This is a genomic window from Leptospira perolatii, from assembly GCF_002811875.1.
GTDB classification, from domain to species: domain Bacteria; phylum Spirochaetota; class Leptospiria; order Leptospirales; family Leptospiraceae; genus Leptospira_B; species Leptospira_B perolatii.
Map to the genome: position 1 here is coordinate 230687 of NZ_NPDZ01000004.1, position 56659 is coordinate 287345.

General features: G+C 42.5%; 61 protein-coding genes (2 of these 61 cut by a window edge). 31 read left to right on the forward strand and 30 right to left on the reverse strand.

Going from position 1 to position 56659, the window contains the following annotated elements; translation table 11 throughout:
* From CH373_RS08805 to CH373_RS08830, 5 genes are all read right to left on the reverse strand, one after another.
* A protein-coding gene (locus CH373_RS08805) for a MarR family winged helix-turn-helix transcriptional regulator (protein WP_100713885.1) crosses the window boundary here: on the reverse strand, positions 1 to 169 show its 5' end (the start). It extends 287 nt beyond the left edge of the window; 169 of the gene's 456 nt are visible here — the first part of the coding sequence; its start codon is at positions 167 to 169; the stop codon falls past the left edge of the window.
* The gene (locus tag CH373_RS08810) at positions 162 to 602 is read right to left on the reverse strand and encodes an EVE domain-containing protein (RefSeq protein ID WP_100713886.1); all 441 of its coding nucleotides are present in this window, start codon (positions 600 to 602) and stop codon (positions 162 to 164) included. The genes CH373_RS08805 and CH373_RS08810 overlap by 8 nt, the downstream gene beginning before the upstream one ends.
* Positions 589 to 1023, reverse strand: coding sequence for an SRPBCC family protein (locus tag CH373_RS08815; protein ID WP_100713887.1), 435 nt, complete (start codon positions 1021 to 1023; stop codon positions 589 to 591). The genes CH373_RS08810 and CH373_RS08815 overlap by 14 nt, the downstream gene beginning before the upstream one ends.
* A 484-nt stretch (positions 1024 to 1507) precedes the next feature.
* Positions 1508 to 3322: a translational GTPase TypA gene (gene typA / locus CH373_RS08825; protein ID WP_100713889.1), complete on the reverse strand. Its 1815-nt coding sequence runs from the start codon at positions 3320 to 3322 to the stop codon at positions 1508 to 1510.
* Positions 3323 to 3469: 147 nt separating this feature from the next.
* On the reverse strand, positions 3470 to 4327 hold the full coding sequence (locus CH373_RS08830; RefSeq protein ID WP_100713890.1) for a pirin family protein: 858 nt from the start codon (positions 4325 to 4327) through the stop codon (positions 3470 to 3472).
* A 207-nt stretch (positions 4328 to 4534) separates the two neighbouring features.
* Between CH373_RS08830 and CH373_RS08835 the strand changes: the two genes are divergently transcribed.
* The 13 genes from CH373_RS08835 to rsfS all read left to right on the forward strand — a co-directional run bounded on the left by CH373_RS08835 (position 4535) and on the right by rsfS (position 16473).
* On the forward strand, positions 4535 to 7693 hold the full coding sequence (locus CH373_RS08835) for a SpoIIE family protein phosphatase (RefSeq protein ID WP_100713891.1): 3159 nt from the start codon (positions 4535 to 4537) through the stop codon (positions 7691 to 7693).
* A 75-nt stretch (positions 7694 to 7768) separates the two neighbouring features.
* Positions 7769 to 8035 (forward strand): metal-sensitive transcriptional regulator, encoded by a 267-nt coding sequence (locus tag CH373_RS08840; RefSeq protein ID WP_100713892.1) that lies wholly within the window; start codon positions 7769 to 7771, stop codon positions 8033 to 8035.
* 358 nt (positions 8036 to 8393) lie between these two features.
* Positions 8394 to 9332 carry a GGDEF domain-containing protein gene (locus CH373_RS08845; RefSeq protein WP_100713893.1) on the forward strand — a complete coding sequence of 313 codons (939 nt, stop codon included), beginning with the start codon at positions 8394 to 8396 and terminating at the stop codon, positions 9330 to 9332.
* A gap of 95 nt (positions 9333 to 9427) precedes the next feature.
* Positions 9428 to 9739, forward strand: coding sequence for a 50S ribosomal protein L21 (gene rplU, locus CH373_RS08850; protein WP_100713975.1), 312 nt, complete (start codon positions 9428 to 9430; stop codon positions 9737 to 9739).
* On the forward strand, positions 9736 to 10056 hold the full coding sequence (locus CH373_RS08855) for a ribosomal-processing cysteine protease Prp (RefSeq protein ID WP_100713894.1): 321 nt from the start codon (positions 9736 to 9738) through the stop codon (positions 10054 to 10056). The genes rplU and CH373_RS08855 overlap by 4 nt, the downstream gene beginning before the upstream one ends.
* A 2-nt stretch (positions 10057 to 10058) precedes the next feature.
* Positions 10059 to 10313 (forward strand): 50S ribosomal protein L27, encoded by a 255-nt coding sequence (rpmA, locus tag CH373_RS08860; RefSeq protein ID WP_100713895.1) that lies wholly within the window; start codon positions 10059 to 10061, stop codon positions 10311 to 10313.
* A 139-nt stretch (positions 10314 to 10452) separates the two neighbouring features.
* Positions 10453 to 11508 (forward strand): GTPase ObgE, encoded by a 1056-nt coding sequence (gene obgE / locus CH373_RS08865; protein ID WP_100713896.1) that lies wholly within the window; start codon positions 10453 to 10455, stop codon positions 11506 to 11508.
* A complete protein-coding gene (proB, locus tag CH373_RS08870) occupies positions 11495 to 12364 on the forward strand; it encodes a glutamate 5-kinase (RefSeq protein WP_423789783.1) in 870 nt (289 codons plus the stop codon). The genes obgE and proB overlap by 14 nt, the downstream gene beginning before the upstream one ends.
* On the forward strand, positions 12361 to 13626 hold the full coding sequence (locus tag CH373_RS08875) for a glutamate-5-semialdehyde dehydrogenase (RefSeq protein WP_100713898.1): 1266 nt from the start codon (positions 12361 to 12363) through the stop codon (positions 13624 to 13626). Before proB ends, CH373_RS08875 begins: the two co-directional genes overlap by 4 nt.
* A 48-nt stretch (positions 13627 to 13674) precedes the next feature.
* The gene (nadD, locus tag CH373_RS08880) at positions 13675 to 14292 is read left to right on the forward strand and encodes a nicotinate (nicotinamide) nucleotide adenylyltransferase (protein WP_341476345.1); all 618 of its coding nucleotides are present in this window, start codon (positions 13675 to 13677) and stop codon (positions 14290 to 14292) included.
* 11 nt (positions 14293 to 14303) lie between these two features.
* Complete coding sequence (gene yqeK / locus CH373_RS08885; protein WP_100713977.1) at positions 14304 to 14891, forward strand: bis(5'-nucleosyl)-tetraphosphatase (symmetrical) YqeK; 588 nt, start codon at positions 14304 to 14306, stop codon at positions 14889 to 14891.
* A complete protein-coding gene (locus CH373_RS08890) occupies positions 14888 to 16072 on the forward strand; it encodes an LCP family protein (protein ID WP_423789779.1) in 1185 nt (394 codons plus the stop codon). The genes yqeK and CH373_RS08890 overlap by 4 nt, the downstream gene beginning before the upstream one ends.
* Before the next feature lie 23 nt (positions 16073 to 16095).
* Positions 16096 to 16473, forward strand: a complete 378-nt coding sequence (gene rsfS / locus CH373_RS08895; RefSeq protein WP_100713899.1) for a ribosome silencing factor — start codon at positions 16096 to 16098, stop codon at positions 16471 to 16473.
* On the opposite strand, the gene CH373_RS08900 is transcribed toward rsfS, so the two are convergent.
* Positions 16465 to 18549: a thioredoxin domain-containing protein gene (locus tag CH373_RS08900; protein WP_100713900.1), complete on the reverse strand. Its 2085-nt coding sequence runs from the start codon at positions 18547 to 18549 to the stop codon at positions 16465 to 16467. The genes rsfS and CH373_RS08900 overlap by 9 nt on opposite strands.
* 93 nt (positions 18550 to 18642) lie before the next feature.
* Here CH373_RS08900 and CH373_RS08905 point away from each other — a divergent pair, with 93 nt between their 5' ends.
* The gene (locus CH373_RS08905) at positions 18643 to 20262 is read left to right on the forward strand and encodes a TolC family protein (RefSeq protein WP_100713979.1); all 1620 of its coding nucleotides are present in this window, start codon (positions 18643 to 18645) and stop codon (positions 20260 to 20262) included.
* On the opposite strand, the gene CH373_RS08910 is transcribed toward CH373_RS08905, so the two are convergent.
* Positions 20252 to 21208, reverse strand: coding sequence for a cytochrome-c peroxidase (locus CH373_RS08910; protein WP_100713901.1), 957 nt, complete (start codon positions 21206 to 21208; stop codon positions 20252 to 20254). The two genes, CH373_RS08905 and CH373_RS08910, sit on opposite strands and share 11 nt — an antisense overlap.
* Positions 21209 to 21418: 210 nt before the next feature.
* On the opposite strand from CH373_RS08910, the gene CH373_RS08915 reads away from it, so the two are divergent.
* The 3 genes from CH373_RS08915 (at position 21419) to CH373_RS08925 (ending at position 23989) form a co-directional block, all read left to right on the forward strand.
* Positions 21419 to 22606 carry an NAD(P)/FAD-dependent oxidoreductase gene (locus CH373_RS08915; RefSeq protein WP_100713902.1) on the forward strand — a complete coding sequence of 396 codons (1188 nt, stop codon included), beginning with the start codon at positions 21419 to 21421 and terminating at the stop codon, positions 22604 to 22606.
* A 5-nt stretch (positions 22607 to 22611) separates the two neighbouring features.
* Entirely contained in the window at positions 22612 to 23601 is a 990-nt protein-coding gene (locus tag CH373_RS08920) for a sigma-70 family RNA polymerase sigma factor (RefSeq protein WP_165778804.1), read from the forward strand.
* A 163-nt stretch (positions 23602 to 23764) separates the two neighbouring features.
* Positions 23765 to 23989, forward strand: a complete 225-nt coding sequence (locus tag CH373_RS08925; protein WP_100713903.1) for a hypothetical protein — start codon at positions 23765 to 23767, stop codon at positions 23987 to 23989.
* 63 nt (positions 23990 to 24052) lie between these two features.
* Here the strand turns inward: CH373_RS08925 and CH373_RS08930 are convergent, their stop codons facing one another.
* The 4 genes from CH373_RS08930 to CH373_RS08945 form a co-directional block, all read right to left on the reverse strand.
* Entirely contained in the window at positions 24053 to 24568 is a 516-nt protein-coding gene (locus CH373_RS08930) for an LIC11966 family surface protein (RefSeq protein ID WP_125169980.1), read from the reverse strand.
* 216 nt (positions 24569 to 24784) lie between these two features.
* Entirely contained in the window at positions 24785 to 25948 is a 1164-nt protein-coding gene (locus CH373_RS08935; RefSeq protein ID WP_100713981.1) for an acyl-CoA dehydrogenase family protein, read from the reverse strand.
* A gap of 187 nt (positions 25949 to 26135) precedes the next feature.
* Positions 26136 to 27308 (reverse strand): CaiB/BaiF CoA transferase family protein, encoded by a 1173-nt coding sequence (locus CH373_RS08940; RefSeq protein ID WP_100713905.1) that lies wholly within the window; start codon positions 27306 to 27308, stop codon positions 26136 to 26138.
* Positions 27309 to 27405: 97 nt separating this feature from the next.
* A complete protein-coding gene (locus CH373_RS08945) occupies positions 27406 to 27792 on the reverse strand; it encodes an SMR family transporter (RefSeq protein WP_100713906.1) in 387 nt (128 codons plus the stop codon).
* Positions 27793 to 27877: 85 nt separating this feature from the next.
* On the opposite strand from CH373_RS08945, the gene CH373_RS08950 reads away from it, so the two are divergent.
* Both CH373_RS08950 and CH373_RS08955 read left to right on the forward strand, forming a co-directional pair.
* On the forward strand, positions 27878 to 28708 hold the full coding sequence (locus CH373_RS08950; protein WP_100713982.1) for an alpha/beta fold hydrolase: 831 nt from the start codon (positions 27878 to 27880) through the stop codon (positions 28706 to 28708).
* A 111-nt stretch (positions 28709 to 28819) separates the two neighbouring features.
* Positions 28820 to 29602, forward strand: a complete 783-nt coding sequence (locus CH373_RS08955) for a helix-turn-helix domain-containing protein (protein ID WP_100713907.1) — start codon at positions 28820 to 28822, stop codon at positions 29600 to 29602.
* A 38-nt stretch (positions 29603 to 29640) separates the two neighbouring features.
* On the opposite strand, the gene CH373_RS08960 is transcribed toward CH373_RS08955, so the two are convergent.
* Positions 29641 to 30183 (reverse strand): Mpo1 family 2-hydroxy fatty acid dioxygenase, encoded by a 543-nt coding sequence (locus tag CH373_RS08960; RefSeq protein ID WP_100713908.1) that lies wholly within the window; start codon positions 30181 to 30183, stop codon positions 29641 to 29643.
* A 235-nt stretch (positions 30184 to 30418) separates the two neighbouring features.
* On the opposite strand from CH373_RS08960, the gene CH373_RS08965 reads away from it, so the two are divergent.
* The 8 genes from CH373_RS08965 to CH373_RS09000 are packed head-to-tail and all read left to right on the forward strand — an operon-like array spanning position 30419 to position 36513.
* Entirely contained in the window at positions 30419 to 31252 is an 834-nt protein-coding gene (locus CH373_RS08965; RefSeq protein ID WP_100713909.1) for a sterol desaturase family protein, read from the forward strand.
* Between the two features lie 56 nt (positions 31253 to 31308).
* Entirely contained in the window at positions 31309 to 31488 is a 180-nt protein-coding gene (locus tag CH373_RS08970; protein WP_100713910.1) for a tautomerase family protein, read from the forward strand.
* Between the two features lies 1 nt (position 31489).
* Positions 31490 to 32308, forward strand: a complete 819-nt coding sequence (locus CH373_RS08975) for a YdcF family protein (RefSeq protein ID WP_100713911.1) — start codon at positions 31490 to 31492, stop codon at positions 32306 to 32308.
* Positions 32309 to 32322: 14 nt separating this feature from the next.
* Positions 32323 to 32736 (forward strand): cytochrome c maturation protein CcmE domain-containing protein, encoded by a 414-nt coding sequence (locus CH373_RS08980; protein ID WP_100713912.1) that lies wholly within the window; start codon positions 32323 to 32325, stop codon positions 32734 to 32736.
* Between the two features lie 9 nt (positions 32737 to 32745).
* On the forward strand, positions 32746 to 34929 hold the full coding sequence (locus tag CH373_RS08985; protein WP_100713913.1) for a heme lyase CcmF/NrfE family subunit: 2184 nt from the start codon (positions 32746 to 32748) through the stop codon (positions 34927 to 34929).
* The gene (locus CH373_RS08990) at positions 34926 to 35489 is read left to right on the forward strand and encodes a cytochrome c-type biogenesis protein CcmH (protein ID WP_100713914.1); all 564 of its coding nucleotides are present in this window, start codon (positions 34926 to 34928) and stop codon (positions 35487 to 35489) included. The genes CH373_RS08985 and CH373_RS08990 overlap by 4 nt, the downstream gene beginning before the upstream one ends.
* Positions 35489 to 35899, forward strand: a complete 411-nt coding sequence (locus CH373_RS08995; protein WP_100713915.1) for a zinc ribbon domain-containing protein — start codon at positions 35489 to 35491, stop codon at positions 35897 to 35899. Before CH373_RS08990 ends, CH373_RS08995 begins: the two co-directional genes overlap by 1 nt.
* Entirely contained in the window at positions 35896 to 36513 is a 618-nt protein-coding gene (locus tag CH373_RS09000) for a hypothetical protein (protein WP_100713916.1), read from the forward strand. The genes CH373_RS08995 and CH373_RS09000 overlap by 4 nt, the downstream gene beginning before the upstream one ends.
* Here the strand turns inward: CH373_RS09000 and CH373_RS09005 are convergent.
* Entirely contained in the window at positions 36510 to 38225 is a 1716-nt protein-coding gene (locus CH373_RS09005; protein WP_100713917.1) for a hypothetical protein, read from the reverse strand. The two genes, CH373_RS09000 and CH373_RS09005, sit on opposite strands and share 4 nt — an antisense overlap.
* Positions 38225 to 38503, reverse strand: a complete 279-nt coding sequence (hisE, locus tag CH373_RS09010; RefSeq protein ID WP_100713983.1) for a phosphoribosyl-ATP diphosphatase — start codon at positions 38501 to 38503, stop codon at positions 38225 to 38227. Before hisE ends, CH373_RS09005 begins: the two co-directional genes overlap by 1 nt.
* A gap of 136 nt (positions 38504 to 38639) precedes the next feature.
* Between hisE and CH373_RS09015 the strand changes: the two genes are divergently transcribed.
* Positions 38640 to 39491 carry a thioredoxin family protein gene (locus CH373_RS09015; protein WP_100713918.1) on the forward strand — a complete coding sequence of 284 codons (852 nt, stop codon included), beginning with the start codon at positions 38640 to 38642 and terminating at the stop codon, positions 39489 to 39491.
* An 84-nt stretch (positions 39492 to 39575) separates the two neighbouring features.
* Here the strand turns inward: CH373_RS09015 and CH373_RS09020 are convergent, their stop codons facing one another.
* The 6 genes from CH373_RS09020 to CH373_RS09045 are packed head-to-tail and all read right to left on the reverse strand — an operon-like array spanning position 39576 to position 44525.
* Positions 39576 to 40274, reverse strand: coding sequence for an SH3 domain-containing protein (locus CH373_RS09020; RefSeq protein ID WP_100713919.1), 699 nt, complete (start codon positions 40272 to 40274; stop codon positions 39576 to 39578).
* A gap of 3 nt (positions 40275 to 40277) precedes the next feature.
* A complete protein-coding gene (locus tag CH373_RS09025; RefSeq protein WP_100713920.1) occupies positions 40278 to 41588 on the reverse strand; it encodes a UDP-glucose dehydrogenase family protein in 1311 nt (436 codons plus the stop codon).
* A gap of 46 nt (positions 41589 to 41634) precedes the next feature.
* The gene (locus tag CH373_RS09030) at positions 41635 to 42834 is read right to left on the reverse strand and encodes an ABC transporter ATP-binding protein (RefSeq protein ID WP_100713921.1); all 1200 of its coding nucleotides are present in this window, start codon (positions 42832 to 42834) and stop codon (positions 41635 to 41637) included.
* On the reverse strand, positions 42831 to 43586 hold the full coding sequence (locus CH373_RS09035; RefSeq protein WP_165778808.1) for an ABC transporter permease: 756 nt from the start codon (positions 43584 to 43586) through the stop codon (positions 42831 to 42833). Before CH373_RS09035 ends, CH373_RS09030 begins: the two co-directional genes overlap by 4 nt.
* A 40-nt stretch (positions 43587 to 43626) precedes the next feature.
* The gene (locus tag CH373_RS09040) at positions 43627 to 44304 is read right to left on the reverse strand and encodes a JAB domain-containing protein (protein WP_243393338.1); all 678 of its coding nucleotides are present in this window, start codon (positions 44302 to 44304) and stop codon (positions 43627 to 43629) included.
* Positions 44301 to 44525 (reverse strand): LIC12298 family protein, encoded by a 225-nt coding sequence (locus tag CH373_RS09045; protein ID WP_100713923.1) that lies wholly within the window; start codon positions 44523 to 44525, stop codon positions 44301 to 44303. Before CH373_RS09045 ends, CH373_RS09040 begins: the two co-directional genes overlap by 4 nt.
* Positions 44526 to 44802: 277 nt before the next feature.
* On the opposite strand from CH373_RS09045, the gene CH373_RS09050 reads away from it, so the two are divergent.
* Positions 44803 to 46200 (forward strand): hypothetical protein, encoded by a 1398-nt coding sequence (locus CH373_RS09050; protein ID WP_100734085.1) that lies wholly within the window; start codon positions 44803 to 44805, stop codon positions 46198 to 46200.
* Here the strand turns inward: CH373_RS09050 and pssA are convergent.
* The 10 genes from pssA to CH373_RS09095 all read right to left on the reverse strand — a co-directional run bounded on the left by pssA (position 46197) and on the right by CH373_RS09095 (position 56031).
* Complete coding sequence (gene pssA / locus CH373_RS09055; RefSeq protein WP_100713926.1) at positions 46197 to 46952, reverse strand: CDP-diacylglycerol--serine O-phosphatidyltransferase; 756 nt, start codon at positions 46950 to 46952, stop codon at positions 46197 to 46199. The two genes, CH373_RS09050 and pssA, sit on opposite strands and share 4 nt — an antisense overlap.
* On the reverse strand, positions 46949 to 47965 hold the full coding sequence (tsaD, locus tag CH373_RS18810) for a tRNA (adenosine(37)-N6)-threonylcarbamoyltransferase complex transferase subunit TsaD (protein ID WP_243393328.1): 1017 nt from the start codon (positions 47963 to 47965) through the stop codon (positions 46949 to 46951). Before tsaD ends, pssA begins: the two co-directional genes overlap by 4 nt.
* Before the next feature lie 3 nt (positions 47966 to 47968).
* Positions 47969 to 49339, reverse strand: a complete 1371-nt coding sequence (locus CH373_RS18815; protein WP_243393329.1) for a S41 family peptidase — start codon at positions 49337 to 49339, stop codon at positions 47969 to 47971.
* Positions 49329 to 49631: an LA_1448 family UV-C exposure upregulated protein gene (locus tag CH373_RS09065; RefSeq protein WP_100713927.1), complete on the reverse strand. Its 303-nt coding sequence runs from the start codon at positions 49629 to 49631 to the stop codon at positions 49329 to 49331. Before CH373_RS09065 ends, CH373_RS18815 begins: the two co-directional genes overlap by 11 nt.
* Positions 49632 to 49713: 82 nt before the next feature.
* The gene (gene lexA, locus CH373_RS09070) at positions 49714 to 50322 is read right to left on the reverse strand and encodes a transcriptional repressor LexA (RefSeq protein ID WP_100713985.1); all 609 of its coding nucleotides are present in this window, start codon (positions 50320 to 50322) and stop codon (positions 49714 to 49716) included.
* Between the two features lie 47 nt (positions 50323 to 50369).
* Positions 50370 to 51107 carry an NnrU family protein gene (locus tag CH373_RS09075; RefSeq protein ID WP_100713928.1) on the reverse strand — a complete coding sequence of 246 codons (738 nt, stop codon included), beginning with the start codon at positions 51105 to 51107 and terminating at the stop codon, positions 50370 to 50372.
* Positions 51108 to 51117: 10 nt separating this feature from the next.
* Complete coding sequence (locus CH373_RS09080) at positions 51118 to 52293, reverse strand: efflux RND transporter periplasmic adaptor subunit (RefSeq protein ID WP_100713929.1); 1176 nt, start codon at positions 52291 to 52293, stop codon at positions 51118 to 51120.
* The gene (locus tag CH373_RS09085) at positions 52290 to 53747 is read right to left on the reverse strand and encodes a TolC family protein (protein ID WP_100713986.1); all 1458 of its coding nucleotides are present in this window, start codon (positions 53745 to 53747) and stop codon (positions 52290 to 52292) included. The genes CH373_RS09080 and CH373_RS09085 overlap by 4 nt, the downstream gene beginning before the upstream one ends.
* Positions 53748 to 53870: 123 nt before the next feature.
* On the reverse strand, positions 53871 to 54458 hold the full coding sequence (locus CH373_RS09090) for a hypothetical protein (RefSeq protein WP_100713930.1): 588 nt from the start codon (positions 54456 to 54458) through the stop codon (positions 53871 to 53873).
* Positions 54459 to 54468: 10 nt separating this feature from the next.
* Complete coding sequence (locus CH373_RS09095) at positions 54469 to 56031, reverse strand: tetratricopeptide repeat protein (protein WP_100713931.1); 1563 nt, start codon at positions 56029 to 56031, stop codon at positions 54469 to 54471.
* 71 nt (positions 56032 to 56102) lie between these two features.
* Here CH373_RS09095 and CH373_RS09100 point away from each other — a divergent pair, with 71 nt between their 5' ends.
* Positions 56103 to 56627 carry an ABC transporter permease gene (locus CH373_RS09100; RefSeq protein WP_100713932.1) on the forward strand — a complete coding sequence of 175 codons (525 nt, stop codon included), beginning with the start codon at positions 56103 to 56105 and terminating at the stop codon, positions 56625 to 56627.
* Positions 56624 to 56659: the beginning of an ABC transporter ATP-binding protein gene (locus CH373_RS09105; protein WP_100713933.1), read on the forward strand. The gene runs 630 nt beyond the window's last position; the window shows 36 of its 666 coding nt (coding positions 1-36); it begins with the start codon at positions 56624 to 56626; the stop codon falls past the right edge of the window. The genes CH373_RS09100 and CH373_RS09105 overlap by 4 nt, the downstream gene beginning before the upstream one ends.

Genomic DNA, 56659 nt, shown 5'->3' on the forward strand with positions numbered 1-56659 from the left:
CAGTCTTTAACCAAAAGGATACTGCAAGCAGAACAAACTGAGCATGTGTCAATTCGAACGGCTCCAATACTTTTCTAATTTCCCTTTGCCAAAGATTGGATACCTGCCAAAGCAGAAATCCAGGACTATCATCTGCATTTTTAAAAGAGAATACTTTCTCCTTAGACATCTACTCCCATCCGTTTCGCAATCAATTCAAAGTCCTTGTCTCCGATTTCTAGAATTCCCCACCGAAACGGGTAGCCCCAAGAATTCTTATTCTTTATAAAATCTAAAGATTGGACTAGCGGAAGAATTTCAGTTTCTTCAGCATTAAGATATTCCACTTTTCTGCGATATGGGCAAAAGTCTTTAGACATTTGAAAAGAAAAGGCCTCGTCATCTACTACTCTACCGATCGTCGTAAATCGTCTACAGACTTTCTTTTCGTCAAATTTCTCTTTCGAAGAATAGATCAAAACCCAATCTCCTTTTTTCATTTTTGCCACGGGAGCCTTTTTCCCGTGACAAGCTTGAATAAAACCTTCCTCTTTTCCCCTTAGAGCATGCTCCCGCGAAACTACGACGACCCAAATTCTGGCTTTGTGATCAGTTGTTTTCATACTTACTTCCTTTAGCAAATTCCGCTAAGCGAACAAGTTCTTCCGGCATGCCTTTCGCCTGAGACTCGCCGATAATTTTCTTCCAAAGAAAGCCGAGTGGCCCGCTTATAGTGACTAAGATTTCGACCTCTGTTCCTTCTTTCACATCCTGAAAAGAATGTACGACATTCATTTTAGCTCCGGGCAGATGAGTAACATCTGAAAATCGATTCGGAAATTTTGCTTCGGAAATCGTAATTCGAACCTTTGGTTCACCCTTTGGTTTTAGAAAAAAATCTTTTCCCTCCTTTGGCTCCCCTTCCAATTTTGTCCATTCTACGTCTTGGCTCCAATGATTCCAGCTGTTGATGTCGGCGACTGCTTTCCAAAGATTATCCGATCCGACCCCCGAAAACTTAGTTGAATAGCGAAAAGACCACATACAAACCTCCTTAATATGTGCACTTACTATATTGATAAATATGCATATAGTATGCGCACATATTAATCAAGCAATTTTTCTATCCTATCCAAGTAAATTCCGAGAACCGGTTCTGTTCCTTTCACGATTGCGGCAAGAATTTCTTCTTTCTATGAAAGATTGGAACCTGGTCTGTAGGAGCTCCTACAAAGTTCAGTAACCAAAATGGGACTTGCCGATCATGCCATTCTGTGAAATAAGCGCCTTGGGGGGTGCGGGTACCCGCCACCAGCCCCCCGCCCAGAAAAGGGCGGGGCCCTTTTCCTTTTCTAGTGAAAATCTGGCGATTTCCCTTCGCTCCAATATTCCGGTTCGAAAAGCCCGCACAATGGTATAATACGCGTCCAACCTTTCCTAAAGGAATCAAAAAAAAAGCAAAGCCAGGTTTTCCGGGCTTTGCTTCCTATTAACAATTTAGAATGTTAAGCGAAGATACTTATTGTACTTATCTTCCGGCTCTCTTTCTCATATTCGGATCCAAAAGCTTTTTGCGAAGCCTCAGACTCTGAGGAGTTACTTCCAACAATTCATCGTCATCCAAAAATTCGATGTTTTGCTCTAAGCTAAACCTTCTTGGAGGGATCAGTCGAATTGCCTCGTCTGCCCCAGAGGACCTAACGTTGGTTAGTTTCTTTTCTCTGACCGGATTCACTTCGAGGTCGTTTTCTCTAGAGTGGATTCCTATAATCATTCCAGGATAAACTGAAGTTCCGGGTCCGATCAAAAGCTCCCCTCTCTCCTGAATTTTCCAGAGCGCATATGCAGTAGTTTCGCCAGAATCCATTGAGATCAAAGCACCGTTTTTACGTCCTGCGATCTCCCCTTTATATGTATCGAATCGAAGGAACCTGCTGGACATGACTCCTTCGCCTTTCGTTTCGGAAATAAAGAATCCTCTAAAACCTATGATCCCGCGGGTAGGAATTTCAAACTCTACTCGAGTCATTCCGGTAGAGTGTGCGTCCATGAGTTGGAGCTCACCTTTCCGGCGATTGAGTTCCGCGATAATGCTTCCAGTAAATTGGTCCGGCAAATCCATCACCAAATACTCGTAAGGTTCTAACTTTTCTCCGTTTTCACCTTTCTTAAAAATAACTTCCGGTCTAGAGACTTGTAGCTCAAATCCTTCCCTTCTCATCGTTTCAATCAAAACGGAAAGATGCAATTCACCTCGTCCTAGAATTTTGAAACGGTCTTTATCCTCCGTTTCTTCAAGACGCATAGCAACGTTGGTTTCTAATTCTCTGTCCAATCTCTCGCGAATATTTCTGGTAGTTACGAACTTACCTTCCTTACCAGCAAACGGAGAATTGTTCACCATAAAGAACATGGATACTGTAGGCTCTTCTACTTCGATCGCAGGCATAGGCGCTGCCTTCCCTGGTTCACAAATCGTGTCACCGATAAATACTTCCGGGAGACCTGCAATCGCTACGATATCCCCTGCCTCAGCTATTTCTATTTCGTTTCTCTTTAACCCTTCGAAGTTATAGAGTTTGGTTACTTTATAAATCGTAGCTTCGTCTTTTACCTCTTTCTTAGCGGCCAACTGAATCACATTCATTCCGCGAGACAGCTTTCCTCCGTAGATTTTTCCGACAGCGATTCTTCCTACGTAATCGTTATAATCGAGCGAAGTGACTTGAAATTGAAGAGGAGAATCCACCTTTGCTTGAACCGGAGGAACATGTTCCAACACTAAGTCCAACAAAGGATTCAAATCAGTTCCCGGTGCATCTTCTAATTTTTGTACTGCCCAGCCCTGTTTTGCGGAAGCATAAATTATCGGAAAATCAAGCTGCTCATCCGTCGCTCCCAAATCGTGGAAGAGATCAAAAGTCATATCTACGACTGCGGACGGACGGGATCCATCGCGATCTACTTTATTAATTACTAATATTGGTTTATGGCCTAATTGCAGAGATTTGCCCAATACAAACCTTGTCTGAGGCATAGGTCCATCAAAAGCATCGACTAAGAGCAGACAAGAGTCGGCAGTAGCAAGTACTCGTTCTACTTCCCCTCCAAAGTCAGCGTGCCCCGGAGTGTCCACGACATTAATTCTGGTTCCTTTATAAGAAACAGAGGTGTTCTTGGCCTTAATCGTGATCCCTTTTTCTTTCTCGAGATCATTGTGATCCATAATCCGTTCCCCGTCTTCTTTTGCGGTGACGGCACCAGTTTGTCTTAGAATACCATCTAATAAAGTAGTCTTTCCGTGGTCTACGTGAGCGATTATGGCGATATTGCGAATTTCCATCGTATGACCAAAATTTCAAGCCGGGCTATGGTGGCAAGGTCCTTTTCAACGAATAGCCTCGAAAATCCGAGTAGCTGCAAGTAAAGTTTGTAAAGAAATTGCAATACCAGAGAAAAACTCTAGTTATTTCGAGGAAAACTGGGACTTTTAGAATTCCGGGAGTGGAATTCTTTCAGATTCATTCGGTACTTCGGCGAATTTTCCTAGCTTCCAATCTTCCTTGGCTTTATCAATTCTTGCTCTAGAGGATGAGACAAAGTTCCACCAAAGATGCCTTGGCTCTTTTAGAGGACTTCCACCTAAAATCATTACTCTTGAAGTACTTTCTGCCCTCAACTGAATCGGATCACCGATCGGAAACACGGCCAATTCTCCGACTCCCAAAATCTTTCCTCCGATATCCAGGCTTCCTCTTGCGATATAAATCGCGGCTTCCTGATTTTTAGGAATCGGAAATTCTGCTTCGGCACCAGCTTCTACTTCCAAATCAACGTAAAATAAAGACGAGAACACTTTCACAGGAGAAGTTTCCCCTAAAAAACTGCCAGCGAGTACTCTTAATTCCCAGCCTCCGCTGCTGACAGTCGGAATTTCGTTTCTTTCGAAGTGATGGAACTCCGGATTTGTTTCCTCAAACTCGGTGGGAAGAGCGACCCAGGCTTGAATCCCTTCTATAATTTGATAATTTGCATCCGGTTGAGATCTTTCGCTATGAACAATTCCTGATCCAGCGGTCATCCAGTTCACTTCGTAAGGTTGAATTCTTTGCTCCACGCCCAGACTATCACGATGCAAGATCACTCCGTCGTACAAATACGTAACGGTCGCTAAACCGATATGAGGATGAGCTCTCACTACAAGCTCTTCTCCGGATTCAGCCGAAACCGGACCCATATGATCCAGGAACACGAACGGACCGACCGATCTTGTTTCAAACTGAGGAAGAATGCGACGAACTAGAAATCCGCCTCCAAGATCCTTGGTCTTACCGGAACTATAAATCATACTACGATTTTAGACGTATAAATTCGCGAAGGTAACTCGCTGGTTGCTTTGGATTTTCGCGAATCAGTATCATTCTATTTAACTAAAGCAAAATAATGGCAAAACGACGAAATGATTTATTAACAAAAACTGTCTCATTCAAAAAACAGCTTTCCAAGATTTCGATTTTAACGATGGATAATTGTTTCTAACATTACTTAGCTGCTTATGGATTTACTCACCCTGAATTTTTACTCCTTTGGATCTATCTTAACAGCACTCTTCTATTTATACGCAATGTCCTTCTTTTTGACCATCAAGGATCGAAGCATGGCAGCATTACACCTAGGATTATGTGCTGTTTCCTCTTTTCTACTCGCAGCTGGTTACTTCTGGGGCTTCTCTTCACCGAACGAAAGCACGGTGTTTCACAGATATCTTGTAGTCATCTCACCTTTAACCAGTTTTGGCCAATTAGTTGCATTCTTTCTCTATTTTCCTTATCGCAGAGGAGTAAAGTTCGGTTTGCCACTTTACATTGCCCTACAAGTAGGAGCGGTCGGAGTACTAGCTTATTATGTCATTATTTCTCTATCAGCTCCGAAGGTCTACGTAGCCGGGAGCCATTACTGGGATTTTGAAGTCCATACGTTTTATCGATATTTCTCTTTCATAATATTGTTCTACGATCTGTGCTACCTTATCGTTGGAATCTGGCGATCGATCGTAGAAAAAGGAAAAGAACGCAGATCCGTAATATATATTCTACTTGCATACGTGGTAATCACGGTCGTGCCAGGTGTGCTGAATGCATTAAGCAGAAACGGCTCGGTTGAGAGAGCTACTTACCAGCAAGCGTACAATCTTGGAATGGTAATCGGAATGTTTCTGATCATTTTAGTGTACGTGAACGCCACGAAAGAGAGAACAACGATTCTAAATAGAATTATTGGTGTCACCTTGGCCACTTTCCTAGTGTGCTACCAATTGGCAGGCTATGCAATCCTAAACTCCTACGAAAGATCCTACGACGAAATCAAAAAAAGAGATGCAGAAGTAGTGGTCATGGACAACAGAACAGCGTCCGGACTTGCATATGTTCAGTCTTTTGATCCTCAAACAGATTCTTTTGCATTAGAAAAGGGAAAAAAGGACGCAAGATTTCAGAATGAGGACGAAATCGAATTAAAATTCTTTAAAGTAAGAAAAACTCTCTGTAACTTAGGAACATTGAGCGCCGCCGAAAGACTCCAAAAATCTGAACAAATTCTAGAGAATTCACCGAATCAATTTTACGCGTACAAGGCTGGAATCCTAGCATTTATTAAATCAAAGGAAAATCAACAGATCACGGATCAAGACCTGGAAGACTATTTTGCAGCTATTTTCAAGGAACTCTATGTTGTAAGGAATAAATTCTCGCATCTTCCAAATACTGCAGACCAAGCATCCGTACTAAAATTGCTCAAGTCTGACAAGGTCGGCCTAAAGGAAACGCTTTCGGAACTTGAAAAAAGGCTATCTACCTTCTGGAAAGAAGCCAATCGAGAAAAGATTCGTAAAATATTTTTGATTACACTTTCTCCCATCTATGAAGAAGGTCAAAGAATTTATCGTGGAACCAGAATAATTGATCCTGGAGATCCGAAACCCGTTTTCTACGTTTCGTACTTTTTTACCCACCTAAACAACGGAAAATTTTATGAAGTAGGCTTCGACTATCACGATTATAGAATGTACCAACATACGCCTGCCAATATCATGGTGTTGTCCTTGCTCGCGATGTTCGTCGTAGTTGCGTTTGGCTTTCGCTTTTTCTTCCAAAATGCTCTCGTAAATCCAATGAGCGAAGTACTGACCGGATTAACAGAAGTAAACTCAGGAAATTTAGAGTACAGACTTGTACCTAGGGTAGAAGACGAGATCGGATTCATCGCAAGGTCGTTTAACAAAATGGCAAGAAGCATACAGGCAGCGAGGAAGAAATTACAGCAATACGCCGAATCCTTGGAAGAAAAGGTAAAAGAAAGGACCCGTGAATTAGAACAAACTCTTGGAGAAGTAAGAGAACTAAAGCAACAGCAAGACGGGGATTACTTTCTTACCTCACTCTTAATCAAACCGCTGGGATCGAACAAAGCAAATGGTGAGAACGTGAACGTGGATTTTCTACTCGAACAGAAAAAAAAGTTCACCTTCAGAAACTATAAGGATGAAATCGGCGGAGACTTGAATATTGCGAACCATATCCAGCTCCGTGGAAATTCCTACACAGTCTTCTTAAACGCGGATGCTATGGGAAAATCTATGCAAGGAGCTGGAGGCGCACTAGTTCTCGGAGCAGTCTTTGAATCCATTATTGAAAGAACTAAAATCGTCGAATCCATATCTGAACAGTCTCCTGAGCGTTGGCTTAAAAACGCATTCACCGAACTTCATAAAGTATTCGAAAGTTTTGACGGTTCAATGCTCGTTTCACTTGTGATGGGACTAGTGGACGACCAAGTTGGCATACTCTATTATATAAATGCGGAGCATCCTTGGACTGTCTTGTATAGAGACGGAGTCGCGAGCTTTATCGAAAACGATTTAATGTTTCGTAAATTAGGAACGACCGGCATGGAAGGTAGCATTTTCATTAAAACGTTCCAGTTAGCCCCAGGAGACGTGATCATCGCCGGATCAGACGGTAGAGACGATATTCTACTGGGAACAAGCGACTCAGGCTCAAGAATCATAAATGATAATGAAAGCTTTTTTCTCAAAAGGGTCCAGGAAGGAAACGGCGATCTCAAATCCATCTATGACTCTATTTGTGACAGCGGAGATCTTACCGACGATCTCTCGCTAATTCGAATTGCATTTAAAGAAACTGATTCAGAGCAGCGCCGAATAAAACTGGAACTTAAGGAAAAAATAAAAGAGCTACTACAAAGGGCAAAAGAAACAGCTCAAAATAAGGAAATCGAAGAAGCGATCGCTTTCTTACAGCAAGCAGAGTCACTTGATAGTAATATTCCCGAAGTAAAAAAGAACTTTGTAAGATTGTTTTTGAACCAAAAAGAATACAGCAAAGCGGCGAAGTATGCTGAGGATTACCTCAATATGAAGCCGGTAGATAAAGAAATTTTGTATGTTGCTTCCTTTGCTGCCAGAAAAGCCGGGCAATTAGAAAAAGCCTTGGACTTCGGTGAGCGCTTAAGATTGAGAGAACCGGAACACCTGAAGAATCTTGTAAACTTGGCGCAAACCTATCTAGCACTCAAAGATTACAAAAAAGCAACGATCATGGCCCAAGCAGCAACCAAATTGGACCCTAATCATGAAGTTCTAACGAAAGTACAGCAAGTCATCGAAAAGTACCTGGAAAAGATCGGGGAGAAGTAAGCTTAACTGTTCCTATAAAAAGGGATTCTAAAAACACCTTGACCCTTTCGCGGATACCCCCTACCCTATAAGGTAATGAAATCCGAAGATTCCAAAAAGAAACTGATCAACAGAATTCACAGAATAAAAGGACAGTTAGATGCGATTGAAAAGGGGTTGCTCAGTGACTCCGCAGATTGCGAGAAAACGTTACTCTTGCTAAAGGCATCCAATCAGGCTCTTAAGAAATTTGGAGAGGCGTATGTGCAGGAATTCCTAGGAAATTGTATCGCTTCCCGAAAAAATCAGAACCTGCTAGAAACAAATTTGAGGAAAGCGATCAAAGCCGCCTTTACACTTTGAGCTCGGTGGGACTCTCGAAAATCCTACTCTAAGCCAATTCTCACCTTCAGAAAATGGACAAACGTTATATTACACCGCACTAAGGTTAATATTAATAAAACAAAGAATTCTAATTTGACAAGCGTAGGATTCTTTAAGGGCCACTTTTTGAAATTTATTGACAATTTTCCGATTCCGATTAAGCGACAGGAAATTATCTAGTTTACTTATGATGAATTTAATGTCAAAAATCTCTTTTGTTCCATAATTTTTCTCCTACCTTTCTGTTGCAGACGGCTATTATTGCTGTATGATCATGGATTGTAAGGGTATATAATCGATAAGCTAAATCCTAGTATAACGTAGCCAGGATTAAAGAATGAACCAGAGCTCAAAGAGGGAAAAACGACAACCCCAAGATATCAAAGATATAGCTCTACTTGTTGCAGATCACATTGGTGCAATGCTAGCCTATTGGGATAAAAATAAAATATGCAGATTTGCTAATAATGCATACCAAGAATGGTTCGGCAAAACGAGAGAAGAATTGATAGGTATAAGATTGGAAGATCTGTTAGGCCCGCTGTATCTTCAAAATCTATGCTTTATCGAAGGAGTATTGCGCGGAACGGTTCAAGTTTTCGAAAGAGAAATTCCAACACCAGACGGGGAAATCAGACACAGCTTAACAACCTATACTCCGGACATTGAAGACGGAATGGTTCGCGGCTTTTTTGTGCACGTAGCAGACGTCACTTCACTCAAAATGGTAGAGAAGGAATTGCAGGCAGCAAAAGAAAGAGCCGAAGAACTCGCGACTCACGATTTTCTAACAGGTCTCCCGAATCGAGTTCTGCTCATGGACCGAATCAAAAAAGCAATCGCGATGGCGGAGAGAAAGAATGGAATGATCGCCGTCATGAATATGGATATGGACAATTTCAAACAAGTGAACGATACCTACGGCCATAGCGAGGGTGATCGCTTATTAATCGAAATTGCTAACCGAATGAAAACTGCCTTAAGGGAATCCGATACTGTCACTCGACTTGGCGGAGACGAATTCATTCTTCTTGCACTCGAGATCGACACTTACACCGATATTCGAGTGATCTTAGGCAGGCTCATGGAATCGATTCGTCAACCCTACGAAGTCCAGAATGAAATTTTTGTTCCAACCTTTAGCACCGGAATCGCGGTCTTTCCAATGGACGGAAGAACGCCTGAGAGACTCTTGATCAGTTCAGATGAGGCGATGTACAAAGCCAAAAAGCAAGGTAAGGATTGCTTTTGCTTTACGAGAGTGGGTACAATCTAATCTACTTTCCGAGGGAAATTTAGAGAAGCATTCGCTTGACTCCTTGGGGCAAGGAGCAAGACTGTCCAAAAACCGGTAAAACTAGGCCTAAATCAATGTTTGCGATCATTTCAGTCGGGAACCGACAATTCAAAGTGACTCAGGATATGGAATTCCTGACCGAAAAAACCGGACAAAAACCGGGAGAAAAGTTCAACGCGAAGGTGCTTCTTTTCGCTGAGAACAACAAAGTTCATATTGGCTCACCCGAATTGAAGTCCGCAAAAGTCTCTCTGGAAGTTGTGAGCGACGTAAAAGGCGAAAAAATTCGTGGTTACGTGTACAAAAAACGCAAAAACTCCCAAAGAACCTGGGGACACAGACAACAACTCCAGAAGTTAAAAGTAGTTTCTCTCTCTGCGGTTTGATCCGCATTCGGTTGATCCGAAATAAGTATGGGATATCCGGCCTGGAATCCTCGGGGCATTCCCCAAAAAATCTGGGCCAAAAAGGGGAAAATATCCTCTGCGCAGCGGTAAGCGTTTTGGTCCAAACTCTGTATCTTCATCTGAAGAACCAGGGAAGGATCGGCACCGCAGAAATCTCCGATGGATTTCTTTCATTTGAAATTCTTTCGGGGTTTGAATCCGACCAGATTGTATTGACCAGCTTTGGTCTAATCCAAGATGGATTGGAAAATCTTAGGAATCAATATCCTAAGGAATTAGAACTCATAGGAGTATAAAAATGGCACACAAGAAAGGTGGCGGTTCTTCCAAGAACGGACGCGATTCCCACTCCAAACGTTTAGGCGTGAAAAGATTCGGTGGCGAGCATGTACTCGCAGGCAACATTCTAGTTCGCCAAAGGGGAACTCGTTTTCATGCAGGCAAAAATGTGGGCCTCGGAAAAGACCACACGATCTTCTCACTTGTAGAAGGCAAAGTGAAGTTTGAAATGGTCACCAAACACAAAATGCAGGTTTCCGTTTACCCGGAATAATCCGAACAGAACAATCTGAGAATCCGGAAAAAGAAAGGCCTTCCGAGGAAACCTCCTCCGGAGCCTTTCTTTTTTTATGCGGAAAACAACCTCCAGATTTCAAACTACAGCTCTAAGCAACTAGCTCTAAAGAATACTCATGGAAAAATTCGTAGACGAAGTCTCAATTGAAGTGACCGCAGGTCATGGTGGAGCCGGCTCCGTTCATTTTCGTCATGAAAAATATGTGGAATTCGGAGGACCGGATGGAGGAGATGGGGGACTAGGTGGAGACGTTCGAATCCGATCAAACTTGTCAATGGTGACTTTAGATCGGTATCTTTCCAAACGCAGATTCAGAGCCCAAGATGGTTTTCCCGGCGAAGGAAACAATCGCTCCGGAAAACAAGGCGAAGATCTAATCTTGCAAGTACCTCTCGGCACTCAGGTATACGACGAAGATAACGGAGAGCAGCTCTTCGATTTTACCGCCCCTGACCAAGAATTCATAGTAGTGAAAGGCGGAAGAGGTGGTAAAGGAAATACACACTTCAAATCCTCGACGCATCAGGCACCAAAGCTCTCACAACCTGGAGAAGACGGAGAACATAAAAACCTCCGCCTCAGCCTAAAACTTTTAGCAGATGTGGGAATTGTAGGACTTCCTAATGCAGGAAAGTCCACCTTGCTTTCCAAAATTACGGAAGCGCACCCGAAAATAGCGGGCTATGCATTCACAACTCTATCTCCCAATCTAGGTGTAGTCAAACGAAAGGGAGACATCTTCCGATACACGATCGCCGATATTCCGGGAATCGTCGAGGGCGCTAGCAAAGGAATCGGACTAGGTTTGTCTTTTTTACGACATATAGAAAGAGTAAAGGGAATCTTATACATTTTCGACGCAAGCGCACTTGATATCGAAGCCGATTTTCATATGTTGCGAAGAGAACTGGAAACATACAACACAGAACTGCTCAATCGACCTCACTTGATCGTACTGAATAAGATCGACGTTTGGGAAGATCCGCATTTCACCGATGAGCTGTTAAAGTCAGTCTCTTCCCTGGGAAAAGTTGTACCGATTTCCGCTCAGCAGGAAATTAATTTAGAAGATCTTCTCCAAAATATGGATAATGCTTTTTTTAAACAAGACTTAGAAAAATTAAATTTTCTGAATATACTTCCCGTCAAAGAAGAGAATTCCAATGAGTAGAAGCGAGTTCAATTCCAGGATAAGAAATGCAAAAACGATTGTTGTAAAAATCGGCTCAGCTAGGCTCTCAGGATCAGAGACCGAAGTAAACGACTTCCTATTCAATTTAGTAGCCGACATTCGCCACCTGCGGGACGAAGGGAAAAGAGTGATCGTAGTATCTTCGGGAGCGATCGCAAGGGGCAGAAATTTGCTTTCTACTTTAACTGAGACTGTTCAGGCAAAGGATACGCTTCCCGAAAAACAAGCATTAGCAGCAATGGGCCAGAACGGACTGGTAAACCTCTACGATAGTTTCTTTTCCAAAGTGAACATACCGATCGCGCAAATTCTGTTCGGTGTACTAGATCTCGAAGCCGGCGACGGATTCAAAAATTTAAGAAACACTTTTCGCCAGCTTCTGGACTGGGGAATCCTTCCGGTGGTAAACGAAAACGATTCGGTAGCCACGGAAGAATTGAATTTTGGAGACAACGATATACTTTCCGCGATCGTCGCCTTGATCGCAGAAGCAGACCTTTTGCTGATTTTAACGAGTGTAGACGGATTTTTGCAAGATGGTCTGACTACTTCTCATCTAAAAGAGGTCGGCAAACAAGAGTTAGCTTTTGCGGGTGGACCAAGTGGACCGGGCACAGGAGGAATGCTTACTAAATTGAAAGCGGCGGCCATTCTAAATGAGGCAGGAATTCCTACAGGAATCGTGAATGGAACGCTCAAAAATTGCGTGCGGCGTTTCTTAGAAGAGAATACTCTAGGAACATTGATCGCTGGAAAGAACCAATCCAGGTCCTATTCCGAAACTGAAATCAAGGAAATCTTACGCGCTAAAAGAAACGGAGGAAGTACTACATGATCCAAAGAAGTACAATCGATGAATCCTATGTAAAAGAACTCTGTCAAAAAGCAAAGATCGCATCCCGGGAGATTCGAAAACTAAATACGAATACGAAGAATTCTATCCTGGATTCTCTTGCCAAAAGTCTATTGTCCAAGCAGTCAGAAATCCTGGCAGAAAATGCAAAGGACCTGCAATTCGGAAAAGAAAAAGGACTGTCCGGTGCTATGCTGGACAGACTCACTCTGGATCCAAAAAGGATCGAAAAACTTGTGGAGGCAGTGCGAGAAATACGCGCACTACCCGATCCAGTCGGAGAAGTGATCAGGGGTCTGACTCTTCCAAACGGAATTAGGCTCAATACAAAACGAGTCCCTCTCGGAGTCGTAATGGTCATCTATGAATCCAGACCAAATGTTACCATCGATGTAGGAGCTCTTTCTTTTAAATCTGGCAACGCGTGCATTTTGCGCGGAGGCAGCGAGGCCTACCATTCAAATATGATCCTTTCGAATCTATTCAGAGACTGCCTTAAATTTGCGGGAATTTCTCCCGACGCACTCGTATTTGTGGAAAAAACAGACAGGGAGTTCATGGTTCCGTTTTTGCAACAATCTGAATTTGTGGACCTGGTCGTTCCAAGAGGAGGAGAAGGTCTCATTCGTTTTGTTTCCGAGCACTCAAAGATTCCAGTAGTAAAACATGATAAAGGAGTTTGTAATTTATTTATCGATAAATCTGCAGATCCTAAAAAAGCACTGGATATAGCGATCAATTCCAAAGTGCAACGCCCCGGAGTTTGCAATGCGGTAGAGAACTTGATCCTTCATTCGGAATATCCTAAGTCCAAAGAATTGTTAGAGGGCCTTGCACAAAAAGGAGTGGAACTTCTTTTGGATCCAGCTGCGCTTGCGTTGTTTCCCAAGGGAAAACCTGCCCAAGAGTCGGATTATCTAGAAGAATTTTTGGATCTAAGACTTTCCGTAAAAACAGTGCCATCGATTCACGAAGCTATTTTGTTTATCGAAAAAGTATCATCGGGTCATACAGAAGCTATTGTGACTGAAGATATAGCGATGTCGAATTTATTCCGTGACTCACTAGATTCAGCGGCTTTGTTCGTAAATATCTCTACAAGATTTCACGACGGTGGAGAATTCGGATTGGGTGCAGAAGTGGGGATCTCCACAGGAAAGTTACATGTAAGGGGTCCAATGGGTTTGGTGCATCTAACCACAAGTACGACTTATGCAGAAGGCGAAGGGCAAATTCGCGGTTAGCTAGACTTTCAAGAATTTATATTCACCGAACTCTGCAGCGAATTCTCTATGAGCTCTATTTATCAGTCATCTATTACCGGAATCTTTGGCGGAAGTTTTGATCCACCTCATATAGGACATCGAGAAATTGCCGAACATTTTCTGCAGAAATTTCCTAATTCTGAAGAACTCATCGTTGTACCTAACTATCATTCTCCTTGGAAAGAAAATCAAGCAAACTCACCCGATTTCATATTATCGATGTTAGGTGCTGAGTTTTCCGGTTTATCCAAAATCAGAATTTGGGACTGGGAATTACGGTCGAATCGAAAAAATTATACGTACGAAACTGTATGCGAATTAGACCGAATCCTTCCGACAAAAAAATTTGCCTTGTTGATTGGGGAAGACAATTACTCTGAATTTCACCGATGGAGGAATTGGGAAAGCATCCTAGATCGGATTCTTTTGCTCCTGGTATTTCGAAGGACCTCCCCTCTAATTCCGGAAAATCAAAACTTGGCAAAGTACAAACAGAAGATCCTATTTTTGGAAAATCGGCTCCTGCCGGCGGCATCTTCCGATTTAAGAAAGTACCTTCCTCAGGCCATCCAAGAGAAAAAGAAACCTATTGAACTTTCCGACTTAGTTTGGAATATCATTCTGAAATCAGGTTACTATACTTAGCCATTTTTGAGATGCAAACAATCCAAGATCAAATCGAGTATTTTCGGAAGATCGTTCCGCAAGAGATCACAACTTCGAGATGGGAACATAGCCTAAAGGTGGCCGAAATTGCGAGAGAGCTAGCCTCCATCTATACACCAGATCTGTCCGATTTGGCTTATCTTGCTGGAATCGTACACGACATCACAAAGCAAAAATCGAAGGAATTCCATCTTGCCCTATTTAATGCGGCAGGAGACAAAGAAGGGCCGACTTTGCCTGAACCGGCTTGGCACGCTAGGTCTGCTCCCTATTACCTAAAAGAAAAATACGGGTTACAAAACGAAACTGTATTCAGCGCAGTCCGAAACCATACTCTTGGTGGAACAGATCTAAGTCAGCTAGACTATATTTTGTATGCTTCTGACTTCTTAGGTTCGGAATTTGCCGAGAGAAAGCCTGAGTACCAAGAATGGAGAAGACAGGCCAAAGAAAATCTATTCTTTGCAGTATTCAATAAGGCAAAAAACACTCTTATGGATCTGCTCGAAAACCAAAAAGAAATACATCCTAAAACCTTCGAGATATACAACTCTGCTCTCGAAAAAATATCCAATTGACATGGGGGATTTTAGAGTCTGAATGGAATCCGAGGGAACAATTGAGTAACTCCAAGCCTTTTAACTTTCTCCCGCTTTGGATTGCCTCGGGGATACTAGTCGTCGCAGTACTTTTCTTTTTGTTTCGAAATCTTCGACGCACCGGCCTGGACGAAAAAATCAGCACGGGAAAGCCGATCCACTTTTTAGTGCACGCAGTCGCAGATGACGACACCTACGAATTCGGAGTTTTAGCTACTTTACTCCCTTCTCAAGATAGAGTCGGATTGTTTTTCATTCATCCGATTACCACTTTCGATGATCCGGACGATAGCCTGGAAATCAAAAAATCGGGAGGGGCCTCCGCGGTTCTAGACGCTTTGCAGGAGATCCTAGGATCGAAGCCTCAGTACACGATAAAGATAAAAGCGAATTCGTTTATCAAAATTGTGGATTTGCTTGGAGGACTTCCTATCTATACCGACAGCCGTACGATCAGAAGCTCTCCGATCTATGTGCGGATTCCGGGAATCTACCCTTATTCCGGAGAAGATGCATATAATTATATTTCCTACATGGATAAGAAAGAGACATTAGATTATTTAGATAGAATCAGTCGCCAAGAAAGCGCAGTACTGACTTTGTACGAAACTCTTTATGAAAATAGGGAACTTCTAAATCCGGTTTGGTCAGAACTGGTTTACTCGCTCATTGATTCAGATTTTTCTAAAGAAGATTTCTATTCTCTTTTGCGTTTCGCTACTTCCCGTCGATTATCATTTGGAATCACTGAGCTCCCGGGCGAACCTGCCCAGGATCCAAAAACGAAACGTCTTTATCTCAAAGTGGACCTCGCCCGCGCCGCCGCATCCTTTCGCAAATTCCAAAAGGATATCGGAACCGAAATTTTTGCAGACGGGGAATTTGCTCGCACTGAGGTTCTCAACGGTACCGAAATCCCCGGACTGGCAAAAGACGTAAGAGGAATTTTAGCTGATAAACGAATCAAAGTTTTATCTACTGATAATGCTTGGATCAAAGACGTAAAAAAAACCGTAATCCTAGATCGCTCGGGGAACACCGCGATTTCTGACAAGATATCCTTAGTTCTGGAAAAAGCGAAAGTTCATCACGTACTGAGAAAAGATTTGGGAATGGACTCCACTGTTTTAGTGGGAGCCGATATCGAACCTAAGAAATAATAATTCGGAATATAGCCTTTAGAATGACCCCGCCTCGCAAAAAACAGCCAAAAGAAACACCCGAAGTCCTGAAGACGATTCATAAAATCATGATGGATAAGAAATGCGAGGAGATCACTATACTCAATTTGGAATCGGTAAACTCCTATCTCAGTTATTTCGTCATCTGCACTGTTAACTCCTCGGTACAGGCGAACGCAGTCGCTCGAGAAATAAAGAAGGCATTAAAAAGTTTTAAACTTCCTCACAAGGAAACTGACAAAACAGGTGCTTCCGCGTCGTCGGGTTGGACACTTTTGGATTACGGAGACTTCATCGTACATATTATGACCCCCGAAAAAAGAGAGTTCTACAACTTGGACAGACTCTGGCGGGACGCAGAACGAATCGAACTAGACTAATTTTTTTCGAAGCGCTTCCCAATCACTCACAGGAAGATCGCATTCGTAATTCTTGCACAAATAAGCTTGCACCTTCCCTTTAGAAGTACGGTTCTTAAGTAAAAGAATTCGATTCCCGGATTCTTCGGCTTCCTTATCGGTAGCCCAAGCCAAAACGGTCTCCGGCAAAAACAAACTTCCTACTCCTTTCCAAATTGGTAGGAGCTCCTCGGGGGAAGAGTAAACGACAGCGAGTTCTCTTGACTGACTCGTCCTCAGCCAATACGCCGTTAGCATATAGGAAAAATTTAATGCTCTTGTTTCTAACTCTGATTTGAAATAAGTAAAAATCGAATCTGCAAAGCTTAAATATCTTTCGCTATCGATCCCTAACTTAGAAAGTATTACGAATCCGAGGGCAAAGGAACTGTTCGCAGAAGGCTCTACCCCGTCGTAAGAATCCACGCTCCTGCGGAGAAGTCCCTCCCCTTCCGAGTCTACTCCAGTATCGTAAAACACTCCTGCTTTCGACCGGAATAAATGAATTCCTTGCTCTATCGTTCGAATCGCATTTTCCAAATACCGGGTCCCCTTACCCGCCTGGAATAAAGCCAAAGAAGCCAAAACGAATTCCGCATAATCGGTGCTATATGCAAGGAATCTAGCTTCTCCGTCCCGAAACCTTCGAAGTAGTCTACCGTCTTCCCTCTTTAGATGCTTCTCTAAGAATTTATAAGTATCTTCTGCAGACCGTAAAAGTTCCCCGTCCCCGAACGCTAAAGCAGCCTTAGAGGCCGCTTTAATGTAGAGGCAATTCCAAGAAAGTATCACCTTGTCGTCTCTCAATGGTCTGATTCTTTCCGATCTTCTCTGCAAGAGCTTCTCTTTATTCCTGGAGATGATTTCTTTTAGTTCACGAGGTTCTAAACCTTTTTTACGTGCGAAGTTCAAGCGGAATGATTCATTCAAAATATTATGATTCTCGAAATTACCCTTTTCGGATACGTTCCAGAATTCTTCTAATAAATCGGCATCCGGACCGCATATCTCCCGAAATTCCTTTCTACTCCAAACGTAGAATTTGCCCTCTTCTCCCTCAGAATCAGCGTCCTCGGCGCTCGCGATTCCGCCACCGGGCAAGCGCATATCTCGATTCAAATAATCTAAAATATCGTATACCGCTTCTTTATAGAATTCGTTCCCCGTACTCTGATAACACTCAACGAGTGCTTCCATATATAAGGAATTATCGTAGAGCATTTTTTCAAAATGCGGAACAAGCCAATAATGATCCGTAGAATAACGGCTCAAGCCACCTCCTACTTGGTCGTAGATTCCTCCTTTTTTCATGGAAGTAAGAGTTTCTTCCACCATTTCCAAAGCTCGGTGTTCTCCGGTAGATTTATAGTACCTTAGCAAAAAGGAAAGCCCCATGCTCGGAGGAAATTTGTTCGTAAGATTGGTCTTAAATCCGGCGTAATCCTGGTCATAAAATCTTTCAAACATTCGAAATGCTTCATTAAATGCTTCTACTTTTGGCAAATCAGTTTCAGAAGACGCCGAACTTGCCTTTGATTCCTCGGATTCTTTAAGATAAGCGGCAAGTTCCGAAGAGGCAGTAATAATCTCCTCGCGTTTTTCTTTCCAAAGTTCATGCAAAATTTTTAATACTTCTTTAAAGCTTTTTCTCCCATATTTTGGAACAGGTGGGAAATAAGTTCCGCCAGTAATCGGCTTTCCTTCAGGAGTTAAAAACATATTCAAGGGCCAACCACCTTGCTGGTCCATTGCTTGCAGTGCGTCCATGTAAATTCTGTCCACATCCGGCCTTTCTTCTCGGTCCACTTTTATCGAAATAAAATATTGATTCAGAATTTCAGCGGTCTCTTTGTCTTCAAAAGATTCATGCTCCATCACATGACACCAGTGGCAGGTCGCATAACCGATGGAAAGGAAGACTAACTTATCTTCTTCATTTGCTTTTTTGAATGCTTCCTTTGACCAAGGAAACCAGTCCACTGGATTGTAGGCATGCTGAAGTAGATAAGGACTCTTTTCAGACACGAGTCGGTTTGGTTTCTTTTCTTCTGATTCCATTTTTTTACGATAGTTTAATGTTTGTGTACATATTTTTCGATTTGGCAAATTCTTCCAAATTTAAAACCTTGCTCCAAGGAAGAACAAGTACTCATGCAACGCATTCAGTCGGTTATTCGGAAATATTCTCTGATCCACTTCCTAGTCGGAAACATTTTGATTACACTTCCGATGTTCTCTCAAGAAAATCAATCCACCGACCAAAGTCAAACAAAGGTTTTACATCTCAGCTTAAAAGAAGCTGTAAATTATGTCCTTGAGAATAATATTACTGTAAAGAATGCCAAGATGGAATTCGTAAAATCCGATTCTGGTGAGCTGAAAAACGAATCCCAATATGCATGGACAATGGTCGGTTCGTTTTCCACAGTAAGAACGAATTTGCCATTCAACCGAAACAACGTACTAAGTGGTACTAAGATTTCTAACGATAGGATCGCTGTTGGAGTCCAAAAGCAGTTTCAGACCCAAACCTATTTTAGTTTGGAAGCGAGCACGATCCGATTCGACTCGAACGCATTTGAAACCGCTACGAACAACACTCTCGGAGCCTTCGGAAAAGTACTCGCGGCTCCCCCTCAGTACACTGGCGCCCTGTCTTTAACTTTGAGCCAAGAACTCCTGAAATACAGCTTTGGACGCACTGAGAAGGAGCGTCAGAAGATTCTAAAACAGAATACCGTGATTAAACGGGACGAATTAATCTATATACTCTCGCAATTAGTAGTTAAAACCCTAGTAGATTACTGGACTCTGAGCGTGTACGATTCTCAGGTAGAAACCTTTGAGAAACTTGAGAAAAACACTCGGAACATTCGGGACCTGACGATCCGAAAGAGGAACCTAGGACTCTCTGAAGCATTCGAAGTCAATCAGTGGAATTCCGCACTGACACAAACTCAGAATAACCTGGAAAGGGCAAAATTAGCCAGAAGAGAGGCGGAGAGAAATCTGGTTCGTGTATTAAATGCGGATCCTTCCTCTCAGGTGGCAGGTATTACAGACTTGTCCGAGCATGTCCCCAAAGACATTAATCTCGAAAAAGATTATGAATACGCCCTGACCCATCGCATCGATCTTCGTAACCTGCAAAGACAAAGGGAAGTCGCCGGGACCGAACTAAAGGTGAAGGAAGACGAAGATATGCCTTCCTTGAAAATCACAGGCACTTACTCAAGTCGGGGCCAGACCTTTCTGAACCCCCAATCAAACTTTATAGATCCGGAAAAAGGAATTCAGTCCTTTAAATATCCAGAGATGAGCGCAGGATTCCAGCTTTCTTATCCGCTCTTTGACACTGGCATCAAAACGGATATCAGGGATTCCAAAATCAAAGTGGATGTACTTGCGAAGCAAGAAGAAGAGCTGAAAGTTCAGATCAAAGAAGAGTTAGGAAACCGTTACGAATCCATCATGGCGGGCTCCGAACTATTAGATGCGGCTAAGAGACGTAGAGACGAGGCGGAAAAATTCTATCGAGGAATCCAACAAAGATTCAACCAAGGTAGATTTACTGCGGTGCTAGTAAAATCTGCCTTGGACAATTTGATACAATCCGAACTGCTGGTTGCTCAGGCAAAGATCAACTTTAACGTAGATTTAATTCGCTATGACTTAGCAAAGAATTACGTATTCGAAAAATTCGGAGTGGATGTCCAACAGATCATCCATGAACTCAGTAAGTATTCTCCCGAACCTAGTACTAAGCCTTAGGAATCTCCGGAATTTCTAGCTGGATCGTCTCGCCTTCCAAGGCTCTCAAGAATTCGATCAGATCTTTCTTTTCTTCTTCGGATAATATCGAAGGCTTTAAAAGAGGATCCTTTGTCGCACCCGCTTGACCCCCTCTAGTAAAGTGATCCACTGCTTCTTCGATCGAAGTAAATTCACCATTGTGCATAAAAGCTTTTTTGCGGGTTACATCCCTCAACGTAGGAGTTCTCATCTTATCCGAAACACCCGAAAGCCCGATAGCGTGCGGTTTAGAATCCGAAAAATTCGGCCCTTTATGGCATTGTACGCATTTTGCTTTGTTTTGAAAAACTTCCCAGCCTCGTTTTTGCGCATCCGTTAGCGCATTAGAATCACCCATGACAAAGCGATCAAATCTGGAGTTCTTGCTGACAATAGTCCTTTCGAATGCAGATAGAGCTAAAACGATTCTTTCTGTAGTTACTTCCTCAGATCCGAATGCTTTTTTAAAAAGCTCCCGGTACTTCGGAATCGCAGATAGTCTTTGTAACACTACGGATTCGTTCTTGAGCATGATCTCTGAGTGCAATCGATCCTTTACGATATCCTCTAGATCTTTTGCATGAGGGTCCTGAAATACATCCTTGTACAAAGCTACGTTTGTGAGTTTGGGAGAAATTTGATTATGAATCTTGTTTCTAGGAGTTCCTACATTTAGATTCTGTAACTCAGAATTATGGCAAGAAGCGCAACTAGTATCTTGCTTTAAGGAGAGCCTAGGATCAAAGTATAAGTACTTTCCTAGTTCTATTTTATCCGGATTGTAAGGATTGGAACTCGGATGAATTACGTTTTTCACAACGAACTTCTCCAATTCCGGAATTGGTCGCGGCTCCGGCTTACAGTAGTTCAACGAACCAAGCCAGAGAAGTAGGGAAAATGCGAAACTTGCATATTTCATATTCATGCCCTTTCACTAGAATTTCCTTCCAGCATTTGAAGTCAACCGGCAATTAGAACAGTTCTAAGACCAAAGCTTTGTAAGAACCTTTCTTCGACGGAACAGCGACAAGGTGCCAAAATCAATCTTCGAAGATTTCGCTTAATAATTTGATCCTGCTTTGTCACAAACTCTTATCCCCGGAGCGTCTTTCCTGTATCAGAAGGGAGGAAACCCATGGAAAAAAAATCAGTCTTAATAGCAGGAGCTGGATACGCGGGAATCGCAGCAGCAAATCGTTTGGCAAGAAAAGGATTGTCGATTGAAATTACGATGGTGACTGACAAATCTGAATTTCAAGAAAAAATCAGAAATCACCAAGTTCTGGCGGGCACGAAACAAAAAACTTATTCAGTCAGAGAACTACTTCATAAAAGTGTAAAATTGCAAATCGCTAGAATCCAAGAAATATTACCGAGCCAAAACCAACTTCTGCTCGAGAACGGAGAAAGAGTCCGCTTTGACTATCTAGCTTACACCCTCGGAATGGCAGGCCCCCAAAAAGACAGTTTGACTCCAGACTACGCGAGCGTAGCAGGCGAAGCCGACTGCCAACGAGTGAGAGAATATTTGGTGAAGAATCCGAATGCAAAAATCACAATCATCGGCGCCGGACTAACTGGAATAGAATCCACCACGGAGCTCGCTGCGACCTATCCAGGCTTAGAAATCACCTTGGTCGATAAGGGAAGCATTGGAAAAATCTTCAGCCAAGAAGGCGCAAAATATACAAAAGATGTAATATTAAGACGGGGGACAAAGCTTCTGGAGAATACCAAAATCGTCTCTTTTTCCAAGAACCAAGTCAAAACCGAGAAAGGACAAATCATCTCACACGATATCTGCCTACTTTCCAACGGATTTTATGCATCCAACATCGCAAAAAAATCGTCCCTACCTACAAATGAGATCGGACAACTCTATGTGAACGAATTTTTGGAAGTAAGAAGTGGTGGAAATATCTTAGGAGCAGGCGATTGTATCAGACCGATGGGAGGACAGTACAATCATGTTAGAATGTCGTGTGCTGCCGCGATTCCGATGGGAGCCTATCTTTCCGAAAGGCTGACTTACTTGCTAGGCGGAAAATCTAAAATCGGAAGTAGACCTTTTTCACTGGGATTCGTAATGTTCTGTGTTAGCCTAGGAAGGGAGGAAGGGATCATCCAATCCGTTTACCGAGACGATACTCCCAAAAAAGCTTTCCGAAAAGGAAGGCCTGCGGCATTCATTAAGGAATTGGTCTGCAAGTTTGCGCTAAATAGCCTCAGACTCGAAAAGAAAATCGACTTCTATCAATGGCCTTCGTTTGTTCCTGTAGATACTGAACTGGAATTAACTGGGGCAGAGATTGCGCAGAGGTAAAAAGTTTGGATAGGCTCGGAGAATTCTTAAATTATAAGAATCTAATATTTGGAATCGCTTATAGAATGACCGGAAGTTTTTCGGACGCTGAAGACATCGTCCAAGAATCCTATCTGCGTTGGGAGCGTTCCAAAGAACAAGAAATCAAATCCGCTAAAGCTTTTCTGTCTACGATTGCAGCAAGGCTCTCTTTGGACAGTCTTCGCAAGGCGCAAAGAAAAAGAGAAACCTATATCGGCCCTTGGCTTCCCGAGCCCTTGCCTCCTCAGGACGAAAGCGAACCGGATCTTGAAACTCTAGACCTGGCCTTTTTGCATTTGCTGGAAAAGCTCAATCCGATCGAGAGGGCTGTTTTTTTGCTCAGAGAATCCTTCGGAATGGAGTACGGGAGCATTGCAAAGGCGATAGGAAAAACTCCAGATAATTGCAGGCAAATTTTGAAGAGAGCAAAGGTCTCACTGAAATCCGAATCTAGAAAATTCGATGCAGACTTAGAAACCAAGAGAACTCTTGTTCGAAAATTCATACTCGCTTCTTCTAAGGATCAACCAGAGCTTCTTTTGTCTTACCTAAAGGAAGATATCGTGGTTTGGTCAGATGGAGGAGGAAAAGTGCACGCAGCCAGAATTCCAATTCTAGGAAAAGAAAGAGTAGCTTCGTTTCTACTTCGGGTTCGTAAGAATCGGTCATTCCTTAAGGGACTGGAGTTTTATTTTGCCGAGAACAATGGAAACCAGAGCATCATCGCGTATTCAGAGAATCAGCCTGTATTTATGCAGCATTATCTCTTTGATGGAGAAGGAATTTCTAGGATCTACTCCTTGGTAAATCCGGACAAGTTATGCGCTTATTCGGACAAGGAAGGACTCTTAGCATCTGGAAAACTGATTCCATTGGAACTATTTCTGCTCTTTCCAAAGACAGCGTTTGGAAAGGCTGTAGTTCCTTCCTGGACCAAACCAGTGCTTTCACTGGTTCGTTGGGTATTTCGTTAGAATCGAATAAACGACCGTTCACTAAAGAATATAAATTTCAAAAATCTGAAGTCTTGGAAAAGTAAATCCGGGATATATATAGTTTCTCATTTTTTCAAAAATCTTCGTAAGCCGGTTAGACATATTCCCGTCCAATAACAGCATACGGTGGGGAAAAAAACAGGTGAATACGCAGGTCAAAAAAAGTTTTAAAAGAAAGACACAGTTTAAAAGAGAAGCATTAGTAAACGAATTACTCGCACAAGTTTCCGAAGATATGCGACAGACCCTATTTTTTAAAGTACTGAACCCGCTCTATAACGGACCTTATATTTCCAACAAAGTTGCTTCAGAAGCAGCAGAGTATTTGGAAGGAAACTTGTCCATCGCCAACACGCAAAACAAATAAGAGTACAAAAAAAGAGGGACCTTGAAAGTCCCTCTTTCCTACAACTGCGACGCAAATAGCGATTTATTTGCCGAGACTATCGATCTCTTTTTGCAATTTATTTTCTTCTAATGGAAAGCCATTCGCAGATGCGAAAGCAGTTTGTACCTTCTTGAAGTTTTCGTCGTAACCTTTTTCTTCTTCGCCGATTTCTTTTGCGATCACGTTCAATCTAGCTACGTCAGCTTGAGTGATACTTGCGCCTTTCTTTAAGAGCTCAATCATTTCTTTGAATGCGTTATTGCCTGATTTCTCGTAGAACACGAATAATTCGATCGCAGCTTTCTTTAGGCCGTAATCGTCTTTGTCATAAGTAAGCTTCTCTAATGCTTCTTTAGACTTGGAGCACTGGGCGACCATTTCTACACGCAAGCTCTCCGCCTTGTCTAAATCAGTTTGGAAATGCTTGGACATTTCGATCAAAATATTAAGTATCTTTCCCTGTTCTGCAACGATGGTATTATTATACGATTTCGCTGAGGGGGTACATGAGGATACTAGGGCTAACAACGCCACAACGTATACCGCTCTTCGGAACATATGAGACTCCACGATAAATTATTTCGGCGTGATGGCCGGACTGCAAGAGTAGACGATTCTGCCTATTTCACACAAGTGTTTTTCCTGGTCAAAATCCGGAACTTTGCTCAAGATTTTTCCGCAATCAGCCTGTACTTCTTACCCTTTCAAAAAAAAACGCCGGAGTGTAATCCCCGGCGTCTCGGTGTCCCTTTCGGGCAAAAATCTGTTTTCTTCTTATTTTGCGGAAGCTGCTTCCCGGATCACATAAGCTGCGATCTCGTTCTTTTGGATTTGAGTCGTTCCCTCAAAGATACAAAGAATTTTGGCGTCGCGCATCAGTTTCTCGACCGGATATTCTTTTGTATATCCGTAACCGCCGTAAATCTGAACCGCATCTAGAGCGCATTTCATTGCAGTCTCAGAGCAATATGCTTTTGCAATCGCAGAATACTTTGGTAAGCGAGGATCATCTGCATCTGACATACGCGCAGAAAGGTAACAGATCTGACGAGCAGTCTCGACTCCGATAGACATGTCAGCTAACATGTGCTGAACCGCTTGGAAGCTGGAGATTTTGGATCCGAATTGCTCGCGTTGGCGTGCATATTTAGAAGCGTGATCTAGTGCAGCTTGAGCGACACCTACTCCCATCGCCGCAACATACGGACGAGAAGCGTTCAAAGTCTGGAGAGCGTAAATAAATCCTAGATTTTCTTTTCCGATCATGTTTTCTTCGGAAACCGCACAATCTTCAAAAATGATTTGGCGGGTGTCAGAAGCACGAATTCCGAGCTTATCTTCTTTTTTTCCTACGATCAGACCTGGTGTGTCGCGTTTTACATAAAAACAAGAAACTCCGCGGGTTCCTCTTCCTTTATCTGTATAAGCAAATACAGTATAGGCTCCTGCGCTTCCGCCACCGGTGATCCACTGCTTAGTTCCGTTGATCACCCACTTGTCGCCTTTTTTCACGGCTGTGGTGCTCATGCCCGGAACGTCGGATCCGGCGCCTGGCTCAGAAAGGCAGAAGGAAACTCCGTACTCGCCGTCTACAATCGGTTGCAGCCATTTCTTTTTTTGCTCGTGGCTAGCACCTTTCATGATTGGTAAAATTCCCAATCCAGTATAACCGAAACATAGGCTGATTCCCAAGCATCCTCTGGAAAGCTCTTCCGTCACTAAGCATTGCTCTATGGATCCTAAACCCCAACCACCGTATTCTTCCGGTATAGTTAAGCCGTTTACTCCGAGCTCCCTTCTCATTCTATTGATTAATTCTTCAGGGTGCTTATTCTCTTCGTCCCAGTGAATTGCTACTTCGTGGGTAATCTCCTTCTTTACGAAATTACGGATAGTATCCCTAATTTCAATCTGCTGATCGGTGAGTTCCTGGTACATTCGGTCCCTTCTTACGAGAGTTTCTAATCCTAATTTTTGAACACTATCGATTAGATCAACTAAAACCTTAGACAATCACAGGGCGAAAAACGTTCTATGGGACAGAATTCGAAACTTTTTCTCAAATTTGCTTAAATTCGCCGATTCTAGCCAGTTAAAAAATACAGAACGTTCGTTCTGCAAGCTATTAGATCACTTTTTCTTTTCTCATTTCTTCTATTTGAGATTCGGAATATCCGAGAGAAGTTAGTATTTCCTTTGTGTGCTCTCCGTGAGCAGGTGGCTCGGTTCTGTATGTCACAGGTGACTCCGAAAATGGAAATGGGGACCCAAACTGTACATATTCTCCGTATTCCGGATGCTTTTTGTCCAAAATCATTCCCTTAGATTTGAGTATTGGATCCTTTGCGACCTCCTCCATCGTTTTTACCGGGGTCAAGCAGGAGTCCGGATTTTGGAAAATTGGCTCTAAGTCCGAGTACGTTTTAGAAGCGAAGTAGTTTTTTAGGAGTTCCTTCCATTCACCAAAGTGACTTTCGTCCGCAGGCACGGATTCCAAATGCACATCTAGGCCGGATTGTCTTAAGAAGGTTTTGAAAAACATATCTTCCAATGCACCGAGTGCGACCCATCTTCCTTCTTTTGTTTTGTATGTGTTATAGTTCGGAAGTTTGCCGGAAAGCAACTCGGCTCCGCCCTCTGGGCTTTTTCCGGAAGCCGCATAAATTCCGGCGTAAAGCGAAATGAATTGCAGAGAAGCCTCCATCATGGAGACCGCAATCTTTTGTCCTTTCCCAGTTTTTTCCCTGTAGTACAGTGCTGCGAGGATCGAGGACAATGCTGTCAATGTTCCTCCACCGATATCCGCCAACTGAAAGCCAGGTGCTTGAGGATCCTTTCCTGTCTGAGATAGTACACCGGACAAAGAAAGATAATTTAAATCATGTCCTGCAAAATCTCTGTAAGCTCCGGAGTCTCCGTATCCATAGATTCCACAATAGATCAGTCTTGGAAATCGATCCTTTAAATCCTGGTACCCCAATCCCATTTTAGAGAGACCGTCTGGACGAAATCCTTCTAATAAAATGTCTGCGTTTTCCAAAAGCTTAAAAAGAATTTCTTTCGATCTTTCTTTCTTAAGATTCAGAGTGATCGCTTTTTTGTTTCGATTGAGCATCAGATACAAAGAAGGAGCACCTTTCGGATTTTTAAACATTACCCTCGTGGCGTCCATCGCTCGAGGATTTTCAATTTTTATAATGTCTGCTCCGAGATCTCCAAGGTACATGGAGCAAAGCGGACCTGGGAGTAATAAACTTAAATCTACGACTTTGATTCCGGAAAGTGGGCCCTGGTTCATCCTACTTCCACCTCCAATTTAGATGGGAGCAGTGTTTTGATCTAAGTTTCCGTTTGCAAATCGATTTTTGGGGATCGTTAAATGAACAGAGTTCGAATTAGTCGAACATTTCCCCTGCCGTAAGCCAAACTCCGACCATAATGCAACCGATTCCAATCCATTGAGACCAGTTCAATTTTTCCTTAAATAGAAAAGCAGAAGCGACTAATACGATGATGAATCCTGCAGAAGTAAATACCGGATAGGCAAGAGATAGTTTAATTCCTTTTCCCAAAACCCATCTATAACCGAGCAATGCGATTCCAAAAGATGCGATTCCTGCAAAAAAAACCGGATGCAAAAATAACTGGATCAACCCTAATATCCCACCGGAAGATGCGGAAGTTTCGGTCTTATCTCCTAAAGAACTCGCTTTGATAAGAATATTCGCGAGAGCATTGAAGAATAGGGCCACACAAAATACAATAATTACGGAGAGGTTCATGTTTTATCCTCGATTGCAAAAAAACATCGCTTGTTTTCTCTTCCATACCATGAGAAGGAAGCGAAAGATCAAGGGCAAATCTGAGATGAAAAGAAAAACATTCCAATTTAGGAACCTGCAGTTATCCTACATTGTATCCGGGCCAGAGAATTCTACTCCAGTTCTAATCACTCACGCCAACGGATTTTCTGCTGGTTGCTATTCGTATTATATCGAAAAACTTTCTGAAACTCACAGAGTGTTTGCTCTAGATTTTTGCGGGCACGGACAATCTCAAGTTAGTTTAGATTGGAAGGAATGGACTTTTTTTAGAGACCAAATTCTTGCACTAATCGAAACAGAAGGACTGAAAAATCTGGTCGGCATCGGACATTCCTTAGGCGGGGCCAGTCAACTTTTAGCCTCCTATCATTCTCCACAATTTTACAAAAAGTTGATCATTATGGATCCCGTAATCTTAGATCCGATTGCAATCCTTCTTGGAAAAATCTTCGGTCGGAAACTCGCCAAAGGCGCCTTAGCTAGAAGAAGCGAATTCGCAAGCCTGGATCTGATTCGAAAAGGATATAGAAGAACTCCTACTTTTTCCAGATGGGACCCGAAGATCTTCGAAGATTATTTGCAGTCCTGTTTTCGTCAGACAGAAAACGGCAAGATCATATTATGCTGCCCGCCGCAACTTGAGGCTAAAATTTTTAGCACGGCGAGCATACGTAGTCTATTTCAATATCGTAATATCAAAACAGAGACTCATATCACGATCCCGGAAAAATACGAAGTTTGTTCTCCAAAAGCGGCTAGAAGAATTCAGTCCGGAAATCCAAATTCATCGTTAGAATTCTGGAAAGGTTCCACACATTTTTTTCCATTCGAAGAGCCCGAGAGAACCTGGGATCGTATCCAAAGAGCTTTATGAATCTGTAGATGGCTCTTTACGGAATCGGACTTTACTCGCAAAAAAGATTGTGATTTTAGGAACGTAGGTAAATACTTTGATCTCGAAGTTTCCGTAGTACCAAAGGTTATTATGAGTGAGGAGCAAAAAGGAGTTTTATACTATTTCGAGGGTAGAATTCTTTTTGCTTCTAGAGGTCTATCCGCGGAATCGCATTCGCACTACGCGGTTTCTATTCTGATTTCCGTAGGATCTCCATTTCATATCACTGACCTGGAAGGGAAGCAGACTCCTTTTCAAACAGCAGTGGTTTGTCCTAACTATCACCATAGCCTGGACGCTGAACAATCCGACATCATCGTTTTACAAATAGATCCAGATAGCGAGGATTACGCTCCAATCGAAGAGAGATTCGGAAAAACCGGGATCCACAAAATCCCGGAAAATGATCTCAAGGAGTTGGAGAAAAAATGTAAAGAGCTATTATTAGGAAATTATAATTGTTCTTCTGCGTTGGATCTGTTTTTAGAAATTTTGAGCGCGGTCGGAAATAAAACTCAAACCAAGGTTTCTATAGATCCTCGAATTCTATCCGCTACGGATCGAATGAAAAAAGCACTCCCCGAAGCGCTAACAGTTCCGGTCTTGGCAAAAGAGTTCGGCTTTTCTGAAACCAGATTTATGCACCTTTTTAAAGAGCAGCTCGGTCTTCCAGTGAGAAAGTATCAGCTTTGGTTGAGATTACATTCTGCAGCGAAACTTTTAAAGGACGGTGTGACGCTGACGGACGCCGCTCACGCAGCCGGCTTCGCGGACCAGGCTCATCTCAGTAGGACGTTTAAGAAAATGTTCGGAGTACAGCCTTCTAGATTCTTGGGCCCTCATACAGGAGTGAAGGCCCATTTTTGTGTTTAATTAGGATACTAAGTAAAAAACTCTATTATCCTAAAGGATCAATGTGCTTTCGCAGTTTGGAAAGTTTTCAGTTTTCCTCTTTCTATTAAAACTTTTTTGACCTCAGCTTCCAAATCTTTTCTGAATCCAAGTTCAAAGAATACATCTGCGACTACGAAGATCGGAGCGGATACAACAGCCTGGAACAAATTATCAAAGAGAGCAGGTCTATCCTTCTCAAAAATAAAATGTCCATAAAACTGAGCACCCCAACCTAACACCTGAGCTACACCAAAAATCGTCCAAACCGTAGAAGGTGCCATAGTGAAAGTAATTTTATGTGCAATCACCAACAGTGCTCCGAATACTACAGTAGAAACCAAGGCGAACAGGATATCTAGTGTGAAATAGTAGAGTAAAATTGCTCCGGCAAACGCTGTCGCAAACGTAATCGGAAGATCCCCGATTCTAAATAGCTCCCATCTAGTTGTAATCAGGAATAGTGTAAATGTAATCGTAGGAACTCCAAAAACGTGGATCCAAATATTTCTCTTTTCCTGATGGTAGGCTGAATAAAAAGCCATTTCCTTTGCAAATCTCATAGGCAACTCCCAGTTCAAATTCACAAATAAGGTTACCCCAATTTGCCTCTCTTTGCTTGAACGAACCTGTCGCAGGCTTAATTTTTTGAAAAAAAACCGAAGATTCTTCGATTTAAATATAGCAACTGTTATAGATAAAAGCCTACACAGGATTTTAGTTCTCGCCAAACATAGACTATGCGAAACAAGTCAAACAGTACCTATGAATCGATTTGCTTTTTTAGGATGACTTTGCATGGAATCTATCGTTGTTTATTTTTCGAATATACCGTCTTGGCAAAGGACCGCGCTTTTGGTCTCAGGATTCTTGTTTTTTTGGTCCTGGGAATCTTTGACCCGAAGAAAAAGCGAGTTTTCCACATTTGAACATAATAGAATCAACCTGGTTTTTTGGATCACTACTTTACTTATCAATCTATTATTTGCGGGGACTACACTCTGGGTCAGCTTCTACTTTAGCGAGCATAAGTTCGGTCTATTAAATTTAGTGAATATGCCGATTTTTGCTTCGGCAATTTTTGGAATCCTGTTTTTGGATTTTCTCTGCATTTACGTTCCGCATTGGCTCCAACACCAAATCCCGTTTCTCTGGAGATTTCATTTGGTGCACCACAGCGATCCATATATTAATGTGACCACTGCACTGCGTCACCATCCTGGAGAGGCATTGCTCAGAGTGATCGCAACTCTTTCGGGTGTAATGATACTCGGAGTTTCGCCCGGGATATTATTGCTGTATCAAACGATCTCCGTTTTTTTTGCACAATCCACTCATGCAGATATTCGTCTTCCGTCTTGGTTAGATCGGATTTTTTCTGTAGTGCTTGTCACTCCTGAAGCGCACAAGGTACACCACCATAAGCACGAGCCGTTCACGAATATGAATTACGGAAATATATTTTCTTTTTGGGATAGACTCTTTGGTACTTATACAAGATTACCATCCGACTCGATAGAATACGGAGTAGACGCACTTCCATTCTCTAAAGAAAGGGAAGCCAGCGAAGTTCGTTTGATGCTTCTACCAATTCAATTGGAAAAAGAAGAATCATTGAAGTCAGGCAGTTAAATTCTTCGTATTTGATTTGATTGATCCGTAAACTTTTAGAAGCATGACCTTATATTATGCCGTACATAAATCTAAAAGTAGCCGGACCCTTAACCAAAGAGCAAAAGCAGACAATCGTAAAAGAATTTACGGAAACTCTCCAGAGAGTTGCGAACAAACCTCCTGAAGCGACTTACGTCGTTATCGATGAGGTTTCGCGCGAGAACTGGGCTAAATCCGGAAAACTTCTAGAGTAGAATGGATACTCTCTTCTTCTCCCTGTCAAAACTGGGAGGACTGATCCTTTTCCCTTTACCGGCCTGTCTTCTATTTCTACTTTTAGTCGGAGTTTTTCTTCCGAAAAAGAAGGGAAAGTATCTAATTCTAGCTCCAACGATTCTACTCTGGATCTGCTCTACGAATTCGTTTTCTCAATGGCTGATCCGTGGATTAGAAGATGAGTTCCCTCCCGTACAAATGAAGGAACTCCCCAAGACTGATGCCATTTTAGTATTGGGTGGAATGGTAGACAATATGGCTCTCTATCCGAATAGGCCGGAACTCACTGCTTCCGCGGATCGGATTACAGACGCAGTGCTCCTGTATAAAGCAGGAAAGTCTCCTAGAATCGTATTCACTGGTGGATCCGGATACTTGCTTTTTCAAACCAGAACCGAAGCAGAGGACGCAAATCGATTTCTTCGTTCTTTTGGAATTCCTGACCACGCTTTGGTTTTAGAATCCGAAAGCAGGAACACCCAGGAAAATGCAGATCTTACCAAGGAAATCTTCGCAAAGAATCGATGGAAATCGGCGATACTGATTACTTCTGCCTTCCATATGAAAAGATCCTTAATGGTGTTTGAGAATACTGGAATTAAAATCCATCCTTGGCCTACGGATTACCGCTCTAAGCTTTCCTTAATTACTCTGGACTCCTTTATCCCTTCTACTATCTCGTTGGAAAATACTACGATCGCTTGGAAAGAAAGGATTGGGATCTTCGTTTATGGCTTAAGAAAGCGTATTTCCACTTTTCTTCCCCTCAGGTTCCGGTTTCCTTGGTCTAAGGACTAGATTTACCAGTACATATGAATCTCAAATTTGCCATACTTGCAGGAACAATCGGGGTCTCCTTGGCTGCGATTGCATTCTTCTCATCTAAAGAAACTTCCTACACACTACTAGACGCTTCCCAACTAGCTGCAGAGCCGAGTAAATACAATAGCGAAGAATTGCTGAGGGTTCGGGGCTTTGTAAAATTAGGAAGTGTAGTGAGAGAAGGAAAAACCGCCCGCTTCGTCTTGCAACTGAACGAGAAAGAAGTGCCCGTTTTTTTTACAGGAGCTACTCTCTTACCTGACGCGTTCAAAGAAGGAACTCGCGCAAGGGTCGATGGAGTGTGGAAAGACGGTGTATTAGTCGCGGATCGTGTTGAGGCAAAATGCGCTTCTAAATACGAAGCCGGTTACTCCGAAAAAGAAGATTCCGAACACGATTATTAAGAAAACCTCATGAATGATTTTGGTGCACTTTGTTTAATCACGTCCTTTTCCATTTTACTTTTCTCCATCGTACAGACATCGTACGGTTTAATCAAAAACGATAAACGCGCGATCGAATTAGGTCGGTACATGTTGATGGCAAATTTTGCCGTCATACTACTCGCCTTTTTGGTGCTGCTAGTTCAGTTGGTCCGAACAGATTTAAGTAATTATTATGTTGTAATGCATTCCAGCGAAGATCTGGATCTATTTTATAAAGCGACATCGATTTGGTCCGGTTCTTCGGGTTCCCTACTCTTTTGGAATCTTTTGCTCTCTCTCTTTACTTTTATCGTGCTCTGGCAAACCAGAGCGATGCAAAACGATCGGATTCCTTTTATGAATCTTTCACTCGCTTTGCTTGCTTGCTTTTTCTCTTTCCTCGCAATCTTCTTCCCTGATGCGCAACCGTTTTTGGAGTTCCAACCAAAAGCAGCTGCTGGTAGAGGATTGAACCCACTATTACAACATTGGGCGATGATTATCCACCCTCCGATTTTGTACATAGGATACGTCAGCTTTGCGATTCCGTTTTCCATCGCTACTTCGGCTCTGATCACTGGGCAGCTTTCTGAAAATTGGTTCCGATTTGTGAGAAGATGGAGTATTTTCTCCTGGTTCTTTCTCGGAACCGGAATCCTTCTGGGTTCCAAATGGGCGTACGAAGAATTGGGCTGGGGAGGTTACTGGGCTTGGGACCCAGTAGAAAATGCTTCGCTAATGCCTTGGCTACTTTCCACAGCGTTTCTTCACTCGATGATTATCCAAGAAAGAAGAGGCATGTTAAAATTTTGGAATATGCTTCTGATCATCCTAGCGTTCCACTTTTGTTTGTTAGGAACCTGGATCACAAGAAGTGGAGTGTTAGAAGGACCTCATTCTTTTTCCAAATCTACGATCGGCACTCCGTTTATCATTTATATCGGCGTTAGCTTTGCAGTATATTGCGCTTTCTTAATTTACAGAAGAAATCAACTGAAACCGGAGCGCAATCTAGAGGCAATGACGTCCAAAGAAGGAAGTTTTCTTTTAAACAACTTTCTACTTGTGATTGCGACCCTTGCGATCCTGCTCGGAGTATTTTCCCCTTTACTTTATGGAAGAGAATTTAAGGCTCCGTGGTTCAATTCTTGGGGAGTTCCTGCAGGAATCCTACTCATTCTTTTAATGGGATCTGCGCCTCTTCTCGCATGGAGAAAGGGAGCGGACAAAATCTTTTTCACTACTTTGCTAAAGCCTCTCTTGGCTGGAATCGTAGGCGCGGGCCTTTATATTCTATTTTACTCCAGGAATTATTTTATCAGCGACTACAGCTCGGGTGATTTGTTAGGAGAAATCTATAGCGTTCTTGCAGTCGGACTCGGAATTTTTGCGGTGTCAGGAATTTTGCAAGAGTACCACTCCGGAATCCGAGCCAGACAATCCGCGATTTCCTCGGAGAACTATCTAGTTGCAGGATTCAGAATGCTCTTGAAAAACAAAAGAAGGTACGGCGGCTATTTAGTACATCTCTCGATGGTGATTCTATTTATCGGATACGCAGGAAATGCATTCAAGCAAAACACTTCGGTCAAGTTTTTCTACTTTCTAGATTTGCCGAAAAGCGACGAAGTACTGTATTTGAGTCAAGATAGTGCAGTCCTCGGAGATTATGTAATCGGAGCAAGTACTCTCAAGATCAAACCGATCATTAATGCAGAAGGTCGCCTGGAAGTTTCTCACAGAAATGTGATTGTTTCACAGGAAGCCACTTTCGAAGTCAAACGGCAGTTGCAAGATTTTGCAAGTATGGTCACGGAGAGAAGATTCTATCCGCAAATTTCTCATCTAAGCGGAGATTTTGAAACTCATATCCCTACTAGCGAACCTTCCATCGCTTCTACCGCAAAAGAAGATTTATACATTCAACTAGGTGCAATAGAGCACGCCGATTTATCCGATGAGAATCCGGACTTACCGAAATTGTTTATGAATTTCTTCTTTACCAGAGATCCGAATTTAAAGTCCGAAAATTACCTGCGCTTTCCAAGGCAAATCGTAGCAAACCTCGAAGTTTGGATTAATCCTATGGTGAAATTCATTTGGATCGGTTCAGTGCTATTTTTCCTTTCCGGATTATTCATCTTACTGCCAATAGGCGAGAAACAAGCATGAAAGCGTTCGGGATCAGGTTCTTAATTCTTTCATTTTGTATCTGGATCCTGTCAGGTTCCTTGGTAGCTGAATCTACTTTTACGAATCTTACAGATCACGAACAAGTAAAAACCTTTTTGGAAGTTACAAATCGAATCCGGTGCATTTGCCTGCCTTCGATTCCTATCAAAAGTTGTTCGTTTAACAATTGCACTGTCTCTGCAAAGCTAAAGTTATTCATCGAAAACAGAATCCGGAAGGGAGAGTCGGCCGATACAATCGTGAATAAAATGATTAACGGATTTGGAGAAGAGGCGCTTCAGGATCCGGTAATCGCTAAGTTTGCCGAAAACGGAAACGACGGCATAGTCCAGGGAGTCGTTTATGGATTTGGACAGGATATTCTGGCAAAGCCTGATTCAACTTGGATCAATCTTAGTCTGGCTTTAGCTGGTGGATTAGGGTTAATTATCATTTTCTTATATTTAAAACGTCGGACAAGTTTTAAACCTACGGAGAAGTCTAGTAAAACGGATTCATTTCAAAAATACTTATCCGAAATCGAGGAGAAACAGAAGTAATGGATGTTCTGCTCGTATTTTTCTATGCACTTTTAGTGGCAATCGTATTCGCTCCCTTTGTTTATCTTAGATTTTTTGCTTCCGATCTTGACTTGGCCTTCGAGACCGAAAAATCTGAGCTGTTAAGCCGCAGAGATGTTCTTTTAGATAATTTAAAAGATCTTAAAATTGAATTCGAAACCGGAAAGCTGACCGAATCAGAATTTAGCACTATATCTCAAGGAATAGTTTTCGAGCTCGAAGAACAAGATCGTCAAATACAATCTTGGCAAACTAGAAAGCAGCCAGAAAAAGAAACTTCTCAGACTTCAGGCAAGGAGTCTCAAAAGTTTTGTCACAATTGCGGATTTAAGATAGATTTGGTCGGAGCAAAGTTCTGCCCTGAATGTGGAACTCGCCTAATGCAATGAAGCTTTTCGCGCTGTTCCTGTCTTTGTATTTGCTTGCGTGCTCGGGCAGAGAATTGCATAGAGTCGGAGAAGGAAGGCCAAGTTCAGAAACTTACTATTATGGATCGAAGTACTCGATCAAAGCATACAAAGTATTCAGCGACGATTTGAACGATCTAAAAAAGGAGCTAAAGAACGACCTAAGTTCCAAACCTTCTAACAAAGATTCTAAGAAACAGTGGGATGAAATTTCTTCGTTGAGCACGAAAGATTATGAATTCTTCCTTTTGGAATTGATTCCAGAAACAAGGGTGCCTCAGGAATTCTTGACCTTTAAGTTTGAGTTGGACGGTGAAATTCCCGCAAAGACCTGGTCGTATTACGTTTTGCAATGGAGCGCCAAGGTTCGTTCGAATCGACCGATTCTTTATCCAGTGATCGCGACCGGACCTTACCCGGGATCTTATGTGTATCCTCTTACTACAAATGTCTACGAATCTTCCGTCGAGGCCGAGACGGAACATACCTATCGTTTTTTGCTAACGTATCCTAGATCAAAATTAAATCGCGGAAGGAAGCTGAGAGTCGTTTCTCCGCAAGATACAATTTATGAGTTCGAAGTAAAAGCGGATTAATTAGAAAAATAGTATTTATTCTGTTCTATAATTACCTTTTGGTCCGAAAAGTTTTTAAAAGGAAGCCCATAAATCGTTTCTCTAAACAAGCTCATATCGAATGAATAAGACCTGTTCCCTAGTCTAGATTTGTAATTTCCATTCCTGGTAAAAAGGAAAGAAAAAGATACCAGGCATCTTTCCCAGGTAAACAACTCTCCCTCTGATAACAACCTGGTCTCGTATAAAAAACGATCTAAATCTGCATCCTCCAAATTATCCCTAACTTCGCTGATTACTTCCTTGTAACCTTTTGGAACCAGTCTCAAATAGTGACCAGGAAATCCTCTACCAGGAAGTCTAGATAGGAAAGGATCCGTCAAAGCTAATTCATCTACCAGATGTAAATTTGGACCGCCATAGTAACCCGCCAAACCTACGTTCGTCGTAAACCGAATTTCTTCGCCGGTCTTGCGGAGAACCGATTTTTTTCCCCAGAGAGCCCAGGGATGTTTGTCCGGTCCGTTATCAGATAAAAAAGCTCGAATCGAAGTATGATTTCGATAAGATGCCCTTTCGTCCACAACACCATCCTTCAACTGAAGCGGGCGTTCCATAGATGGTACAAAGGATCTCCAAGTTGCATAAGAACTAAATATTTGAACGAACAATAAGAACAGGAAAGAGAAGAATAGGACTCCTTTTTCTAAAGGACTCGCCAATCCAACGAAACCATTCTGTTTTTTGAATAATTCATCTTTTAGTAGGAACAAAGAACCCAGGAAAAAAGGAGTCAGAAATCTCCCTGCCATAAAATCTCCCCCCACATAGAACAAATAGCCTAAATGTAAAAACGAAGAGACCAAAATCAGAGAAGGATCCTCTAATTTTCTTCGAATGCCCGAAATCAATAGATAAGCAAACATAGGTAAGATCAAAACCGGATCCCATAGAATGGAGACCTTAATCAGAGATAATCCAGATTGAATTTTCTCCAGCAGAGAATGGCTTATATTAGTCTTCGCAAAATAAGTATTCGGAAAAGGACTTCCAAAATAAATCCAAGAGAAAAAAAACCAAAAGAAAAATGGCAAAAAACCTATAGTAGAAAAAAGGAATATTCTGTAATACTCATATTTCGGAATATTTTTCTCCCGGAAAACGCTTTTAAAATACCGGATCCAATCAGGAAGAATCCAAAGGATTAGATCGTATCTTGTCAATAAGAGGAGAGAACTAAGGATTCCTCTCTCTATCACATGCTTGGGATTTTGAAAGCGACTGATCTTTTCTCTAACAGTCCACCAGTAAGAAAGCAAAAAATAAGAAAGCGGAGTTTCCAGCCCAGAAGACGAATAGTCCAAGAAAAATCTAGAACTCAAAATCATACAAAGGAGAAGGAACCCCAGGAAGGTATCTCTTGGCTCTCCGCGCTTGAAAACGAAATAGAGTAAATTGTAGGAGGTCCCCAACCAAAGTGCAAGAGACAAGGCCAGCACTCCAAAGAAAAGAAAACCGCTAGGATAAATCGAAAGTAAGATCACCATCCAGAGTGGATGAGTAAAAACTTGAACCCTCTCAGAAATGTTCCAACGAAGACCGTGTCCGTTCCAGAAATTGTCGAGGACCCGAAACGTAATAAAGGAATCCTCTGAAAGCCAAAAATCCGCGAGAAAAAATACGATCAGTAGAAATGCGCTGATAGCTCCAAAAAGCCCAGCGGATCGATGCATCAAGAATGCCGTTTGCGAAGTTCCGACACTATATCGGAAAGAGATAGTCCCCTTTCTACTAATAATACTTGCAGATGAAAGAGTAAATCGGCTGCTTCGTGTGTAAGTTCCTTCTTATCCGCATTCTTTGCAGCGATGATAACCTCTCCTGCTTCCTCACCTACCTTCTTAAGGATTCGATCGACTCCCCCCCGAAATAGATCAGCGGTATAGGATTTTTCTGGAAGCTCTTCCTTACGTTTCCGTAGGATCTCCTCCAATTGAAGCAGAAATTCCATTTGCCCCCCTTTTGGGTTCCTGGTTGCTTCGAGTTTTGAGGGATAGAGCCAAGGGTAAACCGAAAAATTAATACTTTTACGCTTTTCCTTCGGATCAGATTCTAACAAAAACGTCTGATACTTGGAAGTACCGTAAATGAGAGGCTGGAAATATATATTTGATTTGTTCTCTAGCAGGTTGCTATCTGTTTTTCTGATATTCACGATATCCAATAGTCTATCCAGCAAAGTACTTTGGGAAACGTCCGTAGAAGAAGCTTTTCAAAAAGCGAAGAGCGAGGGAAAACCCATTTTTATAGACGTGTATGCTGATTGGTGCGGCTACTGCAAAACCCTAAAGAATGAAATTTACCCAAGAAAAGAGGTCCAAGCAGAACTTTCTAAATTCGTGCTTTTGTCGTTAGACGGAGATAGATTTCCAAACCTAAAGAGGAAATACGACATCAGTGGTTACCCTACTCTGCTCTTCTTAGATAAGAACGGAAGCTTGACGGAAAAAATTGCAGGCATGCCGGATTCTAGGATGATCGTACGAACTTTAAAGAAAGCGTACGACAAGAGAGATCTAGAAAAAAGTCTCCTCTCTAAACTCTCCAAAGATCCTTCTGATCCTAAGTCTTTATTTGCACTCGGGGAATATTATTTTAACAGCCGAGATTATAAGAAGGCGGCTGAATTCTTTTACAAGACGTTGGAATCCGATAGCCCGCGATTCAAGGATCGAAAACACCAGGCCCTTTTCAATTTAGGAGTCACGTATTCCGCGATGGAACAGCACTCCAAGGCTGTGAAAACATTCTCGCTATATATCGAAAAGTTTCCCCCTGGAAGCGGATTTACAAATTTGGCCTACTATTACAGGGGATTAGCAAATAAAGAGCTCGGAAAAAAAGAAGAAGCGATTCAGGACCTGGACAAGGCCTTGGAACTCACGACGGACTTGACTGAAAAAAAGGAAATCGAAGAAGATCGGAAATCGATCCAATAAAGTTTCCAGTGTCGGCTTATTAAATTATGCGTCTTGTAGGAGTTCCTACAAGTTCTGGAAACAGGCATCCACCTGTGTTCTATATTATTTTTTTTGCAACTTCTCTTTTAATTCGCTTCGAGGAATCGAGTATTTACGATTTTCTTTGTAGAACTGTCTAGCACGAATGAATTCGTTTAGTTCCTTTTTACTCGAAGGTTTTCTTCCGTTGGCTAGTGCAAAATACTCGCTCCAAGACCTTCCGTCCGGTGCAAATTCGCCTTCTACATGAATTTGCAAGATGAGCTCGTTCTTATAAAGGAAAAATCGCCCTTCTCCTTTTTCTACTAAGATATGATCACCTTCTACGATTTCTCCTTGAAAGCGTAAAGTTCCATCCTCGCTGAAAATCAGGTCAAAAATCTTTTCCTCTTCTGCAAAGAACTGATAATTGCCCCGAACCTCTGATCTGAATTTCTCATTTTCCGATCGAAATCGATCGGCAGATTCCTGGTCCGAAAACACCGCGATCAAAGATGCAAATACAAAACCTTGTATGTTCTGCCACTCGATTTTTCTCCAGTTCTCCGGCTTTCCTGGATCGAGTTCTTCTTCCTTATTTTGGATAGAAGATGCATCGATCACCCGAACCAAAGAAAGGTCGGCAGGGATCGTTTGGAGGATTTTACTTTTCGCCTGAGGTTCTTGTCTAATATTGATTCTCTTTCCTAATGTAACACCAGTCCCTTCAGCAAACAGCGGAATGGCGACTAGGTAAATAAGAAGTAGGATTCGAGAATTCATATTTCAAACAGGAGACTTTCCAATAGAAAAATATCTGAAGCCGGCCTTCTGCATCGATTCTGGTCGATACTGATTTCTTCCGTCAAAAATGACCGGTTTTTTTAAGAGACTTTTCATTTTGGAAAAATCAGGCTCTCTAAATTCTCTCCATTCAGTCAACAACAGCAAAGCATCTGACCCGTCTAACGCAGAATAGGCGTCATTCGCGTAAAGTATCTTATCTTTGAAGTAATACTCGGAGGTTCCTTTCGCAACTGGATCGTAAGCCTTGATCTTGGCTCCTTGCTCGTGCAATTTAAGTAGCAAAGGAATAGAAGGCGCCTCGCGCATATCGTCCGTGCCTGGTTTAAAAGCAAGTCCCCAAACGGCAAATGTCAGTCCCTTGAGATTTCCTTTTCCGTAGAATTCTTCGATCTTTTCAAACAGTCTTGTCTTTTGCGCTTCATTTACATCTTCTACTTCTTGAATAATCCTAAGAGGAGATCCAAATTTTTCAGAAGTACGAATTAATGCGCGGACATCCTTTGGAAAGCAGGAGCCGCCGTAGCCGATCCCTGAATACAAAAACTGTCTGCCGATTCTTGAATCGGTCCCCATTCCTTTCCGTACATCCTCGTAGTTTGCGCCGACTTTTTCGCAAAGGTTTGCCATCTCATTTGCAAAAGAGATCTTAGTCGCGAGGAATGCGTTACAAGCATACTTGGTCAATTCCGCAGAAACAGTTCCCATTCTCAAAATGGGATTCCCGTTTAGGACAAACGGAGAATATAATTGAGCAATCAAATCGCCAGCTTTTTCTGAGTCTGCTCCGATAACTACTCGCTCCGGACGCATAAAGTCGTCGATCGCGGCGCCTTCCTTCAAAAATTCGGGATTGGAGACCACATCGAATTCGTGTTTTGTATTCTTTGCGACGATCTCTTTAACCTTTGCCGCAGTGCCTACCGGAACAGTAGACTTATCTACGATTACTTTATAGCCGTTGATTGCGGCTCCGATTTGTTCCGCGACTGCATAGACCGCGCTTAAGTCAGCAGATCCGTCATCGGACGTAGGAGTTCCTACAGCGACAAAAATGATTTCCGACTTTTCCACTCCCTCTTTCAGAGAGGTTGTGAATTCCAATCTTTTCTCTTTGCAATTGTTCAATACGAGCTCTGACAAGCCCGGTTCATAAATAGGAATAATTCCGTTCTTAAGATCTTCTATTTTCTTAGAATCCTTATCCACACAGATTACGCTGTTTCCGTATTCGGCGAAACATGCTCCGGCGACAAGTCCGACATAACCGCTTCCGATCACGCATACTTTCATACGTGAACCAGAATTTGCAGTTAAGAGAAGGAGGGAAGGAAATTATCTATAGCACCCGCCCTTTTTTCGCTTCGGCCTCCACTGGAATCCAGGCAGTTCCTTCAAATTTCGGACGGTCCAGCCTTTCTATTTCAAATTGTAATACTCCATCTTTCCAAAGATAAGAGCCTTCGGCGTGACTTTCTCCCGCGTGCAAGGCAATGCCTAGAGAATACTTTCCTGCGGATAAGTTCAAGGGAAACGAAAATCGAATCTGCACTTCTTCCCCGGTCTCAACGCGATCAAGCTCCTTCCCTAAATGAAAGGTATTCGTCCCAAAAGCGCGAATCCCTCTAGAATCATCTATGTGGAATCCCACAGTCAATCTTGGAATCGCTTGCCCGAGTCTAGCGGTTACTTGGAGCTCGACTTCTGCACCGACCGACAAAATCGGCGGATTCACTCTGCCTGCGTGCATCAATTTTATCTGAATCTCTCGGATGACCGATTGCTCGGAACGGATTAGAGCACCTTCCTCATTTGCCGCGTTTGCAATAATCTGCATATATTCTCGAAAGCCAAGCACTGGATCCCCATCGAATACTAGTCTGCCTTTCTCTAAAACCAACACACGGGTGCAGACAGACTTTAGCAATTCAAGGTCATGACTTACGATTAGAGTCAAAGTACCTTCTTCGGAAAATTTTCTGAACCGAGACAGGCATTTCTGCTGAAAACTCGCATCTCCCACCGCAAGCGCTTCGTCGACGATCAATAAGTCCGGCCTTTTTGCCGTGGCTAAAGCGAATCCCAATCTCATTGTCATTCCGGAAGAATAATTTTTCAGTGGAACTTTTCGAAACTCGCTTAGGCCCGAGAATTTGAATATTTCGTCCATAGAATGTTTCAGTTCATCTGGATCCAAACCCCAGACCAAACCATTGTAGTAGAGATTGTCCTCACCGGAAAGCTCCGCATTGAACCCTACTCCCAGTTCCAAAATCGATCGAACGCTTCCTTTCTTTTCTAGTTTTCCGGAATCCTGTCTGGAAACTCCTGTAAGAAGTTTCAGAAGAGTGGATTTGCCTGCGCCGTTTCTACCGATGATTCCAAGGATTTCACCGCTTTTTGCTTCAAAAGAAATTCCGTTCAAAGCTTTGTAATTCACGTCGGAACCAAAATATCCGAACGTTAAAGAATTCCAAAGTCTATGAAAAGGGCCGCTGTACCCATGATAAATCTTTTCGAGATTTTCTACTCGGATCATAAATGGTCCAGAACTACTTGATTTAACCTATGCCTGCTCAAAAGCAAGATGCTTAGAAACAAAAACAAAAAAGGGAAAAAATTCAAAAACTCTGCAGAACTATTGTAGTCAGAAAGAAATGCGGATCTGAAAATTTCGAGCGGATAAAAAAACGGATTCCATAAATTCAGTTTCCCTAATATCCCCTTCGACTCGTATAGAATAGGCAATCCCCAAAACAGAAATTGGGAACCCAATCGGACCAAAGGAGAAATATCCCTGAGTATAATATTGATCCTAGCTAGATAGCTCAATAGACAACCCAGGAACAAACCAGTAGCAAGCATGATAAAAAACCCATTCAAAAATCCGAACGGGCTTGCCTTGCCTAGATACATTAAAAAAATATAAACTGGTATCGCGGTCACAAAAGAGTGCAATAGATACTGGACGAAAGGAATCCATAAAAAAATCTCAGGACCTAAGGGTGATCTTTTGATCAAATGCCGATTGTCCGTAAGAATTCCAGTTCCTCGTATTAGATATTCCTGTAAAGGAATCCAAAAAAGTAATCCTGTCAGCACGTACGAAAAGTAATTTGCTGAATCCACACCTTGAGAACGGATCCCCATAAAATAAAATACAAAAGTATAAACCAGAATCAGACTTAAGTTTTGTAAAAACATCCAGGAAAGTCCTAGAGCTGATCCTGCGTATTGGAGAGTGTAATCTCTGCGAACTAAGACGAAAAGGATGCGAATTTTTCTATAAATATGAATGGGACTCACCGAGGGCCTGAGTGACGTTTATTGCCTATTCTTCGTCTAGGTGCGTAGAATGCTTGCAAGAAAAAATCCCGTCAATTCCAAAAATCCAATGGTCAATAAGGTGCACATCTAGTTCTTCTAAAATCTTTCCTAGCCTTTCATATACTTCTATGTCTTCCTTACTCGGGTAAGATGACATCCCAGGGTGATTGTGGGCGATTAGAGCCTCGGAAGCCTCGTCGTTTAATATAATTCTGGCGAGATCCCTTGGGTGAACCCCGACTTCTTCTAGACTTCCTTTGGAAACAACTTCCGTTCTGAGTAACCTGCCTCCCGGAGAAACCGTGGCTAGTAAAAAGCATTCCCTTTTCATTGGCAAGAACACTCTCCTCATATAGGCAGCTAGCTGTTTCGGTCGAAAGGGAGCGCCCTTTAAAGACTGGTATTTGAATCTTTTGGCGAGTTCGACGGAGGCCGACAGGATGGAAGCCTTTGCACTTCCCAAACCAGGGATGGATTTCAGACGGGAGGAATCATAGGTAAGAAGCCCATTTAATCCACGAGTGACCTTTAAAACTTCCCTACTAAGGTCTTCAATCGGACGGTATCGGTCCCCTTTTCCCAAAAGAACCGCAATCAATTCCCAGTCTTCCAGGGCTTCCGCCTCATATACGATGCGCGTCCGAAGATCGGGGCCGAACCCTCCAAAACCTTTTGCTTTCAGATTTTTTTCAGATTCTTTTTACTTAACTCAGAAAGCGTTTCAGAAAACCACTCTCCGTCTTGGACAACCTCTCCCTTGAAGGTCTCTTCCAGATAGTCTGCAAAGGTCTTGGAATCCGGCTCTGCCGCCGCAATCCTTTCCCTCCAGTCAAACCCGGCTCCGGTCAGACCTTTTCTGCTTCTTTCGTAGGTTCCAGTTTCTTGTAGAGATCGAATCATCATTAACTTCTCTCCCTTGAATAGTTAGACGACATAAATTGGAAATCCAACACCAATAATCCACTAAACGGATATTACATACTATACAAAATTGTAGTTTTTAGTCAAGTAATTCCGCAATTTTATACGTAGAACCGGTGCATTCCCTCCGAATCGTTACGAATACTCATTCTAAGGAAGCAGCGGACAAATCCCTGGGTTTGCGGCAAAAAAAACTAAGAAATTTCAAATCACTTTCAAATTTTGCGGCAGGTCCCTCAAAAAGGCACCCGCCCTACAGATGCAGACGGCTGGCAGATTTTCGAGTGGCAAAATCAAGTCCAAACAGTTCTGCCTAGTTTGCATCTGTGTTTTCGCTTTCCTGCGATCTGAGCCTAGATTCGGAGAAGATCGAAATGATTTTGCTGCCTCCTCCATTTCTTTGGGAGGTACTTTTTCCAGCTTTGCTTCTAGAAAAAACGATTCTTCCAAGGAAACTTTCTGGATTCGGGGAGAATCCTGTCTTGTAAAGCGCAGTGCTCTCATTTTTTTCAAAAAGAATCAGACGGAAGATTGTCCAAAGGGAAAAGCTTTTTTAGAAAAACGGAATGGAGTTCCGCTAATTTCGTTTTCATTAGAAAGCGATCTTCTTTATTTTTCTTACGGAAATCGATTCAAACCTTTGCAGCACAGGTTCTTTTTGAGACAGGATTTTTCCGCACTTTACAAAGTGGAGCAGCCTTTAGAGAAGTCGGTTTTCCTAGGAGGAAAGATTTCGCATGCCATGTTCGGACTCTACTCCGGACTTCCTTCGAGTCATTCTTCACCTGGGTGGTTCCTGAAGCCTTATAAGAATTATTTGGAATTCGCTGCCTCCTTTTCTCAAAATGCAGGCCATCTGTTGGTTCAGTTTCCGAGCTACGATGCGAATTCCAGATTTGGCTCACAGATCTTGAATCGTTACAGCTTTAGATTAGAAATTTCCCAGACCACCGAAGGAAACAAAGGTTTTACTTCAGCATTTTGGAAAAACGAAGAAGGAACACAAAAGCTCGCCTTTCTGGCGTACACGGGTCAAGCAAGGCAATTGTACTTTGTTTCAGAATTTATCCCTCCAGAGGAAAGAGCGAATCTAGTTCGAGCGACTTGGGAAATAGAGTCATATCACAGACTCGAAGTAGTTCACCTAGAAAAGTTTTCCTCCGATCTGGATCGAACATTAGAAATTGCTAAATCATTTACCGGAAAATTCTCACTATTTCCAACTTCGATTGGATCCTTGCTGCTACATTCCAAATTCTACAAATTTCTTCCGTCTGGAGAAAGCGTCTGGGCAAAGGGAATCTACTGGGGATATAAAAGAAAAAATTGGAATTGGGAAATAGGCCAAGAATGGAGAAAAAACGGAGATAGAATTTCGGAAATCCAACTTCTCTTCGACTTACAAGACGGCTGGAAGATACAATCTTCGATACTGCACGCCGAGGAAAAAAACAGGTTTCCTGCATTCATAGAAGAACCGATTCTTCAATACGACACCGGATTACTACTCACGGATCGAAGCTTTTACGCGAATCTTAGGGTCTCCCATCCCAATTTTTCCGCACAACTTAGGCACTCTAGAGAAAAATCCGGAAAGGGGGATTCTCTTAGCCTAAGATTCGAATTTTGTATGCCGATTCCACTCTCGAAAAATTAATCCAGTTTGACTCGAAACTCCTGGAGCAAATGGATCAGGAAAGTAATAATACCGGAAAAGATATAGAAGAAAAGCAAAGCGTAGATTAACCACGGCCAATGATTCAATCCGATAAAAAATAGCAATAGAACGACTGCCACAATCATAAAGGAAACTCTAGTTGGTGTCAGTTTCGTACGAATCGCTACCTGAGGCTTGGAATATCGGATATTGGATACCATTAAGATCGCGATCAAAACAAAGAGAGAAATCGAGATCCAGTGAGGGATCCGATTCAAGTTCAAAAAGATCGGAAAGAATCCAACAGAGACGCCTGCCACTGGAGAAGGAAGTCCGGTAAACGAAGACGGATCGTGGGCCACATTAAATCTTGCCAATCTATATGCCGCACAAATTGGAAAGATCGCCGATAGCATCATTCCGATCGGAAACAAATCTTCCTGTCCAAATACATCCACCTTGTATTCAAACAAAACCATATTATAAAATAAGAAACCGGGTGCGATCCCGAACGTGGTCAGATCCGCTAGACTGTCCAAGTCAGCACCAAGTTCGCTTGTGGCATCTAAAGCTCTTGCAACCATTCCGTCTAGTCCGTCCAGAATTGCGGCGAGCAAAATAAAAAAGCCGGCTAAGATATAAGATTTTGGCCCGCTCCCAGACGCTTCCGAGGCGATCAATATGGAGGCAAATCCCATACTCAAGTTTCCGAGAGTAATCATGTTCGGAACCCAACTCAGTCTTCGATTCATAGAAACGTCTCCTGTCTCACCGGACTAACCTGAAAATCAAAACTCTTAGAGTAACCTTGTCGAAACAAATAATAGCCCAACGCGGCAACCATAGCTCCGTTATCCGTGCAGTATATTTTTTTCTTGGGAGAAAAAAACTCCAGGGAATTTTCTTCCGAGAATTTGCGTAAACGCGATTGTAATGTGGAATTCGCCAACACACCGCCACCTGCATATACTCTACGTATTCCGGTCTTATTTACCGCTCTTTTAAGGTTTCTTTCCACCAAATCAAAGGCGGTATTTTGAAAATGATAGCATACTTTCGGAACCGAAATATTGGGCTCCCTTGCCAAAAGATGGGCTACTGCAGTTTTCAATCCGGAAAAAGAAAAGGCGACTCTATCCGTTTCTAAGTTTCGCAACAACGGAGGTAGGAGGTCCTTTTCCTTAGAAGAAGGCTCGTACAAGGCAGCCTGAGCCTCGATCGCTGGTCCTCCGGGGTAAGGCAAACCCAAAAGTCCCGCGACTTTATCAAAGGCCTCTCCGAGGGCATCATCCATAGTATCTCCTACCGTCTGCATGCTCCCGAATTTTTCCATTTTATAGATCGCAGAATTTCCCCCGGAAAGTAAAAGTCCGAGCACTGGAAACAATGGAGGAACTCCTTCTAAATGAAGCACAGCAAAATGTGCCTGCAAATGACAAAGCGGCACGATAGGAGTTCCATACACTAGGTGAATCGATCTTGCGAGTTGCGCACCTATCATCAAAGATCCGGTCAGCCCGGGAGAATTGGTAACCGCTACATAGTCCAATTCCGAAACTTGTATCTTCGATTCGAAAAGAACTTCGCTTAACAACAAATTAATTTTCTCTAAATGCGCGCGAGACGCGATCTCTGGAACGATTCCTCGAAAAGGTTTATGCAGATCGATCTGACTGAATATCTTGAGCGAAACCAGCTCCTTTCCGTCTGCTACGATTCCGAGACTGGTCTCGTCGCAGCTGGTTTCGATTCCTAGACCGATCATCTTTTATTTTTTTTCGGAAAGTAGTTCCAGAGCTTTCTTCAATTGAGGATCCAGCTCCAGGTCTGTGATGGTTCTTTCTGATTCTGGTTGGGTCCGATTCTTGAACAGGATTCTGGCAACTTCACTCGTGATTTTGATCCCGTTTTCCTGCAAAGCCTTCAGGAACATCTGAAAGTTCTGTTCAGTGTATACCGGGTATTTTGCAATCAGTTGGTCTAGAAGTTTTTTCTCGCCCATTTTTCTGAGATAAAACCGATCATCTTCCGTAGGCTCAATCGCCTTGACTACTAGATCCGGCAAGATTCCTTTTCCGTGCAAAGAGCGTCCGGAAGGAGTGTAATATTTCTGTACGGTTAATTTTACTGCTGTTCCGTGAGACAGAGAATATACGTTTTGTACTGAGCCTTTCCCAAAGGAAGTGGTTCCTAAAATTTTCGCACGCCCATGGTCCTGCAACGCACCTGCAAAAATTTCCGAGGCAGACGCTGATCCTTCGTTGATCAAAACGACTACCGGCACTTTTGTATATTTTGGGTCCGTAGGCCCCGATTTAAATGTCTCGATTAATTCTCCGCCTCTACCTCTTACGGAAACGATATCCGCGCCTACTGGCAAAAATAATTCGGAAAGTTGTATCGCTAAAGGCAAAAGTCCTCCCGGATTCATTCTCAAATCTACAATGAGACCTTCTGCCTTTTTATCCAAAAGCGTCTTCACTTGCTTTTTGAATTCATCCAGAGTGGATTCCTTTCCCATAAACTGATTCAGCTTAATATATCCCACTTTTTCTTTTTCAAAGTAGGAGGAGCGCACAAACCGGATCTTTATCTTTTCTCGAACGAGAGTAAACTGCAACGGATCTTTTTGATTTTTTCTTTCGATCTTTATGCTTACGGAAGAGCCGGGTTTTCCGCGCATTAGTTTGATACCTTCAGTATAACTCAGATTTGCAGTACTTTTTCCGTCGATTTCTATGATTCTGTCTTGCGGCAAAATTCCCGCCCGCATCGCCGGAGTATCGTCCATCGGAGTCACTACGATAATCGCGCCTTCTCCGAAAGCTACTTCCATACCGAGGCCCCCGAAACTTCCTTGGGTCTCCTCTTGCATGTGAGTATAATCTTCTAAATCCAAAAACGCAGAATGAGGATCTCCTAAAGAAGAGATCATTCCTTTGATCGCGCCTAGAAATATTTTTTCTTCGTCTACAGTTTCAACGTATCCATTTTCGATGAGTCCAAATACTTCGTGAAAGATTTGTAAATATTTTTCACTGGTTTCCGAAACTGCTCTTGCTCGAACCGGCTGGAACACAAGTGCTGTGCTCAGCAGGATGACAAGAGTCATCCAAACAAATCTTTCCTTACTTTTCATCTCTACCAACCATACGAGAATAGACCTTTGGATGGGTTTGCGATAGTTTCTTTAGAGCCTGCTCTGAATCGAATCTGTATTTTTCACAGACCGCGCGGAACAAGGCCAAATCATCCGGAATCGGTTTCTCCGAATAGGAATTGAGTCGAACCTCGAATCTAGATTCGGACATTGTACTGAGAACAAGCTTAAGATCTTGGTCGGTAATTTCCTGCTTTAGCGGAGTACAAGAGGAAAGTAAAACTAGAAGAGCGGCCGATGCAAAAAGGCGAACTGATAAAAAGAATTTCACTCTAACTGAGGGTCTTTCCAAACAGGGCACTGTCAAGAAAAGAATTCAGTCAGAACACTCATTCAGAACCGATCAGACGATTCTAATATACTCTGTACAATCCGATTAACTTACCGATGATCGTCGCTTTTTTGGTTCGGATCGGTTTGTATTTTTGATTTCTTGCTTCCAGTCGAATATGATCTGGTTCTTTGTAGTACACTTTTAGAGTAGCCTCGTCTTCGATCAGAGCGACTACGATCTCTCCATTTCTAGCGATATCTCTTTTTTGAATGATTGCGATATCCCCATCGTTGATTCCAGCATCTACCATGGAATCACCTTGCACCTTCAACGCGAAGGTCATTCCTTTAGATGCAAGTTCTTCTGTAACCGGAATATAGCCTTCTATATTTTCTTCCGCAAGGATGGGAAGTCCGGCAGCCACTCTTCCGATCAACGGAATGCTAGGTGTAGGAACCGGGAGACTTTCAAAAGGACTCTGTCGTACTAACTCAATCGCTCTGGATTGGTTTTTGGAAGTTTTGATATAACCTTTCTTTTCGATCGCCTTGAGATGGTCATAAGCACCTTTTGCAGTGATCCCAAATTCTTCGCCGATTTCTCGGATTGTAGGCGGAAAGCCCCTTTCTTTAATGATATTTGTGATAAACTGCAGAACTGAAGTTTGCTTTTCGGTCAAGTCCTTCATGCTTAACAAAATATTAGTGAATAAATGTAGTGCAAGTACTTTTCTGGTTATTCGAAGATTTTCGGAAAGAATTTACCGATTTTTGTTTGGGCAGTCTTGTATTCGGATCCGAATTCTTTTAACAAATCCTTTTCTTCAAAATAAGTTCCAATCCAAATGTACACCGTAATCACGATCGAAAACAAAAAGTGTCCCGCACTCATATCAGAAACCATCCAAATTCCCAATAAAAATCCGGTCATCATAGGATGACGAACATATTTATACAAAAAAGGATTCTTATATTCTGTTTTTTGAATATTCTGTCCCTTAAAGTTCGCCCAAGTCTGTTTGAGCCCAAAGAGTTCAAAATGATCGATTTGAAATGTGGAAAAAATTGCCAAACCCCATCCAAACAAGTTCAGGCACAAAACAACCCATCTCAGCCACATGGTTTCTACATTGATACTCCACACCAAGTAAGGGATCGGTTGCCAAAAGCGAAATAACAGCCATAAAGCTATAACAGAAAATACTAAATAAGTACTTCTCTCTGCGGCGCTCGGAATCCATCTAGTAATGATTTTCTTAGCCCGGGCCCTAGCCATCAAGCTATGCTGAAGTCCAAACAGAAGCAATAGGCCTAGATCGAATACGACTCCATAGACCCAACTTGTCTGCGGACCTTCATCGACCGAATAAGGAAAGTAAGGCAAATTGTCCGCAAAACCGAGCAACAGCACAGAAATGATCAGCGTGCAAAAGTAAGCCAAAACAGCATACATAAGAACGAAAAATCTTTTCATAAAATTCACATTACAGTTTTAAATATTCACTTTTTAGAATAAAAGAGCCCCTGGAAACTACTTCGCTTCCTTCTCCTACCCCACCCAAAATAATTACGTCTTCTCCGACCGTATCACCCGTGATTACGTCTACCGCTTCGAAAGAATTTCCTTCTTTATGAATAAATACGACTGTCCTCCCTTCGATTTCATGAACTGCTTCGAGCGGGAGCATTTTCTTTTTTACATCTCCCTTGCTAACAACCAAACCGTTCACCTTTGCGGTCACTGTCTGGCCTGGCTTCAGCCTTCCTCCCTTGTTAGAAACCATGATCCGAATTTTTGCAGTACGTTTCACTGAGTCTAGGACGGCGCCTACATAAGCGACTCTTCCTTGGATGGTATGAGTTCCTTCCGCGCCCAGTGGGTAAATCGTAGATTGCGCCCCTTCTCTCACCGAACCCAGATCCTTTTCGTAGACGTCCAAAAGCACCCAAAGATTGTTTAAGTTTGCGATGGTAAAAAGTTCCTCATTGCGAGTAACTTGTTGACCTAGTACGGCTTTCCTTTCCGTAACTTCTCCATTGATCGGGCTGCGTAGTACCAAATTTGCAGAAACATAGACTCCCTTTTCAATCCCATCGATTTCCGAAGGAGTTAGACCGTAATTCTCTAGTTTGATTTTTGTGGTCTCGGCCTCCGTTCTGGCTGTCTTGTACTGCATCATCGCCAACTCGTATTCCTTGGCGGAAGTTACTTTCATTTCAAAAAGTTCCTTTGCTCTGTCGGCTTGCAGTTTTAGAGCCTCTAAGGAAGCTCTGGATTTTACATAGGCAGCTTCTACTTCTCCTAGTTGCACCGAAGACAGAATTGCCAATGGTGAACCCTGGCTTACTCTATCCCCTTCTCTCACGAGCACTTTTTTGATCCGAGCTTCTACTGTTGATCCTACCTTTGCCATGCTTTCCGGATCGTAGGTGATACGTCCAGGCAACGCAAGTTCTTCGAATTCGGAAGCTTCCTTTAGAGTGACAAATGTAAGTGGATGCCTCTTGAGCACATCCTCCGGAACCGTAAAAAAATTTTTGCTTACCTCGATGTCCTTTTTATCACTCTTCTTTTTGGTAAATTGTTTGTACCCGTAAAGGGAGACACCGATCAAAGTTAGAGCGATGATGATTTTATATTTCTGAAGAATTGCCATCATTGCGAGCCATCCACTTTGCTAGGATTCATAGATTTTGTATCGGCGATCTTTCCGATAGCAGCTTTATAAACTTCGACTGCGTTAAAATAGAGATAGAGTAAATCGTAATATTCGCGAAGGATTGTGAGGTAATTTTTTTCTGCTTGGAGGAAGGTTACTTGATCGGAGGCGCCACGGACATATGCGATTCTGGACTTCTCTTCCAGCTGTTTGTTTTTTTCCAAAAGATTGATTCGCTCGTATTTGGTTAGCAATTCTTCTCTGGAAAGTAGTTCCTTTCTGGCGGCTTCGATTTCGGCGTTCACTTCTTGCTTTTTGGCTTCGAGAGCTAATTCGAATTTCCTATATTCTTCCCTGGCGGAGATTACCTTTCCTTGGCCTCTGTCATTTAGCGGAATCGGTATGGTGGCGAATAAACCTCCATAGTTTTCTCCTCCTTTTACCCTCCATTCTCCGCCGATCTGAAGCCAACCCAAGGCCTCTTTTCTTTGCAACTCTATGTTCATCTTCTTTTCTTGAAGTCGTTGCTCCAAGGCGGCCACATCGGGTCTATCTACCGAAGGAAATTTATCTTTTAGGAAAAGTCCGAGTACTTCCAAAGGCTTGAATTTCATTACATCGGCTTTAAAAGCAAATGTACCTTGGCTCTCGGTAACTCCACTCAAAATCCGAAGGTCCTTTTCTATGACCTGGCGTCTGACCATCGCGTCACGGTAGAATTTCTCTACCTGAATTCTTTCTAATTCCAGTCTTTCGAATTCCAAAGGAGAAATATCTCCCTTTTGAACTCTGAACTTTGTAAGTTCCAAAAGATCGCTATAGTTTTCATAGAATTCTTTGTTATTATCCACAAGCAGAGTCAGAAATACGTAAGCCCAGTAATTTTGTCTGAGCCTAAGCCTGAACTGCCTGTCGAAATTTTTGAAATCGGATAAGGACGCTTCGAAGGATTTTTTCGCGACCTTGCTACGAAGAGGAACCACACCGTACACATCCAAATCTTGGTAAAGAGCCGGCGCGTTTTCTGGGCTTCCCCCTTGTAGGTCTCGGTTTCCACCAATAAACTGTTGTTGAAACTGGAATACTGGATTTCGGTACAGGGAAGCCGTGATTACTTTTCCTCTCTCGATTCCCATATTCTGCTTTTCTGCAAGATAGAGTGGATTGTTGGAAACTGCGTATTCGGTCAGGTACTCCAAATCCCAATCAATCAAGCGAGGCCCACTTTCAGGATCCTTTACTAGAGGTTCCGGCGGACCGATTTGACTTGCGGAAAGCGACTTTGCTTCCGACTTTGTCAGGTTAGAATTTGTTTTTTTATCTTCGGCGAGGTTTTCAAAAGGAATCGTCTCGCTGTACACCATTGTGTCAAAGGGTGAAAAACAGATCCCAAAAAATAGTCCAAGCGCAGGGAACCAAGAGCATACTTTGCTCTTTCTAAGGTAAGTTTCCATCGGTTGGTTATAAGACCGTTTCAATTTACAAAGTTCCCAACCCATTTACGTATCCGGTCACCTAATCGCAAGAATGTTTATTAATGAAACTAGTAAGAGTGAATTTTGATCTATAAATAGCAACTAAAAGAGACGAATTAGGACCCATTTAGAGCCGATTTTCACAAAGTAAGGATTGATCAATTCGGACTCTAACTTCTTATTTTCCAGAAATCGAAGCTTCACCTCGCAGGACAAAGGACCTTCGTAATAAAAATCAGCTTCAATTCCTCCTGAAGCAAGGAAGAGTTCTCTCACAGTTCGGACCTCTTTTTTGCCCTTTTGCTTTTGAAGCAGCTCGTTTTCAAAGAAGTAGATCTGAAAGTAGTTTTGGTCTTTTAACAATTCAGAGCGAAGTTGCTCCTTGGTCCACTGACCTTTTACATCGATAAATAAGCCTTCTTTTTCAGAGACTAATTCTGGCAAAAAGTCCAAGTTTTTAGAAATCGTTCCGGCTACGAGTCGATTCATGATCTGGAGTATTTCCTGAGAATCCTGTTTGTGTTCTCCGGTGTGACCTACTAGAAAGGACTTTCCCATTACAACCGGAATCTGCCTAGAAGTCTGGGACCTAACTTCGGACGCACTCGAACAGTCGATTAGAAAAACAGAATAGAGTAAGAGTGCAAGAAACCGCAGAGTACTTTCAAAAATTCTAATTAAATCGGACAAAACGGTCCCCTTAGCCTTGCATTTTCAAAGCTTTTTTGAGCAAATCCTCGAGATCTCTTCCGCAGAGTACAGAAATTCTACTTTGGTTCTCTGCGAGAAATCTTTTTCCGCCTTCCGTAAAATCGGCGTCCCCGATCACGAATGCTTTATCCAAACCCAAGTCCTTGACTTGGCTGAGGGTATCCCTTAGGAAAATATCAGACATTTTAGCGTCCTTCCATTTTCTGAATTTGAATAGGGCTCTGGTTTCTTTGTCTGTCTTATTCAGACCCATCAAATTCAATCCCTCTCCCTCTTTATTCGGCACTTCTCTACTCACTGTATAATTCAAGGCCATCACGACCTTTACACAAAGATTCTTAAAATCCACACCTTTCAAGGTTCTGTAATGATCGGTTGCGCTAATTCCGATTCGGTTCATCTCTGCGACGATCTTGTTTCCTTCCTCGTCGACGATTCCCTTAATATAGAAAGACTTGGAAGACTTTAATCCAGACAGCTCGTAGTAGCGATCCAGAGGAAATAATTCGAAAAACAGCTTACTGATTTCGTCCTCGGGGGTGAACCCGCTCTTGGAAGGTTTGCCTGCTTCTAGTCTTTTAGTCTCTACTTGAAACTTGTAATTCGCAAGTTCCATAATACGGATATCATCTACTCGTTCCGATTCCGCCTCGATCAAGTGTTCGCTGGCTTCTTCCAATCTTCCCATTTTGACTGCTATTAAGGCAAAATGAAAATCGGAATCGATCAATTCCTGCTTCCATCCATTACTTCGGGCAATCTCCATGCAGAGTCTAGCATGCTTTAGGGCTTCATTCCAATTTTGTAATTGGATCCATTCCACCATCATGAATTGGAAAATTGTATAGTGAACATATTCGTCGGTCAAAATGTCCGCTACAGAATTTGCGATTTTGATCGCTTCTTCATGTTCCCCACTTCTCGCGAGGGAAAGAGCGTACAAGAATCCGGCGACAGAAGAACTAGGCTCCATTTCAAACGCAGTATGGAAATAGGGTTTAGGATCTCCTTTTCGCAGAGTCCCTGCGAGCACACCCTTCGCAATTTGCACGGAAGTCATTTTTACTCTTTCGTCAGGGACCCTAGACAAGAACCGATCTGCGATTCCGAATTCCTTTTGTCCGAGCGCCATGAAGGCGATTCGTATATTTGCTTCCACATTTTCAGGATCCACAGAGAGAGAATCCAAATAATGGAAAACAGATTCCTCATATAAATCTTGTTGGTAATAAATATCTGCTAGCCGATTCGAAACGGAAACTTCTGTAATCTCTTTGTCGAAGCTGCCTATTTTTTTGATTTTTTCCAAATGCCTGGCTTCGTTTGTATAATCCCCTTCCATGGCATAAATTTTCGCCATTATGAAATGTGCTCGCACATTGGATGGGCTTGAATCCAAAATATCCCGGATCAGGATTCTGGCATCGGTGTAATTCCCCATTGCCGCGAGCGCCAAGGCTTTCTCGAAAGAATCTTTCTTGGACTGGATCAGGAAAGAGCCAGCCGCGACTATCAAGATGATTCCTGCAGCAATTAAGATAAAAAAGATCATGTTCCGGATTTTCCCGCTAGATTCCAAATAATTGTTGGATAAAATTAAACCTTATCAGTACTCTACCCCCGATGGGAAGAATCACCTATCTTCGATTCGCATTTTCCCTTTTTTTTCGGGACACAATTACCAGTACCGTCCACGTCGTCTTCTCCTTGTTTTTCGCTTATTGCGTAATTCTAGGCACCTACTCGGTACGGATCCAAAAAGCGCCGACTGACCTTTCTAGTATCGATCTGTTTCGGAATTCTCCCTACTTGGTTTTGATCGTTTCTGGGGCAGCTTTGGTTTTTATGGCGATTGTTAAGATCACTGGTCGGGCAAGCGATACCGGAATCATGATGGCTGTGGGTGGAAATCGAACCGGCTGTGTGCGATTGCAGCTTTCCGAACTTTGGATTTTACACACCCTAGGCTTCCTGCTCGCGGCAACCGTGAGCATACTCTTACCCCCGGGAAATCCGGAGACAGTCTCCATTCTGGATACACTCTATGCCTATCTTCTCGAATTAACTTTGCTCGGTACCTCCGGAGCAATTGTGGCTTATATTCACACTTTAGTCGATCCTTACCGATCCATTAGGAGCGGCAAATGATCCTAAGGATTAATAATCTATCCAGAAGTTAC

What these genes read in the sequence shown, in the direction of transcription:
- CH373_RS08810 (WP_100713886.1), bottom strand. Translation starts at nt 602, where the DNA reads ATGAAAACAACTGATCACAAAGCCAGAATTTGGGTCGTCGTAGTTTCG.
- CH373_RS08815 (WP_100713887.1), bottom strand. Translation starts at nt 1,023, where the DNA reads ATGTGGTCTTTTCGCTATTCAACTAAGTTTTCGGGGGTCGGATCGGAT.
- typA (WP_100713889.1), bottom strand. Translation starts at nt 3,322, where the DNA reads ATGGAAATTCGCAATATCGCCATAATCGCTCACGTAGACCACGGAAAG.
- CH373_RS08830 (WP_100713890.1), bottom strand. Translation starts at nt 4,327, where the DNA reads ATGATTTATAGTTCCGGTAAGACCAAGGATCTTGGAGGCGGATTTCTA.
- CH373_RS08835 (WP_100713891.1), top strand. Translation starts at nt 4,535, where the DNA reads ATGGATTTACTCACCCTGAATTTTTACTCCTTTGGATCTATCTTAACA.
- CH373_RS08840 (WP_100713892.1), top strand. Translation starts at nt 7,769, where the DNA reads ATGAAATCCGAAGATTCCAAAAAGAAACTGATCAACAGAATTCACAGA.
- CH373_RS08845 (WP_100713893.1), top strand. Translation starts at nt 8,394, where the DNA reads ATGAACCAGAGCTCAAAGAGGGAAAAACGACAACCCCAAGATATCAAA.
- rplU (WP_100713975.1), top strand. Translation starts at nt 9,428, where the DNA reads ATGTTTGCGATCATTTCAGTCGGGAACCGACAATTCAAAGTGACTCAG.
- rpmA (WP_100713895.1), top strand. Translation starts at nt 10,059, where the DNA reads ATGGCACACAAGAAAGGTGGCGGTTCTTCCAAGAACGGACGCGATTCC.
- obgE (WP_100713896.1), top strand. Translation starts at nt 10,453, where the DNA reads ATGGAAAAATTCGTAGACGAAGTCTCAATTGAAGTGACCGCAGGTCAT.
- CH373_RS08875 (WP_100713898.1), top strand. Translation starts at nt 12,361, where the DNA reads ATGATCCAAAGAAGTACAATCGATGAATCCTATGTAAAAGAACTCTGT.
- nadD (WP_341476345.1), top strand. Translation starts at nt 13,675, where the DNA reads ATGAGCTCTATTTATCAGTCATCTATTACCGGAATCTTTGGCGGAAGT.
- yqeK (WP_100713977.1), top strand. Translation starts at nt 14,304, where the DNA reads ATGCAAACAATCCAAGATCAAATCGAGTATTTTCGGAAGATCGTTCCG.
- rsfS (WP_100713899.1), top strand. Translation starts at nt 16,096, where the DNA reads ATGACCCCGCCTCGCAAAAAACAGCCAAAAGAAACACCCGAAGTCCTG.
- CH373_RS08900 (WP_100713900.1), bottom strand. Translation starts at nt 18,549, where the DNA reads ATGGAATCAGAAGAAAAGAAACCAAACCGACTCGTGTCTGAAAAGAGT.
- CH373_RS08905 (WP_100713979.1), top strand. Translation starts at nt 18,643, where the DNA reads ATGCAACGCATTCAGTCGGTTATTCGGAAATATTCTCTGATCCACTTC.
- CH373_RS08910 (WP_100713901.1), bottom strand. Translation starts at nt 21,208, where the DNA reads ATGAATATGAAATATGCAAGTTTCGCATTTTCCCTACTTCTCTGGCTT.
- CH373_RS08915 (WP_100713902.1), top strand. Translation starts at nt 21,419, where the DNA reads ATGGAAAAAAAATCAGTCTTAATAGCAGGAGCTGGATACGCGGGAATC.
- CH373_RS08930 (WP_125169980.1), bottom strand. Translation starts at nt 24,568, where the DNA reads ATGTTCCGAAGAGCGGTATACGTTGTGGCGTTGTTAGCCCTAGTATCC.
- CH373_RS08935 (WP_100713981.1), bottom strand. Translation starts at nt 25,948, where the DNA reads ATGTACCAGGAACTCACCGATCAGCAGATTGAAATTAGGGATACTATC.
- CH373_RS08940 (WP_100713905.1), bottom strand. Translation starts at nt 27,308, where the DNA reads ATGAACCAGGGCCCACTTTCCGGAATCAAAGTCGTAGATTTAAGTTTA.
- CH373_RS08945 (WP_100713906.1), bottom strand. Translation starts at nt 27,792, where the DNA reads ATGAACCTCTCCGTAATTATTGTATTTTGTGTGGCCCTATTCTTCAAT.
- CH373_RS08950 (WP_100713982.1), top strand. Translation starts at nt 27,878, where the DNA reads ATGAAAAGAAAAACATTCCAATTTAGGAACCTGCAGTTATCCTACATT.
- CH373_RS08955 (WP_100713907.1), top strand. Translation starts at nt 28,820, where the DNA reads ATGAGTGAGGAGCAAAAAGGAGTTTTATACTATTTCGAGGGTAGAATT.
- CH373_RS08960 (WP_100713908.1), bottom strand. Translation starts at nt 30,183, where the DNA reads ATGAGATTTGCAAAGGAAATGGCTTTTTATTCAGCCTACCATCAGGAA.
- CH373_RS08965 (WP_100713909.1), top strand. Translation starts at nt 30,419, where the DNA reads ATGGAATCTATCGTTGTTTATTTTTCGAATATACCGTCTTGGCAAAGG.
- CH373_RS08970 (WP_100713910.1), top strand. Translation starts at nt 31,309, where the DNA reads ATGCCGTACATAAATCTAAAAGTAGCCGGACCCTTAACCAAAGAGCAA.
- CH373_RS08975 (WP_100713911.1), top strand. Translation starts at nt 31,490, where the DNA reads ATGGATACTCTCTTCTTCTCCCTGTCAAAACTGGGAGGACTGATCCTT.
- CH373_RS08980 (WP_100713912.1), top strand. Translation starts at nt 32,323, where the DNA reads ATGAATCTCAAATTTGCCATACTTGCAGGAACAATCGGGGTCTCCTTG.
- CH373_RS08985 (WP_100713913.1), top strand. Translation starts at nt 32,746, where the DNA reads ATGAATGATTTTGGTGCACTTTGTTTAATCACGTCCTTTTCCATTTTA.
- CH373_RS08990 (WP_100713914.1), top strand. Translation starts at nt 34,926, where the DNA reads ATGAAAGCGTTCGGGATCAGGTTCTTAATTCTTTCATTTTGTATCTGG.
- CH373_RS08995 (WP_100713915.1), top strand. Translation starts at nt 35,489, where the DNA reads ATGGATGTTCTGCTCGTATTTTTCTATGCACTTTTAGTGGCAATCGTA.
- CH373_RS09000 (WP_100713916.1), top strand. Translation starts at nt 35,896, where the DNA reads ATGAAGCTTTTCGCGCTGTTCCTGTCTTTGTATTTGCTTGCGTGCTCG.
- CH373_RS09005 (WP_100713917.1), bottom strand. Translation starts at nt 38,225, where the DNA reads ATGCATCGATCCGCTGGGCTTTTTGGAGCTATCAGCGCATTTCTACTG.
- hisE (WP_100713983.1), bottom strand. Translation starts at nt 38,503, where the DNA reads ATGGAATTTCTGCTTCAATTGGAGGAGATCCTACGGAAACGTAAGGAA.
- CH373_RS09015 (WP_100713918.1), top strand. Translation starts at nt 38,640, where the DNA reads ATGAGAGGCTGGAAATATATATTTGATTTGTTCTCTAGCAGGTTGCTA.
- CH373_RS09020 (WP_100713919.1), bottom strand. Translation starts at nt 40,274, where the DNA reads ATGAATTCTCGAATCCTACTTCTTATTTACCTAGTCGCCATTCCGCTG.
- CH373_RS09025 (WP_100713920.1), bottom strand. Translation starts at nt 41,588, where the DNA reads ATGAAAGTATGCGTGATCGGAAGCGGTTATGTCGGACTTGTCGCCGGA.
- CH373_RS09030 (WP_100713921.1), bottom strand. Translation starts at nt 42,834, where the DNA reads ATGATCCGAGTAGAAAATCTCGAAAAGATTTATCATGGGTACAGCGGC.
- CH373_RS09045 (WP_100713923.1), bottom strand. Translation starts at nt 44,525, where the DNA reads ATGATGATTCGATCTCTACAAGAAACTGGAACCTACGAAAGAAGCAGA.
- CH373_RS09050 (WP_100734085.1), top strand. Translation starts at nt 44,803, where the DNA reads ATGCAGACGGCTGGCAGATTTTCGAGTGGCAAAATCAAGTCCAAACAG.
- pssA (WP_100713926.1), bottom strand. Translation starts at nt 46,952, where the DNA reads ATGAATCGAAGACTGAGTTGGGTTCCGAACATGATTACTCTCGGAAAC.
- tsaD (WP_243393328.1), bottom strand. Translation starts at nt 47,965, where the DNA reads ATGATCGGTCTAGGAATCGAAACCAGCTGCGACGAGACCAGTCTCGGA.
- CH373_RS18815 (WP_243393329.1), bottom strand. Translation starts at nt 49,339, where the DNA reads ATGAAAAGTAAGGAAAGATTTGTTTGGATGACTCTTGTCATCCTGCTG.
- lexA (WP_100713985.1), bottom strand. Translation starts at nt 50,322, where the DNA reads ATGAAGGACTTGACCGAAAAGCAAACTTCAGTTCTGCAGTTTATCACA.
- CH373_RS09075 (WP_100713928.1), bottom strand. Translation starts at nt 51,107, where the DNA reads ATGAAAAGATTTTTCGTTCTTATGTATGCTGTTTTGGCTTACTTTTGC.
- CH373_RS09080 (WP_100713929.1), bottom strand. Translation starts at nt 52,293, where the DNA reads ATGATGGCAATTCTTCAGAAATATAAAATCATCATCGCTCTAACTTTG.
- CH373_RS09085 (WP_100713986.1), bottom strand. Translation starts at nt 53,747, where the DNA reads ATGGAAACTTACCTTAGAAAGAGCAAAGTATGCTCTTGGTTCCCTGCG.
- CH373_RS09095 (WP_100713931.1), bottom strand. Translation starts at nt 56,031, where the DNA reads ATGATCTTTTTTATCTTAATTGCTGCAGGAATCATCTTGATAGTCGCG.
- CH373_RS09100 (WP_100713932.1), top strand. Translation starts at nt 56,103, where the DNA reads ATGGGAAGAATCACCTATCTTCGATTCGCATTTTCCCTTTTTTTTCGG.